General features: G+C 67.4%; 42 protein-coding genes and 1 pseudogene. 28 read left to right on the forward strand and 15 right to left on the reverse strand.

The features are described from left to right. Positions 1-156 precede the first annotated feature (156 nt). Entirely contained in the window at positions 157-1,593 is a 1,437-nt protein-coding gene (gene pyk, locus ASE31_RS06795; protein ID WP_057200747.1) for a pyruvate kinase, read from the forward strand. Between the two features lie 40 nt (positions 1,594-1,633). Here the strand turns inward: pyk and ASE31_RS06800 are convergent, their stop codons facing one another. After that, positions 1,634-2,245, reverse strand: a complete 612-nt coding sequence (locus ASE31_RS06800) for a phosphatase PAP2 family protein (protein WP_082604046.1) — start codon at positions 2,243-2,245, stop codon at positions 1,634-1,636. Continuing rightward, a complete protein-coding gene (locus tag ASE31_RS06805; protein ID WP_235514308.1) occupies positions 2,232-2,921 on the reverse strand; it encodes a phosphatase PAP2 family protein in 690 nt (229 codons plus the stop codon). Before ASE31_RS06805 ends, ASE31_RS06800 begins: the two co-directional genes overlap by 14 nt. A 139-nt stretch (positions 2,922-3,060) precedes the next feature. Here ASE31_RS06805 and ASE31_RS06810 point away from each other — a divergent pair, with 139 nt between their 5' ends. The 10 genes from ASE31_RS06810 (at position 3,061) to ASE31_RS06855 (ending at position 13,385) form a co-directional block, all read left to right on the forward strand. Next, complete coding sequence (locus ASE31_RS06810; protein ID WP_057200842.1) at positions 3,061-3,762, forward strand: response regulator transcription factor; 702 nt, start codon at positions 3,061-3,063, stop codon at positions 3,760-3,762. 65 nt (positions 3,763-3,827) lie between these two features. Next, positions 3,828-5,189: a histidine kinase dimerization/phospho-acceptor domain-containing protein gene (locus tag ASE31_RS06815; RefSeq protein ID WP_057200843.1), complete on the forward strand. Its 1,362-nt coding sequence runs from the start codon at positions 3,828-3,830 to the stop codon at positions 5,187-5,189. An 80-nt stretch (positions 5,190-5,269) separates the two neighbouring features. Further along, positions 5,270-6,334, forward strand: coding sequence for a class II fructose-bisphosphate aldolase (fba, locus tag ASE31_RS06820; protein ID WP_057200749.1), 1,065 nt, complete (start codon positions 5,270-5,272; stop codon positions 6,332-6,334). Between the two features lie 190 nt (positions 6,335-6,524). Further along, the gene (locus ASE31_RS06825; RefSeq protein WP_057200750.1) at positions 6,525-7,640 is read left to right on the forward strand and encodes a Re/Si-specific NAD(P)(+) transhydrogenase subunit alpha; all 1,116 of its coding nucleotides are present in this window, start codon (positions 6,525-6,527) and stop codon (positions 7,638-7,640) included. Then, positions 7,637-8,350: a hypothetical protein gene (locus ASE31_RS06830; RefSeq protein ID WP_057200751.1), complete on the forward strand. Its 714-nt coding sequence runs from the start codon at positions 7,637-7,639 to the stop codon at positions 8,348-8,350. The genes ASE31_RS06825 and ASE31_RS06830 overlap by 4 nt, the downstream gene beginning before the upstream one ends. A gap of 23 nt (positions 8,351-8,373) precedes the next feature. Beyond that, complete coding sequence (locus ASE31_RS06835; RefSeq protein WP_057200752.1) at positions 8,374-8,919, forward strand: hypothetical protein; 546 nt, start codon at positions 8,374-8,376, stop codon at positions 8,917-8,919. Positions 8,920-8,942: 23 nt separating this feature from the next. After that, positions 8,943-9,269, forward strand: a complete 327-nt coding sequence (locus ASE31_RS06840) for an NAD(P) transhydrogenase subunit alpha (RefSeq protein ID WP_057200753.1) — start codon at positions 8,943-8,945, stop codon at positions 9,267-9,269. Continuing rightward, complete coding sequence (locus ASE31_RS06845) at positions 9,266-10,690, forward strand: NAD(P)(+) transhydrogenase (Re/Si-specific) subunit beta (RefSeq protein WP_057200754.1); 1,425 nt, start codon at positions 9,266-9,268, stop codon at positions 10,688-10,690. The genes ASE31_RS06840 and ASE31_RS06845 overlap by 4 nt, the downstream gene beginning before the upstream one ends. 153 nt (positions 10,691-10,843) lie before the next feature. Continuing rightward, complete coding sequence (locus ASE31_RS06850; RefSeq protein WP_057200755.1) at positions 10,844-12,523, forward strand: long-chain-fatty-acid--CoA ligase; 1,680 nt, start codon at positions 10,844-10,846, stop codon at positions 12,521-12,523. A gap of 118 nt (positions 12,524-12,641) precedes the next feature. Then, complete coding sequence (locus tag ASE31_RS06855; protein WP_057200756.1) at positions 12,642-13,385, forward strand: 5'-methylthioadenosine/adenosylhomocysteine nucleosidase; 744 nt, start codon at positions 12,642-12,644, stop codon at positions 13,383-13,385. 441 nt (positions 13,386-13,826) lie between these two features. Here ASE31_RS06855 and corA read toward each other — a convergent pair whose 3' ends face one another. From corA to ASE31_RS06880, 5 genes are all read right to left on the reverse strand, one after another. Next, positions 13,827-14,813 (reverse strand): magnesium/cobalt transporter CorA, encoded by a 987-nt coding sequence (gene corA / locus ASE31_RS06860; protein WP_057200757.1) that lies wholly within the window; start codon positions 14,811-14,813, stop codon positions 13,827-13,829. Positions 14,814-15,018: 205 nt separating this feature from the next. Next, on the reverse strand, positions 15,019-15,819 hold the full coding sequence (locus tag ASE31_RS06865; protein ID WP_057200758.1) for a uracil-DNA glycosylase family protein: 801 nt from the start codon (positions 15,817-15,819) through the stop codon (positions 15,019-15,021). A 10-nt stretch (positions 15,820-15,829) separates the two neighbouring features. Beyond that, positions 15,830-16,309 (reverse strand): ribosomal protein S18-alanine N-acetyltransferase, encoded by a 480-nt coding sequence (rimI, locus tag ASE31_RS06870; RefSeq protein WP_057200759.1) that lies wholly within the window; start codon positions 16,307-16,309, stop codon positions 15,830-15,832. Between the two features lie 16 nt (positions 16,310-16,325). Next, positions 16,326-17,045 (reverse strand): tRNA (adenosine(37)-N6)-threonylcarbamoyltransferase complex dimerization subunit type 1 TsaB, encoded by a 720-nt coding sequence (gene tsaB / locus ASE31_RS06875; protein WP_057200844.1) that lies wholly within the window; start codon positions 17,043-17,045, stop codon positions 16,326-16,328. Positions 17,046-17,065: 20 nt separating this feature from the next. Next, a complete protein-coding gene (locus tag ASE31_RS06880) occupies positions 17,066-18,058 on the reverse strand; it encodes a DMT family transporter (protein WP_057200760.1) in 993 nt (330 codons plus the stop codon). A 60-nt stretch (positions 18,059-18,118) separates the two neighbouring features. Here ASE31_RS06880 and dacB point away from each other — a divergent pair, with 60 nt between their 5' ends. The 4 genes from dacB to ASE31_RS06900 all read left to right on the forward strand — a co-directional run bounded on the left by dacB (position 18,119) and on the right by ASE31_RS06900 (position 23,063). After that, positions 18,119-19,597, forward strand: coding sequence for a D-alanyl-D-alanine carboxypeptidase/D-alanyl-D-alanine-endopeptidase (dacB, locus tag ASE31_RS06885; RefSeq protein WP_057200761.1), 1,479 nt, complete (start codon positions 18,119-18,121; stop codon positions 19,595-19,597). Between the two features lie 142 nt (positions 19,598-19,739). Further along, positions 19,740-21,044, forward strand: a complete 1,305-nt coding sequence (locus ASE31_RS06890; RefSeq protein ID WP_057200762.1) for a lipase family protein — start codon at positions 19,740-19,742, stop codon at positions 21,042-21,044. 166 nt (positions 21,045-21,210) lie between these two features. Continuing rightward, on the forward strand, positions 21,211-22,356 hold the full coding sequence (locus ASE31_RS06895; RefSeq protein WP_057200763.1) for an SGNH/GDSL hydrolase family protein: 1,146 nt from the start codon (positions 21,211-21,213) through the stop codon (positions 22,354-22,356). A gap of 35 nt (positions 22,357-22,391) precedes the next feature. Further along, a complete protein-coding gene (locus ASE31_RS06900; RefSeq protein ID WP_057200764.1) occupies positions 22,392-23,063 on the forward strand; it encodes an OmpW family protein in 672 nt (223 codons plus the stop codon). A 72-nt stretch (positions 23,064-23,135) separates the two neighbouring features. Here the strand turns inward: ASE31_RS06900 and ASE31_RS06905 are convergent, their stop codons facing one another. From ASE31_RS06905 to purE, 4 genes are all read right to left on the reverse strand, one after another. Further along, positions 23,136-24,092 (reverse strand): SGNH/GDSL hydrolase family protein, encoded by a 957-nt coding sequence (locus ASE31_RS06905; RefSeq protein WP_057200765.1) that lies wholly within the window; start codon positions 24,090-24,092, stop codon positions 23,136-23,138. 85 nt (positions 24,093-24,177) lie between these two features. Next, entirely contained in the window at positions 24,178-25,194 is a 1,017-nt protein-coding gene (locus ASE31_RS06910; RefSeq protein WP_057200766.1) for an L-threonylcarbamoyladenylate synthase, read from the reverse strand. 19 nt (positions 25,195-25,213) lie between these two features. Further along, on the reverse strand, positions 25,214-26,383 hold the full coding sequence (locus ASE31_RS06915; RefSeq protein ID WP_057200767.1) for a 5-(carboxyamino)imidazole ribonucleotide synthase: 1,170 nt from the start codon (positions 26,381-26,383) through the stop codon (positions 25,214-25,216). Beyond that, on the reverse strand, positions 26,380-26,877 hold the full coding sequence (gene purE / locus ASE31_RS06920) for a 5-(carboxyamino)imidazole ribonucleotide mutase (RefSeq protein WP_057200768.1): 498 nt from the start codon (positions 26,875-26,877) through the stop codon (positions 26,380-26,382). The genes ASE31_RS06915 and purE overlap by 4 nt, the downstream gene beginning before the upstream one ends. A 154-nt stretch (positions 26,878-27,031) precedes the next feature. Here purE and trxA point away from each other — a divergent pair, with 154 nt between their 5' ends. Then, positions 27,032-27,937: a thioredoxin gene (trxA, locus tag ASE31_RS06925; protein WP_057200769.1), complete on the forward strand. Its 906-nt coding sequence runs from the start codon at positions 27,032-27,034 to the stop codon at positions 27,935-27,937. Positions 27,938-27,999: 62 nt separating this feature from the next. On the opposite strand, the gene ASE31_RS06930 is transcribed toward trxA, so the two are convergent. After that, positions 28,000-28,920: a phosphoribosylaminoimidazolesuccinocarboxamide synthase gene (locus tag ASE31_RS06930; RefSeq protein ID WP_007857537.1), complete on the reverse strand. Its 921-nt coding sequence runs from the start codon at positions 28,918-28,920 to the stop codon at positions 28,000-28,002. A gap of 204 nt (positions 28,921-29,124) precedes the next feature. Here ASE31_RS06930 and ASE31_RS06935 point away from each other — a divergent pair, with 204 nt between their 5' ends. From ASE31_RS06935 to hprK, 4 genes are all read left to right on the forward strand, one after another. Next, a complete protein-coding gene (locus ASE31_RS06935) occupies positions 29,125-30,360 on the forward strand; it encodes an MFS transporter (RefSeq protein WP_057200770.1) in 1,236 nt (411 codons plus the stop codon). A 230-nt stretch (positions 30,361-30,590) separates the two neighbouring features. Further along, positions 30,591-30,926, forward strand: a complete 336-nt coding sequence (gene hpf / locus ASE31_RS06940) for a ribosome hibernation-promoting factor, HPF/YfiA family (protein WP_007857535.1) — start codon at positions 30,591-30,593, stop codon at positions 30,924-30,926. A gap of 108 nt (positions 30,927-31,034) precedes the next feature. Further along, positions 31,035-31,502: a PTS sugar transporter subunit IIA gene (locus tag ASE31_RS06945; RefSeq protein WP_057200771.1), complete on the forward strand. Its 468-nt coding sequence runs from the start codon at positions 31,035-31,037 to the stop codon at positions 31,500-31,502. 32 nt (positions 31,503-31,534) lie between these two features. Next, positions 31,535-32,491: an HPr(Ser) kinase/phosphatase gene (gene hprK, locus ASE31_RS06950; RefSeq protein WP_057200772.1), complete on the forward strand. Its 957-nt coding sequence runs from the start codon at positions 31,535-31,537 to the stop codon at positions 32,489-32,491. A 30-nt stretch (positions 32,492-32,521) separates the two neighbouring features. On the opposite strand, the gene fur is transcribed toward hprK, so the two are convergent. Then, the gene (gene fur, locus ASE31_RS06955; RefSeq protein WP_057200773.1) at positions 32,522-32,944 is read right to left on the reverse strand and encodes a ferric iron uptake transcriptional regulator; all 423 of its coding nucleotides are present in this window, start codon (positions 32,942-32,944) and stop codon (positions 32,522-32,524) included. An 85-nt stretch (positions 32,945-33,029) separates the two neighbouring features. Here fur and ASE31_RS06960 point away from each other — a divergent pair, with 85 nt between their 5' ends. The 6 genes from ASE31_RS06960 to lptE all read left to right on the forward strand — a co-directional run bounded on the left by ASE31_RS06960 (position 33,030) and on the right by lptE (position 38,989). Further along, complete coding sequence (locus ASE31_RS06960; protein ID WP_057200774.1) at positions 33,030-33,602, forward strand: outer membrane protein assembly factor BamE; 573 nt, start codon at positions 33,030-33,032, stop codon at positions 33,600-33,602. An 81-nt stretch (positions 33,603-33,683) separates the two neighbouring features. Next, positions 33,684-34,514, forward strand: a complete 831-nt coding sequence (dapB, locus tag ASE31_RS06965; RefSeq protein WP_082604047.1) for a 4-hydroxy-tetrahydrodipicolinate reductase — start codon at positions 33,684-33,686, stop codon at positions 34,512-34,514. A 21-nt stretch (positions 34,515-34,535) separates the two neighbouring features. Continuing rightward, positions 34,536-35,237 carry a MotA/TolQ/ExbB proton channel family protein gene (locus ASE31_RS06970; protein ID WP_057200775.1) on the forward strand — a complete coding sequence of 234 codons (702 nt, stop codon included), beginning with the start codon at positions 34,536-34,538 and terminating at the stop codon, positions 35,235-35,237. Continuing rightward, entirely contained in the window at positions 35,234-35,674 is a 441-nt protein-coding gene (locus ASE31_RS06975; protein ID WP_057200776.1) for a biopolymer transporter ExbD, read from the forward strand. The genes ASE31_RS06970 and ASE31_RS06975 overlap by 4 nt, the downstream gene beginning before the upstream one ends. Before the next feature lie 100 nt (positions 35,675-35,774). Then, positions 35,775-38,486 carry a leucine--tRNA ligase gene (gene leuS, locus ASE31_RS06980; RefSeq protein WP_057200777.1) on the forward strand — a complete coding sequence of 904 codons (2,712 nt, stop codon included), beginning with the start codon at positions 35,775-35,777 and terminating at the stop codon, positions 38,484-38,486. Between the two features lie 5 nt (positions 38,487-38,491). Further along, on the forward strand, positions 38,492-38,989 hold the full coding sequence (gene lptE / locus ASE31_RS06985; RefSeq protein ID WP_057200846.1) for an LPS assembly lipoprotein LptE: 498 nt from the start codon (positions 38,492-38,494) through the stop codon (positions 38,987-38,989). Positions 38,990-38,991: 2 nt separating this feature from the next. Here lptE and rocF read toward each other — a convergent pair whose 3' ends face one another. Further along, on the reverse strand, positions 38,992-39,945 hold the full coding sequence (gene rocF, locus ASE31_RS06990) for an arginase (RefSeq protein WP_057200778.1): 954 nt from the start codon (positions 39,943-39,945) through the stop codon (positions 38,992-38,994). Between the two features lie 237 nt (positions 39,946-40,182). On the opposite strand from rocF, the gene holA reads away from it, so the two are divergent. Continuing rightward, positions 40,183-41,238 carry a DNA polymerase III subunit delta gene (gene holA / locus ASE31_RS06995; RefSeq protein WP_057200779.1) on the forward strand — a complete coding sequence of 352 codons (1,056 nt, stop codon included), beginning with the start codon at positions 40,183-40,185 and terminating at the stop codon, positions 41,236-41,238. An 18-nt stretch (positions 41,239-41,256) separates the two neighbouring features. Here holA and ASE31_RS07000 read toward each other — a convergent pair whose 3' ends face one another. Next, the gene (locus ASE31_RS07000) at positions 41,257-41,538 is read right to left on the reverse strand and encodes a hypothetical protein (RefSeq protein WP_057200780.1); all 282 of its coding nucleotides are present in this window, start codon (positions 41,536-41,538) and stop codon (positions 41,257-41,259) included. A 282-nt stretch (positions 41,539-41,820) separates the two neighbouring features. Between ASE31_RS07000 and ASE31_RS07005 the strand changes: the two are divergent. Beyond that, positions 41,821-42,051, forward strand: a pseudogene (locus ASE31_RS07005) (RCC1 domain-containing protein); the annotation flags it as partial.

Raw genomic sequence — 42,051 nt, forward strand, 5'->3', positions numbered from 1 at the left:
GAAACAGTCAGGCGTGTTCTGCAGCCCACCATCCCGACAGGCATCCCTGCGCAGCGCCCCGGCGATTGGCCCGGCTAGCCGGCTGGTAATCGGCATGTAACCGCTTTCGTGTGAAAATTGAAATTCGATTACATAACCGACGAAAGAGACAAGCCCATGCAAACCCGCCGCGCCACCAAGATCGTTGCCACCCTGGGCCCCGCATCGAGCGATCCGCAACTGCTGGAGGCGATGATCCGTGCGGGCGTCAATGTGGTGCGCCTGAACTTCAGCCATGGCAAGGCGCAGGACCACATCGACCGGGCCACCACCGTGCGCGCCGCTGCCCAGCGTGCGGGGCGCGAGGTGGCCATCATGGCCGACCTGCAGGGCCCCAAGATCCGCGTCGGCAAGTTTGCCGAGGGCAAGGTGCAGCTGGTGTCGGGCGCCCCGTTCGTGCTCGATGCCTCGCGCACCGAGCCCGGTGACAACGATGGCGTGGGGCTCGACTACAAGGAGCTGCCGCGCGACGTGAAGGCCGGTGACGTGCTGCTGCTCAACGACGGCCTGATCGTGCTCACCGTCGATGCCGTGCGCGGCGAAGAGGTGCTCACCACCGTGAAGATCGGCGGCGAGCTGTCCAACAACAAGGGCATCAACAAGCAGGGCGGCGGCCTCACGGCGCCGGCCCTCACGGCCAAGGACATGGAGGACATCCGCACCGCGATGAGCTTCCAGGCCGACTACGTGGCCGTGAGCTTTCCCAAGAACGCGACCGACATGGAGATGGCACGCCAGCTGTGCAACGTGGCGGCCTCCGAGTACCGCCACAAGCCGGGCCTGATCGCCAAGATCGAACGCGCCGAGGCCATCCCGCACCTGGAAGCCATCCTGCGCGTGAGCGACGGTATCATGGTGGCCCGTGGTGATCTGGCCGTGGAAGTCGGCAACGCGGCCGTGCCAGCGCTGCAAAAGAAGATGATCCGCATGGCGCGCGACCTGGACAAGGTCGTGATCACCGCCACGCAGATGATGGAGAGCATGATCACCAACCCCGTGCCCACGCGCGCCGAGGTCAGCGACGTGGCCAACGCCGTGCTCGATGGAACCGATGCCGTGATGCTCAGTGCCGAGACCGCAGCCGGCAAGTACCCGCTGGAAACGGTGATGGAGATGGCCACTATCTGCGCCGCCGCCGAAGCCGCCGAAGACCACCCGCTGGACGCCGACTTCACCGGCCAGACCTTTGGCCGCATCGACCAGTCCATTGCCATGGGCGCGCTGTTCACGGCCCATCACCTGGGCGCCAAGGCCATCGTGGCCATGACCGACAGCGGCGCCACGGCGCTGTGGATGAGCCGCCACCGCATCCACATCCCCATCTACGCCCTCACGCCCAAGGTGGCCACGCAGCGCAAGATGGCCATGTACCGCAATGTGCGCCCGCTGCTGATGGATACCAGCGCTGACCGCGACACCGCGCTGGAGCAGGCCGAAGGCCACCTCAAGACGCGCAACATCGTGCAGAAGGGCGACGTCTACGCCATTACCTGCGGCGAGCCCATGGGGGCGCCGGGTGGCACCAACATGCTGAAGATCTGCCGCGCGAGCTGAGCAGGTCCTGGCGGCAGGCCTCCAGGCCTGCCGCTGCGCTTCACCGTTCGCTCTCGTGGCGTTCCGCGGCCGGCATTCGCGGCAAGAGCGGCCCTTGCTGCAGCAGGGCTGCGCTGCCGATGGCCTCTGTCCGAAAGCTGTCCAGTGCCAGCCCTGCGCGATGGGCGGCCCAGGCGCCCAGCATTCCGGTGAGTGCACCCGCCAGCACGTCGGACGGGAAATGCACGCCCAGGCAGACGCGGCTCCAGGCGATGGCCAGCGCGGCGGTCCATGCCACGCCAGCCGCCCATGGCATCCGGCCCAGTGACAGGGCCGCAGCCAGTGCAAAAGCGCCTGCTGCATGCAGGCTCGGAAAACCCGCCCGGGCGGCGTGATCGATCCATTGCATGCCCAGTCCCAACTGGGCTGGTCGCGGGGCCTGAACGCCATGGCGCAGCGCTTGTGCGCCCACCCACGCCAGCGCCATGCCTGCAAATGCACTCAATACGGCGCGCCGCTGCCGGCCGGTCCCCAGGGCCACGATGGCCGCAAGCCACGCAGCCATGGCCAGTGGCAGTGATTGGGATATCCAGCGGGCAGCCGCCACCACGCCCGCAGGGGTATCCACGCTGGCATTCAGCGACTGGAACAAGTCGAGCTCAAGAGGCAGCATGGGAGGACTCCTCTGCGGGCAATGAGTGAGAGAACTGCAGGCGAGGGCGCAAGCTGGACATTGCCAGGTCGCACAGCCAACCGGTGGTCCAGCACAGCCAGCCCGTCCAAAGGGTGTGGCTCATGAAATGAGCGCCTCTGACCTGCTGGGCCAAACCCAGAATCAGGCCCGCCAGCAGTGAACCAGCCAGCCACCAGCGTGCGGCGGTGGGTTGCTTGCGGCGCAGCGCAAAGTAGCCGCCGACGAATGCAAACCCGGCGGAAGCGTGGCCGGCGGGAAAGCAACGGCCGCCGCCCCCGTCGAGTACGCCCCAGGCCCAGTGCGATGCATAGCGCGCGACACCGCCGAACTCGGACAGATCCCAGGGGCAGCTCGTGGCGCTGAGGTTCTTGGCGATGCTGACCACTGCCAGTGCCAGCAGTGCACTGAGGGCCATCTGCAGCCGCTCACTGGCGTCGATGCGCCGCAGTACGCCCCTGGGCCACCACACACTCAACGCCAGCAGCAGCACCAGCACCCAGCCCAGGCGGCGTGCGCCTTCATGGAGCACGTGCACGAAGAACCACTGGTCGCGCCAGGGGAAACCTGTGGAGTCGCCAAAGGCATGCGCCAGCGTGAGATCCTGCCCCAGCACATCCCATGCGGCCACACCAACCAGCAGGGCAAGAGTCCACATGAATGCGTTGCGCTGAAGCGAGGAGGCGGTGCGATGGGATGGGGTGGGGGCGGCTTGCATGGCGTGGAACATACAAGCCGGCACTTAACCCCGTCTTAATGCCCTGGCGGTGGCCGCCTGGCCCGGCGACAATGGGCCCATGCGAATACTCGTGGTCGAAGACGATGCCGGCATTGCCAGTGGCCTGCGCACCAACCTGCTGCAGCGCGGCTATGCGGTGGACGTGTGCGATGGTGTGGCCGGAGCCTGGGCGGCGCTGCGTGCGGAGCGTTTTGATGCGGTGCTCCTGGACCTGGGGCTTGCCGATGGCGATGGCAGCGATCTGCTGCGCCGCCTGCGCCTGAGTCCGGCGCCTGGTGCGTCCTCTACCCCTGTGCTTCCGGACCCGGCCACGCCGGTGCTCATCGTCACCGCACGCGACCAGATCTACCAGCGCATCGCAGGGCTGGACCAGGGTGCGGACGACTACCTGGTCAAGCCCTTCGACGTGGATGAGCTGGATGCGCGCCTGCGCGCCTTGTTGCGCCGTGCAGCGGGCAGGGCATCGCCGACCGTCCGGTATGGTGACATCGAGCTCGATCCGGCTGCCCGCACGATCCGCCAGTCGGGCAAGCCGGTGGACGTATCGCCCAGGGCGTTTTCGGTGCTGCAGGTGCTGCTGGACGCCAAGGGGCGCGTCCTGTCGCGCCAGCAGATCGAAGAGCGGCTGTATGGCTGGGATGCGGCGATCGAGAGCAATGCGGTGGAGGTCCATATCCACCACCTGCGCCGCAAGCTGGGCAGTGATTGCATCCAGACCATGCGCGGGGTCGGTTACTTCATGCCCCAGGAGGAGCCGTGAGCGGCGCGCCGGGCCGCGCAGAGCCAGCAGGTACCGCGTTGCGCGGTGCAGTGACCCCTGCCCTGATCCAGGGGCCAAGGTCCAGGCGGTCCTCGTTGACACGGCAGTTGTTGCTGTGGTCGCTGGGCGCTCTGGCGCTGGTGTGGGGCAGCTTCGTGTATCTGGGCTACCAGACCGGTGTCCACGAAGCCGATGAGCTGACCGACGGCCACCTGGCCAGCGTGGCGGCGCTGTTGCTCAACCTGCGCGCCACCGAGGCCGTGGCCGGGCCTCAGATGACCGAGCGGACGGCCACGCCGTGGCTCAAGGCCCATGACTACCAGCAGTCGATCAGCGTCGTGCAGTGGGACGCGCAGGGGCGGCTGCTGGCCTTGAGCGGTAGCGCGCCCGAGCCCCCCTTCAGCGCCAGCGAGGGTTTTGCCAATCTCACCCTGGGAGCCAAGGGGTCCATGTGGCGCAGTTTTTCACAGTGGGATGCGGCCAAGGATCGGAAGATCATGGTGCTGCTGGAATTGCGCGAGCGGGACGAACTGGCGCAGGACATTGCCGAGCAAATGGTCGAGCCAGGGCTGTGGTTGTTGCCGGTCGTGGCCATTGCGCTGGGGCTGGCGATCCGCAGGGGCCTGCGGCCGTTGTACGACCTCTCGCGGGATGTCGCGGTGCTCGACCCCGCGAGTGCCGGGCGCCTGACCACGCGCCATGCATGGAGCGAGTTCGAGTCGGTGGTGGCCTCCATCAACACCTTGCTGGAACGCCAGCAGGCCATGCTGGCGCGCGAGCGCCGCTTGGCCAACGAGGTGGCGCATGAGCTGCGCACGCCCCTGTCGTCGATTGCGCTGCAGGCCGGCGCCCTCGGCAAGGGACTCGACGCGGACGGACAGGCGCAGGCCGTGGCGCGCATCGGGCAGGACGCCCTGCGCGCCGGCCACGTGCTCAATCAGTTGCTGGCACTGGCACGTGCCAGCCGGGCCGAACTGCACGACGCCAAGGCGCCGCTGGACCTGGCCGCCATTGGCCGGGCGGTGTGCGCCGACTACGCCCAGGCCGCCTGGCAGCGGGGCGACGAGATCGCACTGGCCGGGCCGGAGCAGGTGGCCGTGCTGGGCCATTCCGTGCTGCTCGACCTGGCGCTGCGCAACCTGCTGGAGAACGCCCTCAAGCACACCCCCGAGGGCACACGCATCGCTGTGCAGATGGGGTTTACCGATTCCGGCGCCGCATGGTTCCAGGTCTGTGACGACGGTGCCAGCGGCCCAGGGTCTCAGCGTGCTGTGCGACCGGCGGACAGCCTGCACCTGGGGCACGAGATCGTACGCCGGGTGGCTGAAGCACACGGCGCGCATTTCGGGCCTGCACCGGCTCCTGCGCCCTTTACCACCTGCTACCGGCTGGAATTCGCCGCAACGCCGGTGGCGACGGCCGGGTAAAATCAGGGTTACCAAGCGGTTACCACCGCCAACTGCCTGTATCCATGGCGCCCCATCAACCCTGAACGGACCTCACGACCATGCCCCTCGTCTCGATGCGCGAACTGCTCGACCACGCCGCTGCCAACAGCTACGGCATCCCCGCCTTCAACGTCAACAACCTGGAACAGGTCCAGGCCGTGATGGCGGCCGCCGACGAGGTGGGTGCACCAGTGATCCTGCAGGCCAGCGCAGGCGCACGCAAGTACGCCGGCGAGCCCTTCATCAAGCACCTGATCCAGGCCGCCGTCGAAGCCTTCCCGCACATTCCCCTGGTGATGCACCAGGACCACGGCACCTCGCCCAAGATCTGCGCGGGCGCCATCGACCTGGGATTCGGCTCGGTGATGATGGATGGCTCGCTGATGGAAGACGGCAAGACCCCCTCGTCTTTTGAATACAACATGGAAGTGACCCGCAAGGTGGTCGACATGGCGCACAAGGTCGGCGTCACCGTGGAAGGTGAACTGGGCTGCCTGGGCAACCTGGAAACCGGTGAAGCCGGAGAGGAAGACGGCATCGGCGCCGAAGGCAAGCTCGACCACAGCCAGATGCTGACCGACCCCGAGGAAGCCGCCGTGTTCGTGAAGGCCACGCAGCTTGACGCCCTGGCCATTGCCATCGGCACCAGCCATGGCGCCTACAAATTCAGCCGCAAGCCCACGGGCGACATCCTGGCCATCAGCCGCGTCAAGGAAATCCACAAGCGCATTCCCAATACCCACCTGGTGATGCACGGCTCCTCCTCGGTGCCTGCCGAGCTGCTGGCCATCATCAACCAGTACGGCGGCAAGATGAAGGAGACCTACGGCGTGCCGGTCGAGGAGATCCAGGAGGCCATCAAGTACGGCGTGCGCAAGATCAACATCGACACCGACATCCGCCTGGCCATGACCGGTGCGGTGCGCAAGTTCCTGGCCGAGAACCCCGACAAGTTCGACGCGCGCGAATGGCTCAAGCCCGCACGCGAAGCCGCCAAGCAGGTCTGCAAGGCCCGCTACCTCGAATTCGGCTGCGAAGGCCAGGGTTCCAAGATCAAGGGCCTGAGCCTGCAGCAGGTGGCCCGGCAGTACGCCGCCGGCACACTGGCCCAGGTCGTGCACTGACCCGGTTCCGCCCCCGCAAAGCCCGCCAGCCATGCGCTCGCGGGCTTTTTTCTTGCCCGAAGTGTCTCCTTTGCGATGGGGAGTTCTCTCTACATCAGGCGAAAGCGGCGGGCATCAAAGTTTCTTCATGTAAGCTCATGGTCAGCAAGTAAGTAATTCCACTGACCTTACCCCTGAGCAAGGAGACGACATGCTGATTGGTGTGCCTGCAGAGTCCATGGCCGGAGAGACCCGGGTCGCGGTGACGCCCGAGACGGTCAAGAAACTCAAGGCCCAGGGCCATACCCTGCGCATCGAGGCCGGTGCCGGCATTGCCGCCAGCGTCACCGACGCAGTCTACGAGGCCGCCGGTGCCGAGATCACCGATGCCGCTGGCGCCTGGGGCGCCGACCTGCTGCTCAAGGTGCGCTGCCCGTCCGAGGCCGAAGCACCGCGCCTGCGTGCTGGCACCACCGTGGTGGGCATGCTCAACCCCTTCGATGCCGCCGGCCTGCAGCGGCTGGCCACGGCCGGCGTGACGGCCTATGCGCTCGAAGCCGCACCGCGCACCACGCGTGCCCAGAGCATGGACGTGCTGTCCTCGCAGGCCAACATCGCCGGCTACAAGGCCGTGATGATCGCCGCCGACCGCTACCAGCGCTTCTTCCCCATGCTCATGACCGCCGCCGGCACCGTGAAGGCCGCGCGCGTGGTGATCCTGGGCGTGGGCGTGGCGGGCCTGCAGGCCATTGCCACGGCCAAGCGCCTGGGCGCCGTGATCGAGGCGTCGGACGTGCGCCCCAGCGTCAAGGAGCAGGTCGAATCGCTGGGTGGCAAGTTCATCGACGTGCCCTACGAGACCCAGGAAGAAAAGGACGCCGCCGAAGGCGTGGGCGGCTATGCCCGCCCCATGCCGCAAAGCTGGCTCGACCGCCAGAAGGCCGAGGTGGCCAAGCGCGTGGCCCAGGCCGACGTGGTCATCACCACCGCCCTGATCCCCGGGCGCGCAGCCCCCGTGCTGGTGACCGAGGAGATGGTCCAATCCATGAAGGCCGGCTCGGTGATCGTCGACATCGCCGCACCCCAGGGTGGCAATTGCCCGCTCACCGAGCCTGGCAAGACAGTGGTCAAGCACGGCGTGACGCTGGTGGGCGAGACCAATCTGCCGGCCCTGGTGGCGGCCGATGCCTCGTCGCTGTACGCACGCAATGTGCTCGACTTCCTCAAGCTCATCATCAACAAGGAAGGCGCCCTGCACATGGACCTGCGGGACGACATCGTGGCCGCCTGCCTGATGGCCCACGAAGGCACGGTGAAGCGCGCATGAGGCACCTGTTGTCCCGCCTGCTGGCTGCCGCGCTGGCGCTGGCAGTTCTTTCCGCCTGTGCCCCCATGCCCGCCGGCCCGGCCGAGTTCAGCGCCGGGCGTACGCGCGTGGTGCTGCCCTCCTCGGCCTGGGAAGACCTGGGCAGCTTCGACGAGACCCTCCTGGCACTGCCGCCGCCCGCCCAAGTGCCCTTGCAGACCCGTGCCGTGGCACTGCGCGGTGCCCACAACGAAGTGCTGGCGGTGATGCTGGTGCAATCCCACCAGCGCAGCGACCCGCGCGACCGCACCCTGTGGACGGCTTCCTGTAGCCAGGAGCAGGGCCTGTGGGTGCAGGACGCTGCTGCGGGCAGCCCCGTGCGCGTGGACTGCCTGCGCTTCAAGCGCTGGGCCCACACCAGTGACCGCTTCATGGAAAAGGCCCACCCTGGCCTGGTCCGCTGGGTGAATGAGCGGGGCGCCGCGCTGGCGCAGCCCTACTCGCACCTGAACTACCGCTATGCCACCGAGGGCGGCGCCTACATCGAGGTGAATGCCCTGGTGGACTTGCGCCTGCTGAAGCTGCCGGCAGGCAACACGCCCGATTACCTGCGCGCTGGCATGCCGGCCGAGGCATGGAGCCAGCAGATGGCCCGCGCCGCACGCGTGAGCGTCGGCATGATGGATGGATTCCTGGCAGTGCCGCCTTTCCCCGCTGCACTGCCCCAATAAAAAAGCCAAGGGAGGCACGGAACATGGGGATCATTCTGCAAATCCTGGGCCTGGTCATCACCTTCACGATGGCCATGGAGGCCCTGCGGCGCTTCGGCATCGACGTGGGCTGGCTCAACCCGCTGACCTTCTTCCACCGGCGCGCCTGGCGCAAGAAGGTGATGACACCACCGCTCTACGCGCTCGACCACCCGGTCGACGTGGTCGCCGTGCTGGCCCTGGCCACCGTGCAGACCACCGGCGCCATCACCGTGCAGCAAAAGACCGGTGTGCAGGCGCTGCTGCGCGACCACCTGGCGCTGACCGATGGCGATGCCGGCAACCTCTGGGTGGCCAGCGCGCACCTGCTGCGCAACCGCGCCCTGGCGCTCTCCGAGCTGCCCGAGGTGCTGGCGCGCAGCGCCGACAAGTTCACCGATTACCACGTGCAAACGCTCAAGACCGTGATGCGATCGGCAGCTCTGATCGAGCCGCCCATCAACGCGGCCCAGCAGCAGCTGATCGACGCTGTGGATGCCTATTTCGCCAAGAAGAATGCCGCCAAAGGCCCCTGGTCTGCCGGAACCTAACGCCAATTGAAGGACACATTTCCATGGATGCCGTCTCTCCCACACTCATCAACCTCATCATCTTCGTGCTGGCCATCTACGTGGGCTACCACGTGGTCTGGACGGTGACGCCCGCGCTGCACACGCCCCTGATGGCGGTGACCAACGCCATCTCCGCCATCGTCATCGTGGGCGCCATGCTGGCCGCTGCACTCACCGAGACCACGTTGGGCAAGAGCATGGGCGTGCTGGCCGTGGCGCTGGCCGCGGTCAACGTGTTCGGCGGCTTCCTCGTGACGCGCCGCATGCTCGAGATGTTCAAGAAGAAGGAAAAGAAAGCCGCCCCCAAGGCTGAAGGAGGCCAGGCATGAGCATGAACCTCGTCACGCTGCTGTACCTGGTGGCCAGCGTCTGCTTCATCCAGGCGCTCAAGGGACTCTCGCACCCCACTACCTCGATCCGCGGCAATGTCTTCGGCATGACGGGCATGGCGATCGCCGTGCTCACCACCGCCGCGCTCATCGTGGAGCTGTCGGGCGGCAAGGCGCAAGGCATGGTCTATGTGCTCGGCGCCCTGGTGGTCGGCGGCGCGGCCGGCGCCATGATGGCCAACCGGGTCGAGATGACCAAGATGCCCGAGCTCGTGGCCTTCATGCACAGCATGATCGGCCTGGCAGCGGTGTGCATCGCGGTGGCCGTGGTGGCCGAGCCCTGGGCCTTTGCCATCGTGCCCAAGGATGCGCCCATCCCCGGCGGCAACCGCATCGAGCTGGCGCTCGGGGCCTTCATCGGCGCCGTCACCTTCAGCGGTTCGGTGATCGCCTTCGGCAAGCTCTCGGGCAAGTACAAGTTCCGCCTGTTCCAGGGCGCGCCGGTGCAGTTCCCTGGGCAGCACAAGCTCAATCTGGTGCTGGGCCTGGCCGTGCTGTTCTTCTGCTTCGGCTTCTGGCACTCGCAAAGCTGGATCGACATCGTGCTGGTGATCGCGCTCGGCTTCATCCTGGGCGTGCTGATCATCATCCCCATTGGCGGTGCCGACATGCCGGTGGTGGTCTCCATGCTCAACAGCTACTCGGGCTGGGCGGCAGCGGGCATTGGCTTTTCGCTCAACAACTCGATGCTGATCATTGCCGGCTCGCTGGTGGGCAGCTCAGGCGCGATCTTGAGCTACATCATGTGCAAGGCCATGAACCGCTCGTTCTTCAACGTGATACTGGGCGGCTTTGGGGGCGACACCGCCACTGCAGCGGGCGGAGCCAAGGAGCAGCGCCCGGTCAAGAGCGGCAGCGCCGACGACGCGGCTTTCGTACTGGGCAATGCCGAGACCGTGGTCATCGTGCCCGGCTATGGCCTGGCCGTGGCGCGTGCCCAGCATGCGGTCAAGGAACTGGCCGCCAAGCTCACCGAGAGGGGCGTGACGGTGAAGTACGCCATCCACCCCGTGGCCGGACGCATGCCCGGCCACATGAACGTGCTGCTGGCCGAGGCCGAGGTGCCCTACGACCAGGTGTTCGAGATGGAGGACATCAATGGCGAGTTCGGCCAGGCCGACGTGGCCATCATCCTCGGTGCCAACGACGTGGTGAACCCCGCCGCCCACACCAAGGGCAGCCCGATCTACGGCATGCCCATCCTGGAGGCCTACAAGGCCAAGACCGTGATCGTGAACAAGCGCTCCATGGCCGCAGGCTATGCCGGCCTGGACAACGAGCTGTTCTACATGGACAAGACCATGATGGTCTTCGGCGATGCCAAGAAGGTCGTCGAGGACATCGGCAAGGCCATCGAGTAAGCCCATCGAGCAGTCCTCACCGCGGCGAAAGACCCTTCGGGTGCTACGGCAAAAGCCCTGCTGCCTAGGGGAAACTAACCACCCACGGAACCCGCACCGGCAGAGACAATGCCGGGGTTCCATTGCAATGAGAAGTTTGGAGAGACACGCACCATGACCGACCGCCCCTGGCTGGCCGCCTATCCGCAAGGCGTTCCCGCCGATATCGATACCACGCAGTACCCCTCGCTCGTCGCGCTGATGGACGAGGCGTTCAGCAAGTACGCCAGCCGTGTGGCCTACAGCTTCATGGGCAAGGACGTGAGCTACGCCCAGACCGACTCGCTGAGCGCGGCCTTTGCGGCCTACCTGCAGGGCCTGGGCCTGGTCAAGGGCGACCGCGTCGCCATCATGATGCCCAATGTGCCGCAGTATCCCGTGACGGTGGCGGCCATCCTGCGTGCCGGCTTCGTGGTGGTCAACGTGAACCCGCTGTACACCCCGCGCGAACTGGAACACCAGCTCAAGGACTCGGGCGCCAAGGCCATCGTCATCATCGAGAACTTTGCCAGCACGCTGCAGCAGTGCATCGCCAACACCCCCGTCAAGCACGTGGTGCTGGCGGCCATGGGCGACCAGCTGGGCCTGCTCAAGGGCACGCTGGTGAACTACGTGGTGCGCAACGTCAAGAAGATGGTGCCCACCTATGACCTGCCCGGCGCCGTGCGCTTCAACGACGCGGTGGCCCGCGGTACGCGCGGCAGCTTCAAGAAGCCCGACATCCGCCCCGACGACATCGCCCTCTTGCAGTACACCGGCGGCACCACCGGCGTGAGCAAGGGCGCCGTGCTGCTGCACCGCAACGTGCTCGCCAACGTGCTGCAGTCCGAGGCCTGGAACGCACCCGTGATGGCCAAGGTGCCCTCGGGCGAGCAGCCCACCAGCGTCTGCGCGCTGCCGCTGTACCACATCTTCGCGTTCACCGTGAACATGATGCTGTCCATGCGCACGGGTGGCAAGACCATCCTGATCCCCAACCCGCGCGACCTGCCCGCCGTGCTCAAGGAACTGTCCAAGCACACCTTCCACAGCTTCCCGGCCGTGAACACGCTGTTCAATGGCCTGGCCAACCACCCCGACTTCAATACCGTCAACTGGAAGAACCTCAAGGTTTCGGTAGGCGGCGGCATGGCAGTACAGGGCGCCGTGGCCAAGCTGTGGCTGGAAAAGACCGGCTGCCCCATCTGCGAGGGCTACGGCCTGTCGGAAACCAGCCCCTCGGCCAGCTGCAACCCCGTGACGGCCAAGGAATACACCGGCACCATTGGCGTGCCGATTCCCGGCACGTCGATGAAGCTGCTGGACGACGAAGGCAACGAGGTCACCACGCTGGGCCAGCCCGGCGAGATCGCCATCAAGGGCCCGCAGGTCATGGCCGGTTACTGGCAGCGCCCTGACGAGACCGCCAAGGTCATGACGGACGACGGCTACTTCAAGTCCGGCGACATCGGCATCATGGATGAGCGCGGCTACTTCAAGATCGTGGACCGCAAGAAGGACATGGTGCTGGTCAGCGGCTTCAACGTCTACCCCAACGAGGTCGAGGAAGTGGTCGCCAACTGCCCCGGCGTGCTCGAATGCGCCGTGGTCGGCGTGCCCGACGAGAAGACCGGCGAGGCCGTCAAGCTGGTCATCGTGAAGAAGGACCCGGGGCTCACCGAGGCCCAGGTCAAGGAGTACTGCAAGGCCAACCTCACGGGCTACAAGCAGCCGCGCGTGATCGAGTTCCGCACCGAGCTGCCCAAGACCCCCGTGGGCAAGATCCTGCGCCGCGAGCTGCGCGACAAGAAGTAGCAGGCAACCACCTTCGGGTGCCGCGATCCGGTACACCTGGAGCGAGTGGTTCCAAAAGGGCCCGCGGCTGGAATAATCGCACCAGCCGCCGGCCTTTTTTCTTTTTGCCCGAAGTTCCATGACCACAGCCATCCTCAGTGCCTTGCCCGAAGAGCAGGCCAGCCTCGTCGCCCGGCTCGAGCGCGCGCAGCGGCTTACCCATGCCGGCCGCTCCTTCTGGCGGGGCGAGATGTGCGAACGGCCCGTGGTGCTGGCGCTCTCGGGCATCGGCAAGGTGGCCGCTGCGACCACGGCCACTGCCCTCATCGAGCATTTCGGCGTGGCGCGCATCGTCTTCACCGGCGTGGCCGGCGGCCTGGGGGATGGTGTGAACGTGGGCGACGTGGTGGTGGCCCAGGCTTTCCTGCAGCACGACATGGACGCCTCGCCGCTGTTCCCGCGTTGGGAGCTGCCTGGCTATGCGCGCACGCGGCTGGACTGTGATGCGCATCTGTCCACCCTGCTGCGGGACGCGGCCCGCAACTGCCTGTCCGGCGCCGGCCGCCTGCCGGGTCTGGATGATGGGGCGCACCGCGTGCACCACGGCCTGGTCGCCAGCGGCGACCGCTTCGTCTCCAGCGCCCAGGAAGCCCGGCAATTGCGCGAAGGCCTGGGCCTGGCTGGCCACAACGCACTCGCCGTCGAAATGGAAGGCGCCGCCGTGGCCCAGGTCTGCCTGGACTACGCTATCCCCTTCGCCGCCATCCGCACCATCTCCGACCGCGCCGACGACACCGCCCACGTCGACTTCGCCCACTTCGTCCAGACCGTCGCCAGCCGCTACGCGGAGCACATGGTGCGGGGGCTCATGCAAACGCTGTGACCCGGCGGCGCAAAGGCGCGCAGCGCCATAGATGGATGTAGCTTAGAACCCGGCTCGACAGCACAAGGGCGCGCAGCGCTCGAAGTGCAACCACCAGCGCCACCGTGGATCCGGCTTTGCCGGTCCACCGGAGGCGTCCCCCCTCGGGGGGGAAGGCGCGCAGTGCTTAGAGCCTGCTCACGGTCTTTTTCGGGGTGCGCATGCAGCCCACGGCACGCCCATCTAGGCGTCCGCCGCAGCCCATACGTCCGTATGGGCAAGGTGGACAACGACGAGGGGCGGGGCGTGGGCTACATGCCCTTCGGGTTGCCCCCTCCTGGCGGCCCATGCTGCGTTACCCATCCTCGATGGACATCAGTCCATCTTGCGGTGGGCGCCTTGCCTGGACCGTCAGGAGGGGGCAACGCACCCCGAAAAAGACCGTGAGCAGGCTCTCGGGGGCTATTTCAACCAGCCCCGCCTGCGGAAATACCACATGGGCACCACCGCGCTCGCCACCATCAGCGCGATGCCATAGGCGTAGCCGTAGGTCCATGTAAGTTCGGGCATGAATTGGAAGTTCATGCCGTACACGCTGGCGATCAGCGTGGGCGGCAGCAGCGCCACGCTGGCCACCGAGAAGATCTTGATGATCTTGTTCTGGTTGATGTTGATGAAACCGACCGTGGCGTCCATCAAGAAGTTGATCTTGTCGAACAGGAAAGCCGTGTGGTTGTCCAGCGACTCGATGTCGCGCAGGATCTGGCGCGCCTCCTCGAACTGCTCGGAGTTGAGCATCTTGCTGCGCATCATGAAGCTCACCGCCCGGCGGGTGTCCATCACGTTGCGGCGGATGCGGCCGTTCAAGTCTTCCTGGCGTGCGATGGCGGCCAGCACCTCGCCGGCACGGGTATCGGTCACATCGCCGGCCAGCACCTGCTTGCTCACCGCTTCGAGCTCGTCGTAGATGTTCTCCAGCGTGTCGGCCGAGTATTCGGCATCCGCGTCGAACAGCTTGAGCAGCACCTCCTTGGCGTCCTCGATGAGGCCCGGCGCGCGGCGCGCACGCATGCGCAGCAGGCGAAAGACGGGCACGTCCTCGTCGTGGATGGAGAACAGCACGCCCCGGCTCTTGAGGTTGGCGTTGTGCTGGTTCAGGATGAAGGCCACGCGCACCGAGCGCGGGTTCTCGTCGTCGTCGATCAGGAAGTCGCTGCGGATGTGTAGCTCGCCGTTGTCTTCCTCGTAGAAGCGGGCGGACTCCTCGATGTCCTCGTCCATCGCATCCTCGGGGATGGACAGGCCATAGTGCTGCTTGATCCAGCGCTTCTCTTCGAGCGTGGGGGCTTCCAGGTCCACCCAGATCGGCTGGAACCTGGCGAGCTCTTCCAGAGATTCGATCTCTTCCTGGAACAGCCGGCCATTGGCAAGCGTAAAGATGTTGAGCATGGGCTCACTCCCTTGGTAATTGGCGTCTGCGGTGGGGGTTCAGGGGTTGCTTTCAACCCCACGGCAGGCCGGGGAGCTGAAAGCTACCAACTCGGGTAGGTTTCCAAGGAGCTTTCTCCGTTAAAAAATGCAAGCGCCGGATTATCGCACCGGGCAACCGGTGTGTCTGTGACAGGGCCCGCCGGTGGGCCCGCCCGCCCTGGCTTCAGGGGGTGGCAGCCGCCCGCACGGTGGCCAGCGCCCGGCAGAGGTCGGCCCAGGCGGCGGCCTTGTTGTCCTGCGAGCGCAGCAGGAACGCCGGGTCGTAGGTGACCACGGCCGGGCAGCCCGCCAGGGTGTGCGGCCCTGCGCGCATGCGGCCCAGGGGTTCGGTGCTGGCCAGTGCGGCCCGGGCGGCCACATGGCCCAGCACCAGCACCATGGCCGGGCGCAGCGTGGCGACGGCCTCGGCCAGTTGCCCTGCCACGTCGGCATCGCTGCCACTGCCATCCTGGCCGCCGGCTGCCGCGCGCTGCAGTGCCGCGAGGAACACCCGGGGGTGGCGGTGCAGTTGCATGGCACGCAGCATGTTGTCCAGCAGCTTGCCGGCATCACCCGACAGTGGCTCGGCGGGGTGGGGAATTTCGGCCACGATGAGCCAGCCGCTGCCCAGGCCTGCAGGCGTGCGCGCCGGGTCTGCCGTGGGGTACAGCGCCTGGGGCGCGTGGAGCGAGAGGCCGGTGGCCGCTGCCGAAGCGGCCGGGGGCACCGGTGTGCTGGCTGCGGGTGCGCGTGGCGCTGCCGGTGCGGAGATGTTCGCCTGCGCTGGCTGGGGTGCGGCAGGCGCCTGCGGGGCGGGGCGTGCTGCCGTGGCCACTGCGCCATCGTGCACGGGCACGGCACGGGCGGCCGGGGCCGCCACGAGGGCCGCGGCGGGCGGGGCCGCAGTGGCCTCGCCGGGGGCCCACACGGTCACCCCCATCTCCTGCAGCATGGCGCGCTGGCGCGCATCGAGGGAAAGGCTCATGGGGTGGTTCTCACAATGGCAGGCTCATGACCACCGCGTCCTCGCGCTGGCCATGGTGGGCCGGGTAGTAGCGCTTGCGCTCGCCCACGCGGCGAAAGCCATGGGTTTCATAGATCTGCTGGGCACGCAGGTTGCTCACGCGCACCTCCAGCCACAGCCACTGGGCGCCCTTGCCGCGCGACCACAGCGCCAGCGCGTCCAGCAGCACGCGGGCCCAGCCCTGGCGCTGGAATTCAGGGGCGACGGTGAGGTTCAGCAGGTGCACCTCGTCCACCCCCATCATGGCCACGAAGTAGCCCAGCAACTGGTCGCCGCCCATAAGCAACTGGCACTCGTAGCGCGAGGCCATGGCATCGATGAAGTTGCCCCGCGTCCAGGGGTGGGTGTAGGCGCGCTGCTCCACCTCCAGCACGGCGTCGAGCTGTGACAGCGTGAGGGCTTGCAGGCGCGCTTCGGGGGCATCCGCAGACGGGGTGGGTACGGCGCTCATGGCGGAAGTCGTTGGTTCAGGGGTTGATCGGAGCCGCCGCCTGGGCAGCGCGCAACGCGTCCCGCTCGGCCGTGGTTTTCGCCACTTTATCGCGGATATAGCGCGGCAGCGCATCGCTGGCGGGCACAGCCCCCCCTGCGGCCAGCAGGGCCGGCGCCAGGCGCAGCAGCGCGGTGGCCGTGGGCAGGGCCCGCACATGCGTGGCCAGAGGCGCCAGGCGCTCGCCATAGGGGGCGTGCGCATTGCCGGCCACGCTCCAGCCGGCAGGCACTTGCACGGTCTCGGGCGCTCCCAGGCCGAAGTCCGCATCGGCCAGCCAGCGGTTCTCGGTGGGCAGCCATTCGCAGCGGGCGCTGTAGACCTCGTCCATGCGTGCATCGAGCACGGCCACCACCTGGCTGCAGCCATGCTGGTGGCGCGCCTCTTCGGCCACGGCCAGCAAGGTGTCCACCGGCAGCACGGGCACACCAGCGCCGCCGCGCGCCCCGAAGGCCAGGCCCTGGGCCACGGCGCAGGCCGTGCGCAACCCTGTGAACGAACCAGGGCCGCGGCCGAACACGATAGCGTCCAGCGTGGCGAACGACAAGCCGGCCTCTGCCAGCAGGCGGTTGATGGCCGGAATCAGCGTGGCCGAGGCCTGGGAGCCGCCAGGGCCCGTGTGCTCGCGCACCACGTCCCCGTGCTGCACGGAAATGGACAGGATATCGGTGCTGGTATCGAAGGCAAGCAGGTTCATGGCAGTGGCGGGCGGGGACATCAGGCTGCGGATTTTGGCGAAGAGGGCGGCAGGGCGGCGGGCGCGGGGCTCTTGCGCAGCACGCCCAGCAGGATACCCGTGGTCACGAGCGCCAGGCCCGCGACCAGGTTCCAGTGCAGGGGTTCGCCCAGCAGAAGTACCGCACCGATGGCCGACAGCCCGGGCACCAGCGCCGTGATCATGGTGCTGCGCACGGGGCCGTAGTGCTGGATCATGCGCGTGAAGGCAATGCCCGAGATGACCACCGAGCCACCGCCCTGGAAGACCAACTGGAACAGGATCTCGCGCCACGGTGCCTGCCCCAGGTGGCTGGAGACCGTGCCCAGCGCCACCAGCACCCCATAGACCGGCGCGTACACCAGCAGCGCAAAGGCCGTGATGGCGATGGTGGCCTGCACCGCATCCACGGCGAGGCGCCGTGCCTGCACGCTGTAGGCGGCCCAGCTGGCGGCGGCCAGCATGAAGAGCACGTCCCCCTTCCACACATCACCGCCCGCAAAGCCGGCCAGCAGGCTGCGCCCGCCCACCAGCAGGTCGCCGGTCACGATGAGCGCCAGGCCCATCGCGCGCAGGGGCGTGATGCGGTCGTGCAGCACGACCACCGCCAGCAAGGCTGTCCACAGGGGCAGGCTGCCGGGCATGAGCACGGCGGCGTGGGTGGCCGGGGCGTGAAAAAAGCCGGCGTAGGCCAGCACCGCGTACAGCACCCCGCCGAAGATGCCCAGCAAAGCCGTGGTGGTCAGCGGCAACGGCGAGATGCCGGCCAGGCTGGAGGCGGGGGCGCTGGCACCCAGCAGCGCACGGCGCCGGCGCACCAGCCACCAGCCCCAGGGCACCAGCACCAGGCTGGCTCCCACAATGCGCAGCAGCGTGATGTCCAGGGGGGTGAGGGTGCGCTGCGCCGAGGCGCGGGCGATCACGATGAAGCTGGTCCAGAGGGTGACGGTGACCAGGGCCGCCAGCAGGCCCATGGCCCGGGGAGAGAAGCGCATCGGGGGATTATCGGCGGGCCGGGCAGGCCGTGCCGGTGGTGGGCGATAGACTCCCTGCCCATGTTGTCCGTACGCCTGTTGACCTGTCTGCCCCAGCCATCCTTCGCGCCTTCGCGGCGCCTTGCCGCCCCGCTGGCCGTGCTGTGGTGCCTGGCGCTTCCCGGCGCCCATGCCCAGGCGCCCACCCCCTCGCCCCTGCCGCCCGAGGTGGAGGCCGCGCTCTCCCGTGCGCGCCTGCCGCGCGAGGCGCTCTCGGTGCTGGTGGTCGACGCCCAGGGCGGTGCGCGGCAGGCGCCTCGGCTGGCGCACCGCGCCCAGGTGCCCATGAACCCGGCCTCGGTGATGAAGCTGGTCACCACCTATGCGGCGCTCGACCAGCTCGGCCCGGCCTATGCCTGGAACACCCCCGTCTACGTGCAGGGCACGGTGCAGGACGGCAGCCTGCGCGGCAACGTCTACATCCAGGGCCAGGGCGATCCCAAGCTGGTGATGGAACGGCTGTGGCTGCTGCTGCGCCGCCTGCAGGGCCAGGGCATCCAGGTCATCGTGGGCGACATCGTGCTCGACCGCACCGCCTTCGACGTGCCCGAGCAGGACCCCGGCAGCTTCGACAACGAGCCCCTGCGGCCCTACAACGCCTCGCCCGATGCACTGCTGGTGAACTACAAGTCGCAGGTGATGACCTTCGTGCCGGACGTGGCCGCAGGCCTGGCTCGCATCCAGTACGACCCGCCGATGGCCGGCGTGCAGCGCCAGGCTTCCGTGGCGCTGGCCGCCCCCGGGGCGGACTGCGGCGACTGGCGCGGCGCCCTGCGCGCTGAGCTTTCCGACCCGACGCGCATTGCCTTCCAGGGCGTGTTCCCGGCCAACTGCGGCGAGCGCGTGTGGCCCATCGCGCCGGCCGATCCGCGCGGCTTTGCGGCGCGCGCGGTGGAGGGCATGTGGCGCGAGTTGGGCGGCAAGCTCACGGGCAGCGTGCGCGACGGCAAGGTGCCGGCCGGGCTCAAACCCGCCTTCATGGCCACCTCGCCCGCGCTGGCCGAGGTGGTGCGCGACGTCAACAAGTACAGCAACAACGTCATGGCGCAGCAGGTGTTCCTCACGCTGGCGCTGGGGAACAAGGGCGCGCCTGCCACGTTCGATGGTGCACGCGACGCCTTGCGCCGCTGGTGGCAACTGCGCTTTGGCGATACCGATCAGCCCGTGGCCGACAACGGCGCCGGCCTCTCCCGCGATGCGCGCATCACCGCGCAGGGCCTGGGGCGCATGCTGCAATCGGCCTGGGCCTCGCCGGTGATGCCCGAGCTGGTGTCCTCCCTGCCCATCGCCGGGGTGGACGGCACCCTGCGCCGCAGCCAGGCCCGTGGCGCGGCCCACCTCAAGACCGGCAGCCTGCGCGACGTGATGGCCATTGCCGGCTACGTGGATGGCGCCAGTGGCCGGCGCTACGTGCTGGTGGCCATGGTCAACCACGCCAACGCCGCGGCCGCCCGCCCGGTGCTCGATGCGCTGACCGACTGGGCCGCGCGCGACCAGTAGGGCGCAGGCGCGCGCGGCAGGCAGCTGTCGCCCAGGCGTCCTGGGGCACTCGTATTCCCTAATGGTCGCTAGGGCGCAGGTGCGCGCACGATGCTGCGTTACCATCCGCCGACATAGCCCACATAGAGAGAGGATTGCGACCATGAAGTACTTTCGCCTGACCTGTATCGCCGCCGTAGCGGCACTGCTCGCCGCTTGCGGAGGCTCCGACGACGCCGGACGCGGCGACCTGGTGGAGCTCCCCGTCACCCTGACCACTTTGACGGCCGACCAGATCGATGCGGGCACCACGTCCAGCGGCCTCAGGGCCCTTGCCGGCAAGGCACGGTGCGACGTGAAGGTCGTGGCGCTCAACTACTACACGGCAGGCGCCAAGGCCGGCGAACTCACCAACGCCTCGGGCGTGATGCTGGTGCCCGCAGGCAGCTGCAACGGCGAGAAGGCTGCCCTGCTGGCCTATGCCAAGGGCACCGATGTGCAGAAGCCCCGCACCCTGGCCAACCCGCAGGACAGCGAGACCTTCCTGCTGGCCGCCATGTACGCCTCGCAGGGCTATGCCGTGGTCGCCACCGACTACCTCGGGTTTGCCAAGTCGGGCTACAGCTACCACCCCTACCTGCACGCCGATTCGGAAGCCACCTCGGTGATCGATTCGGTGCGCGCCGCACGCAAGGTCGCCGGCTCGGTAGGAGCCAACCTGTCGGGCAGGATCCTGTTCACCGGCTACTCGCAGGGCGGACATGCCTCGATGGCCGCGCACCGTGCCGCCGAGCGCGACTACGGCAACGAATTTGACGTGGCGGCCGGCGCCCACCTGGCAGGGCCCTACAACCTTTCGGGCTCGCTGCGCATTCCGGACGCGATCGCGGGCGTGCAGTTCTTCGTGCCCTACCTCGTGACGGCCTGGCAGAAGGTCTACGGCAACATCTATTCCGATGTGAAGCAGGCCTTCAAGGCACCGTACTCCAACTATATCGAGACGCTGCTGCCCAACCCGACGATGAACTACACCACGCTGGTGACCTCGGGCACGCTGCCGGGCGGCACGCCCAACCAGGCACGCGATGCGCTGTTCCAGCCGGCCTTCCTCGCCAGCAGCCAGACGAACGTGAACGACCCGCTCTACCTGGCCGCCCAGAAGAACGACCTCCTGGGCTGGACGCCCAAGTCGCGCGTGCTGCTGTGCGGTGGCTCGGGCGACCCCACGGTGCCGCCTGCCGTGCACCAGCGCGTGATGGCCGCCGATTTCGCGGCCCGCGGCGTGACCAACGTGATCTCGGTGGATGTGGACGGGCCCATCCAGGCCACCTTCGGCCCCGGCGGCGCAGCGCCCACCGACCCGACTTCTGCAGCCTTTGCCACCTACTACGGCGCCTACCATGGCACCTATGAGCCACCGTTCTGCCATGCCCAGGCACGCGCCGCCTTCGACATCATCGTGAAGTAAGCGACGCAGTCTCGCCAATGGCCAAAGCCGACCTCCGGGTCGGCTTTTTTCATGGTGCATGGCTTGGTAGTTTCCCGGGCGGGCAAGAAGCGCATGCGGAGTTAGGATGGTTGTTGCAAAAAAGCACGGTCGTGCTTTTTGTAATCTTCTTTCCTGGAGAACTCCCTTGAACACAAGACAATGCAAGACCGCCCTTTCGGTGCTGGCAACGGCCTGCCTGCTCGCAGCATGCGGTGGTGGCGGCTCGGACACCGCCCCTGCGGCGCCCGTGGCCTCGGTGAAAGTGGCTGGCGACAGCCTGGCCGACAGCGGCACCTTCGGCTACAAATTCACCGTGCAGGGCACGGCCGCCACCGGCGCCGGATCAACGCCGATCTGGCCCGAGCGCGTGGCCACCAGCTATGGCCAGTCGCTGTGCGCACACTACGTCTTCAACGGCACGGCGTTTTCCGCCAATGCCGCCTGCTCGAACTATGCCGTGGGCGGCGGGCGGATCAACAACTTCACGGCGCCCACCTCGCCCGTGTCCATCACCCAGCAGCTCAAGGACCTGGGCAACGGCGGCTACACCGCCTCGGACCTGGTGCTGGTCGACGGGGGCGGCAACGATGCGGCGGACCTGGTAGGCGCCTACCTCCGGGCGGCTACCGACAATGGCCAGGCCTATGCAGCCGTGCTGGGCTCGGTGCTGCCTGCGGCCACGGTCAACGCCGCCCTGGCGGGTGGTGCCGCAGGCCAGGCCCAGGTGGGTGGCGCCTACATGCAGGCGCTGGCACAGCAGTTCGCGGCCACCATCAAGGCCAACACGGTCGCCAAGGGCGCTCCCCGCGTGGCCGTGCTGAATGCCCCCGGCATCACCCGCACTCCCCGCTTCCTGATGGTGCTGGCCTCGATCTCCGCCCAGCGCGGTGCCGAGGCCGCCAAGCAGGCCGAGGCCCTGTTCGACGGCTGGGTCCAGGCCTTCAACGCGCAACTGGCCACCAGCCTGGCCGGTGACGAGCGCATCGTGGTGGTGGACTTCTACACATCTTTCAAGGACCAGTCGACCAACCCGGCCCAGTACCAGCTCACCAACGCCACCACGCCAGCCTGCCCGGCCACGGGCGTGGGCAGCGATGGCCTGCCGACCTACAGCTTCCCCACCTGCACGGCCGCAGCCCTCTCGGCCATGGCGCCACCTGCGGGTGCCCCCGGCGGTGCGGACTGGTGGAAGAGCTATGGCTTCTCCGACAGCTTCCACCCCACGCCCTATGGCCACCAACTGGTCGGGCAGTTGGTGTCGCGTTCGCTGTCCCGGGCGGGCTGGCTGTGAGCCGGCTTTGCTCCATCCCTTCGAAGGAGTCTTTCATGCACCAATTTTCCAAGGCCGGTCTGGCTGTCGCGGCACTCTTGCTGGGTGCCAGCGCCTCGGCCCAGGTGGCGGGCACGTTCAGCGTGCGCGCCGGATTCACGCACATTGCCCCGCAGGTCAGGAGCGGCGACCTGAGCGCTCCGAGCTTTCCGGGCACCAAGGTCGACGTGGGCAATGCCACCTCGCTGTCCGGCGGCGTGAACTACATGCTGACCGACCACTGGGCCGTGGATGTCCCCCTGGCGCTGCCGTTCAAGCACGAGATCGAGGGCGATGGCGCCATCGCTGGCGTGGGCAAGCTCGGCGAGACCAAGGTCCTGCCGGTCACCGTGTTCGCCCAGTACCGTTTTGCCGAGCCCGAGGCGCGCTTTCGCCCCTATGTGGGCCTGGGCCTGACCTACAGCCGCTTCTTCAAGACCCGCACCACGGCCACCTTGAGCGGCCTGACCGGTGGCACGCCTTCACGCCCCACGACGGCGTCGGTGGACAACAAGTGGGGGCTGACTCCCCAGGTCGGCTTTGTGTGGAACTTCAATGAGCGCTGGTCGCTGGATGCCGCCTACTACAAGAGCTTCCTCAAGACCACGACGCACCTGTCTTCGGGCCAGTCGATCAGCAAGCGGTTGAACCCCGACGTGATCGCCATCGGCGTCGCGTACAGGTTCTGAGCCGGGCCCGCCAACAAAAAAGCCGACCCCAAAAGGGTCGGCTTTTTCATGGGCCGGGGCCGCAGGGCTTGCTTACCAGCGAGCGCGCAGGCGGTCGTAGGCGTAGTTGCCGAACTGGCGGTGGGCGTTGGGCGTCAGGTAGACGCTGTCGGCGAACACATAGGCGTCCTGGTTGGCGCTGGCCACCAGGGTCGAGGTGGTGCACAGGGCCGAGTTGACCTGGCCGGCACCGATTCCGATGCCGTTGGTGGTGTCCAGCGAGGTGCACACCGGCGTGGTGGCATTGTTGAAGCCGTAGTTGGCGGGGGTGCCGACGTACAGGTTCACGTAGTAGGCCGAGTCCACGTACAGCACGTTGGCGCCCAGGTCGACGATGCTCACCAGCAGGCCTTCGTTGAAACGGCTGCTGGCATCGCTCAGCAGGGCTTCGCGGTTGATGGCCTTGGCCCAGGGCGTCTTGCCCAGGTCATAGGTACCGGTGACGACCACGTTCTTGGCGCCCGCAGCGACCAGGCGGCGCACCTGGGTGGCCAAGTCCTGGCCAGCCTTGCGCGCAGCGGCCACCATGTCGGTGGTGCTCTGGGTGCCGGCCGTCACGGCGGCCATGCCGGCGATCACGTCGCTCGGGCCGCCGTTGATGACGATCAGGTCGTTCGCGGCAACGCCGCCGGCGGCCAGAAAGGCGTCGATCTGCTCGGTCACGGTGGAGGTGTTGGCCACGCCTGCGGCGTCGGGCTTGATCGCCACGCGCGCACTGCCCACGGCATAGCTGCGCCCGCCAGCCGCGGACGATGCGGCCAGCGTCTTGCCGTAGCGCGAGGCGATCTGCAGCGTCCAGTTGTTCACGCTGCCATCGTTGACCGTGTAGCGCGTCCCCTTTTGGCCCACATCGCTGTAGGCGTCTCCGAAGGCCACCAGGCGCTCGGGGTTGAAAGCCGACTCCGTCGTGCTCGAACCGCAGGCCGCAAGCAATGCGGCCGACGCGCATGCGGCCACCAGTACGGTGCGGCGCATCCAATTTGCTGCCATGTATTTCTCCAGAAAATGGGGGGTTAGTTTAACGACGCCATGTCAAGGCATGTAAAGCATTGTCACAGTGCGGGCAAATTGGTATTCAGGCGGCTGCTGCACGCTGCAAGCGGTCCCGCACGCCTTCCCACTCCGGGGTGGCGGGCGGGGTCTCGATCCAGATCAGTTTGACACCCTCGTCGTCGAAGCCGCGCAGAACCGCAAAGAGCTGCTGGGCCGTGGCCGTCGCATCATCGGGCATGCGGCGCATGACCAGTTTGGACGAGCGGGTGCGCAGTGCCGCGCGGGCATAGATGGCCATGTTGGCCGCATCGGCACCCAGCAGGTCCAGGCCCGTCTGCAGGGCCTTGGCGTCCATCAGGCGCACCTTGGCGTTCGGAGCGTAGTGGGCCTCCAGCGTGCCCGAGGCGCGCGGGGTGTGCTCGGGCAGGTCTTCCTTGGACAGCGGAGCGATGCCGCAGGCGCGGGTGATCTGCGCGCGCGTGATGGCCCCCGGGCGCAGCAGCACCGGCGTGCCGCGCGTGCAGTCGACGATGGTCGATTCGATGCCCACGGGGCACGGGCCGCCATCGAGCACCAGCAGGTCCTCGCCCAACTCGTCGGCGACATGCTGGGCGGTGGTGGGGCTCACGCGGCCAAAGCGGTTGGCGCTGGGGGCGGCTACCCCCCACACCGGCGGACCACCCAGGTCACTGCCGCCGCCCGGTGCGGCGCAGGCGGCCAGCAGGGCGTGGGCGACAGGGTGGGCCGGGCAGCGCAGGCCCACGCTGTCCTGGCCGCCGGTGGCGGCCGTGGCCACGCCGGGGCGGCGCGGCAGGATCAGGGTCAGGGGCCCGGGCCAGAATGCCTGGACCAGGGCCTGTGCAAAGGCCGGCACTTCGCTTGCGAAATGGCCGATGCCCGAGGCGTCGGCCACATGCACGATCAGCGGGTGGTCACTGGGCCGGCCCTTGGCCGCGAAGATCTGCGCCACGGCCGCATCGCTGCTGGCATCGGCCGCCAGGCCGTACACCGTCTCGGTGGGCAGGCCCAGCAGGGCGCCGCTGCGCACCGCACGGGCGGCGGCGGCAATGGATTCGGGCTGAGTGCCGTCGAGGATCATGGAATGCGGTCCGACCGGGTCAGAAGGGCGCAATGCCCAGCAGGGCCGCAGCCTTGAGGGCGGTGGCGCGTGCCGCATCGGCACTGTCTGCCGTGATGTTCAGGTGCCCCATCTTGCGCCCGGGCTTGGCTTCGCGCTTGCCGTACAGGTGCAGGTGGGTGCCGGGCAGGGCCAGTATTTCGGCCCAGGGCGGGGTCTGCCCGCTGCCGTCGGCAGCAAACCACAGGTCGCCCAGCAGGTTGAGCATGACCGCCGGGCTGTGCTGGCGCGGCTGCGTGAGCGGCAGGCCGGCCATCGTGCGCACCTGCAATTCGAACTGCGAGACATCGCAGGCGTTCTGGCTGTAGTGGCCGCTGTTGTGCGGGCGCGGGGCGATCTCGTTGACCACCAGAGCGCCGTCCTGCAGCACGAAGAACTCCACGCACAGCACGCCCACGTACGACAGGCCGGTGGCAACCGAGATGGCACCCGCGATGGCCTGGCGTGCCAGGTCGTCGGGCAGGTTGCCGGCATGCACCTCGGTCACGGCCAGGATGCCGTCGCGGTGCAGGTTGCGCTGCACCGGCAGGTGCACGCAGGCGCCGTCGGCCCCACGCGCCACGATGACCGAGCATTCGAGCGCCAGCGGCAGCATCTTTTCGAGCACGCAGGCCACCTGGCCCACCGAATTCCAGGCGGCCGCGAGTTCGGCCGCAGTCTTCACCCGCACCTGGCCCTTGCCGTCGTAGCCCATGCGCGCGGTCTTGAGAATGCCGGGCAGCAGGTCTGGCGAGACGGCGGCCAGTTGCGCGGCCGTCTCGATCACCGCATAGGGTGCGCACGGCACGCCGCAGCGCACGAAATGGGCTTTTTCCTGTGCGCGGTCCTGCGCCACGGCCACGGCACCTGCAGCGGGCGACACGGGGCGCAGCGCGCCCAGGGCCGCGAGGGCGGTGGCGGGCACGTTCTCGAATTCGGTGGTCACCGCATCCGCCACGCGGGCCAGCTCGGCCAGGCCGGCCGCGTCTTCGTAGCCCGTTTCAATGTGGTGGTGGCTCACCAGCCCGGCGGGGCTGGTGGGGTCGGCATCGAGCACGGCGGTGAAGTAGCCCATGGCCTGGGCCGTGTGCACGAACATGCGGCCGAGTTGGCCGCCGCCAAGGACGCCCAGGGTCGATCCTGGAAGGAGGGGGGCAGACAGCGTGGTCATGCAGTAGCGGGGGGCAGGGTCATGTTGCGCGCCACTTCGGTCTGCTCGGCACGGAAGGCTTCCAGGCGCTGGCGCAGTTCGGGGCTCTCGCTGGCCAGCAGGGCCACCGCGAACAGGGCCGCGTTGGCGGCGCCGGCCGTGCCGATGGCGAAGGTCGCCACGGGGATGCCCTTGGGCATCTGCACGATACTGTGCAACGAGTCCACGCCCTGCAGGTGGCGGCTGGCCACCGGCACGCCCAGCACGGGCACGGTGGTCTTGGCGGCGATCATGCCGGGCAGGTGGGCGGCACCCCCGGCACCGGCGATGATGGCCTTGAGGCCCCGGCCGACAGCGGCTTCGGCATAGGCGAACATGTCGTCGGGCATGCGGTGCGCCGACACCACGCGCGCCTCGTGGGAAATGCCGAATTGCTCAAGAATCTGCACTGCATGCTGCATGGTCTCCCAGTCGCTGCTGGAGCCCATGACCACGCCGATCTGGATGGGTTTCATGGTGTGTGTGGGGGTGCCGGGCTGGCCTGGGGTCTGCCGCGGCACTGTAGGTGGAACACGCGATTTTACGATTTGCGATGGCCCCCCTGCCACGGGGTTGTTTCAATGCGCCAAAATAGCGCCAACTTGCTTCACCGGCCCTGGGCCCCCGACCATGATTGATGTCACCGTAGAAAATTTTGAAGCCGAGGTGATTGCCGCCTCGATGGAAGTGCCTGTGCTGGTGGATTTCTGGGCGCCCTGGTGTGGCCCCTGCAAGTCGCTGGGTCCGGTGCTGGAGAAGCTGGAGACCGAGTACGACGGCCGCTTCAAGCTGGCCAAGATCGACTCCGACCAGGAGCAGCAACTGGCTGGCATGTTCGGCATTCGCAGCATTCCCACCTGCGTGCTGCTCATGAACGGCCAGCCCGTGGACGGCTTCATGGGGGCCCTGCCCGAGGGCCAGGTGCGCGAGTTCCTCGACAAGCACCTGCCCACAGCCGAAGTCCTGGAAGCCGAGGAGCAGGAGGAAGAAGCCCTGGACGCCCTGGCCGAAGGCGACACCGACACGGCGCTGGAGAAGCTGCAGCACGCGGTGGCCACCGACCCGGGCAACGACGACGCCCGCTTCGACTACGTCAAGCTGCTGCTGCAACTGGGCCGTGACGACGACGCCAAGGTGGCCTTTGCTCCGGTGATCGCCAAGGCCCCCAATTCGCGCAAGATCGCCGCGCTCAAGGTCTGGATGGATGCCATCGATGCGGTGCTGACCAGCGAAGGCGCGGGCGACACTGCAGCGTTCGACGCGAAGATTGCCGCCAACAAGCGCGACTTCGATGCCCGCCTGGCACAGGCGCGCTGGCTCATCACCGAGCAGCGCTGGACCGACGCCATGGACGAACTGCTGGAGATCCTCATGCGCGACAAGGCCTGGGGCGAGGAGGTGGCGCGCAAGACCTACGTCGCCATCCTGGAGATCATCGAGCAGCCCAAGGCCAAGGTGGCCGATGGCCAGATCCCGCCGGACGATCCGGTGGTGGCCACCTACCGCCGCCGCCTGTCGAGCGTCGTGCTCAGCTGACCAGCGCCCCCCCATGCAAAAAGGCTCCCTCGGGAGCCTTTTTCGTTGCCGTGACCAGGGAATCAGCCGACCAGGCGTTCCAGCGCCTCGCGGTACTTGGCCGCGGTCTTTTCAATCACTTCACGCGGCAGGCGCGGCGAGGGTGGGGTCTTGTCCCAGGGCTTGCCGTTGACCTGGGCCTGTTCCAGCCAGTCGCGCACGAACTGCTTGTCGTAGCTCGGCGGGTTCTGGCCGGCTGCGAGCGCCGCTTCATAGCCTTCCACGGGCCAGTAACGCGAGCTGTCGGGCGTGAGCACCTCGTCCATCAGCACCAAGGTGCCGTCGGGCGCGAGGCCGAATTCGAATTTCGTGTCGGCAATGATCATGCCCTTGGTGAGGGCGATCTCCGCCGCAGCCTGGTAGATGGCGATGCTGAGGTCTCTGATTTGGGTGGCCAGGGGCAGGCCGATCATTTCCACGGTGCGCTCGAAGGTGATGTTCTCGTCGTGCTCGCCCGCTGCCGCCTTGGCGGCCGGGGTGTAGATGGGCGCGGGCAGCTTGGCCGCGTTGGTCAGGCCTTCTGGCAGAGGCACGCCACAGACCGAGCGCGACTCCTGGTATTCCTTCCAGCCACTGCCGGCCAGGTAGCCGCGCACCACCGCCTCGACCGGAATGGGTTGCAGGCGCTGCACCAGCATCGAGCGGCCGCGGATCTGCGGCGCCTCGGCCGGGGTGACCACGCTCTCGGGGGCGTCGCCGGTCAGGTGGTTGGGGCAGATGTGGCCGAGCTTGTCGAACCAGAACAGCGCCATCTGCGTGAGCAGCTCGCCCTTGCCGGGGATGGGTTCGCCCATGATCACGTCGAAGGCCGAGAGGCGGTCGCTGGCCACCATCAGGATGCGGTCGTCGCCCACGGCGTAGTTGTCGCGCACCTTGCCGCGTGCGAGCAGGGGCAGCGAGGTCAGGGCAGAGGTGTGCAGGGCGTTGGAGCTGGGCTGGGTCATGGTGTCGGTATGGGGCAGTCGGTGTCCGCTGCAGTCAGGCCTGGGGAAGGGGAGGGCGCGCACCCGCGCGGCCACGTTCTCTGTACAACAAGCCGATTTTACGCGCCGGGGCGGGTGCTGCGGCCGGGCAGGGGCTTGTGGGGGTCCCCGAGGGGCGGCACACTGCCGGGCTTGCTTTCACCATGCCCTTGCCGGCCACCCCCTGTGCCCACTTCCCATCCCCTCACTCCCCGCCGCGAACTGTGGCTGCTGCTGACCCTGGCGGGCGTGCAGTTCACCCACATCCTGGATTTCATGATCATGATGCCGCTGGGCCCGCAGCTCACGCGCATTTTTTCCATCAGCGACGCGCAGTTCGGCCTGCTGGTATCGGCGTACACGCTGTCGGCCGGTGTCTCGGGGCTGTTGGCCTCCACCTACATCGACCGCTTTGGCCGCAAGCGGCTGCTGCTGGCGCTGTACGCGCTGTTCGGCCTGGCCACGCTGGCCTGCGGCCTGGCGCCCACCTACGCCACGCTGATGGTGGCGCGCGTGCTGGCCGGCATGTTCGGCGGCGTGCTCTCGGCCCTGTGCCAGACTGTCGTGGCCGATGTCGTTCCCTTCGAACGGCGCGGGCGGGCGATGGGCATCGTGATGACCTCGTTCTCGGTGTCCACGGTGGCCGGGGTGCCGCTGGGGCTGGTGTTCGCCGAGTACGGAGGCTGGCACATGCCCTTCTTCGCCATCGCCGCCATGTGCCTGCTGCTGCTGGTGTTTGCCGCGCGTACGCTGCCCACCATGAACGCCCATCTGGCCGCAGGCCAGCAGCGCACGGCGCTGGGCGGCATCGCCGAGGTGCTGCGGGACGCCAACCACCGGCGGGCCTTCGTGTTCTCGGGCCTGCTGATGTTCACGGGCTTCACGGTGATCCCCTACATCACTATCTACATGCAGGCCAATGCCGGCGTGCGCACCGACCAGGTGCCATTGATCTACCTGTGCGGCGGGGTGGTGACGCTGTTCACGGCACGCCTGTTCGGGCGCCTGACGGATGCGCGCGGCAAGGTGGCCACCTTCCGCTGGCTGGCCCTGGCGGTCGGGCCCTGCCTGCTGGGCATCACGCTGGTGCACGGGGTGCCGCTGTGGACCGTGCTGATCGTGTCCACGCTGATGTTTGCCTTCATGAGCGGGCGCATGATTCCGGGCATGGCCATCATCACCTCGGCCGCCAATCCGCAACTGCGCGGCACGTTCATGACGCTCAATGCCTCGGTGCAGTCCGCTGCCATGGGCGTGGCGTCACTGGTGGGGGGTGTGCTGATCAGCCGCGATGCCCAGGGCTTGGTGCAGGGCTACTGGATGGCCGCCGTGGTGGGCACCGTTGCCAGCGTGCTGTCAATCATGGTGGTGGGGCGGCTGGTGCTGCATGGCGCAGCGCCGGTGACTGCAGCCAAGGCCTGAGTCGCGAGGCGAAAGGGGAGGTGCTCCCCCGCCAACTCAGCCATTGTGCGCCCTTTTCGGGCCGCTGGCACCTTGGCCGGCATAACCCAGCGGGCAGGGGCGGTATGGGATTGCATTTCGATGACAGCAGGGGCATAGTGAACCCGTCAATGGATGCATCCAAGTTCGCCGGGCCGCACCTCTGATCCAGGGCGGCATTTGTTCCACCGAGAGCCACAGGAGACTTATTTATGAACTTGACGATCAGCGGTCACCACCTCGAAGTTACCCCAGCCCTGCGCAGTTATGTGACCACCAAGCTGGACCGGATCAATCGCCATTTCGACCAGGTAGTAGACGTCAAGGTGCTGCTGACAGTAGAGAAGCAAAAGGAAAAGGAAAAGCGCCAGCGAGCGGAATGCAATATCCATGTGAAAGGCAACGACCTGTTTGCCGAAAGCTCCCACTCCGACCTGTATGCTGCGGTCGATGAGTTGGTCGACAAGATGGACCGCCAGGTGGTGCGCCACAAGGACCGCCTGCAGGACCACCACCACGAAGCTGCCAAGCGCGAAATGCACGCCTGAGCGTTGCATTGCGGGCCACAGCAACCGCCCCTGGAGGCGGTTTTTTTGTGGCTCCTTGTAAATTGCTCAGGGTTTTTGCCAATATGTGCATAATTGTTACCTCTGACCATGAACCGACTCGCCTCCATCCTGCCTCCCGCCCAAGTGCTCGTGAGCGTGGACTCCACCAGCAAGAAGCGTGCTTTTGAAGAGGCGGGTCTGCTGTTCGAGAGCCAGCACGGGCTCTCGCGTGCCCTGATCACCGACAGCCTGTTTGCGCGCGAGCGCCTGGGCTCCACGGGCCTGGGCCACGGTGTGGCCATCCCGCACGGCCGCATCAAGGGCCTCAAGGCCCCGATGGCTGCCGTGTTCCAGCTGGCCCATCCCATCGGCTTCGACGCCCCCGACGAAATGCCGGTGGCGCTGCTGATCTTTCTGCTGGTGCCCGAAGCGGCGACCCAGAAGCACCTGGAAATCCTCTCGGAGATCGCCGAGCTGCTCAGCGACTCGGTCCTGCGCGAAAAGCTCAAGGCCAGCATTGACGCGGCCGAGCTGCACGGCATGATTGCCGGCTGGCAGTCCACCCAGGCCGCCTGAGCCGAGCCGGCATCGCGCACCCGCCTTCTGCCGTGAAGCCCAATGTTGTCAGCGCCGACGTCCTGTTCGAGGAATTCCGCGGCCCCCTGAAATGGGAATGGGTTGCGGGCCTCGGCGCTTCAGAACGCCGCTTTGACGAAGTAGCCGTGCGCTCCGCGCGCTCGGGCGCCGACCTGGTCGGCTACCTCAACTACATCCACCCCTACCGGGTACAGATCCTCGGTGAGCGCGAAATCGCGTACCTGAGCAGCGCCTCGCCCGACGACTGCAAGCGCCGCATCGCCCGCATCGTGACGCTGGAGCCGCCGGTGCTGGTGCTGGCCGATAGCCAGACCGCGCCCGATGCGCTGGTATCGATGTGCGAGCGCGCGCAGATCCCGATGTTCTCCACGCACGAGTCCTCGGCCTTCGTGATCGACGTGCTGCGGGCCTACCTGTCCAAGCACTTTGCCGACCGCACCACGATGCACGGCGTGTTCATGGACATCCTGGGCCTGGGCGTGATGATCACGGGTGAGTCGGGCCTGGGCAAGAGCGAACTCGGCCTGGAGCTGATCTCGCGCGGCAACGGCCTGGTGGCCGACGATGCGGTGGACCTGTTTCGCATCAACCAGACCACCATCGAGGGCAAGTGCCCCGAGCTGCTGCAGAACCTGCTCGAAGTGCGCGGCATCGGCCTCCTGGACATCCGCGCCATCTTTGGCGAGACGGCCGTGCGCCGCAAGATGCGCCTCAAACTCATCGTGCACCTGGTGCGCAAGGAGACGCTGGAGCGCGACTACGAGCGTCTGCCCTACGAGCCACTCACCCAGGACGTGCTTGGCGTGCCTGTGCTCAAGGTGGTGATCCAGGTGGTGGCCGGCCGCAACATCGCCGTGCTGGTGGAAGCCGCCGTGCGCAACACCATCCTGCAGTTGCGCGGGATCGATACCTACCAGGAATTCGTGGAGCGCCATCGCCGCGCCATGGAGCGCGATACCGGAGGCTGAAGCCAGGCGCGGCCCGCAGGGCTGCGGACTTCAGGCGTTCTTGCTGGCGCAGGCGGCGCACTGGCCGTACAGCGCCATGGTGTGGTCCTGCACCAGCCAGCCCTTGGCCTTGGCCACGATCTGCTGGCGCTTTTCGATCTCGGGGTCGTAGAACTCTTCCACCTTGCCGCAGGACGTGCAGACGAAGTGGTCGTGGTGCTGTCCCTCGTTGAGCTCATACACCGCCTTGCCGCTCTCGAAGTTGCTGCGGATCAGGATGCCCGCCTGCTCGAACTGCGTGAGCACGCGGTACACGGTGGCCAGGCCGATGTCCGAGCGCTCTTCCAGCAGCACGCGGAACACGTCTTCCGCCGTCATGTGGCGCTGTGCGCCTTTCTGGAAGATCTCCATGATCTTCAGGCGGGGCAGGGTTGCCTTGAGGCCGGTGCTTTTGAGTTCGTCGATGTTGGTCATGGATTGGTCCTGGTTGCCGGTGGCCCGGGAAGGGGAGAGAGGCTGCCGCTACAATGGTTTGATCATATCCTCTGCTCTTTCCCCCATGCCAGTCAAAGCCCGTATCAATGCCCGCCTGGGCTGGATCCTGTTGGTGGGTGCCGTTGTCGGTACCCTGGCAGGGTGCGGCAGCCTGGACGGCGCCAGCCGCCGCCTGGCCACCGTGGTCACGCCGTACAAGATCGACGTCGTGCAGGGCAATTTCGTCTCGCGCGAACAGGTCGAGGCCTTGAAGCCCGGCATGAGCCGCCAGCAGGTGCGTGAAATCCTGGGCACGCCCCTGGTGACCAGCCTGTTCCATTCCAACCGCTGGGAGTATGTCTTCACCCTGAAGAAACCATCGGCCGAGCTGCAGACCCGCAAGCTCACGGTGTTCTTCGAGGGCGACGTGCTGGCCCGCTCGGAAGGCGACGAGATGCCGTCGGAGGCTGAATTCGTCGCTTCGCTGGACGGCGGCCGCACCGGCAAGGGCAAGGTGCCGGTGCTGGAAGCCACGCCGGACCAGCTGTCGCGCTATCCCGCGCGCAAAGCCGAAACCCCTGCCGAAAAGGCTGCCGACGCAGCACCGCAGGAACTCGCGCCGGCGCGCTACCCGCCCCTTGAGGCGCCTGGGCGCTGAGCGTCCAGCCAGCCCCCTGCGGGCTTTTTGATGGATTGACATGGGTCTGCGGACCCTCTTTTTTGCGATACCAGGAAACACATGCCAGGGAACACATCGACTGCCTCCACCCCCGTGCGCGTGGCCGTGGCCGGCGCTTCGGGTCGCATGGGCCGCATGCTCATCGAGGCCCTGCGTGCCACCGATGACTGCGTGCTCGCCGGCGCACTGGACGTGGCCGCCAGTCCCGGCATCGGCTCGGACGCCACCGCCTTCCTCGGCCATGCCAGCGGCGTGGCCATCACCTCCGACCTGCGGGTGGGCCTGCAGAATGCCGACGTCCTGATCGACTTCACCCGCCCCGAAGGCACCTTGGCCCATCTGGCCGTGTGCGCCGAACTGGGCGTGAAGATGGTCATCGGGACCACCGGTTTCTCCGACGAGCAGAAGGTCGAGATCGCGGCCCTGGCGCAGCGCACGGCCGTGGTCATGGCGCCCAACATGAGCGTCGGCGTCAACGTCACGCTCAAGCTGCTGGAGATGGCCGCCAAGGCCATGGCCACCGGCTACGACATCGAGATCATCGAAGCCCACCACCGCCACAAGGTGGATGCGCCCTCGGGCACCGCGCTCAAGATGGGCGAGGTCATCGCCGAAGCCATGGGCCGGGACCTCAAGGAATGCGCCGTCTACGCCCGCGAAGGCATCACCGGCGAGCGCGATCCGTCCTCCATCGGCTTTGCCGCCATCCGTGGCGGCGACATCGTGGGCGACCACACCGTGCTGTTCGCCGGCATCGGCGAGCGCATCGAGATCACGCACAAATCGTCCAGCCGCACCACCTATGCCCAGGGCAGCCTGCGCGCCGTGCGCTACCTGGCCGCGCACAAGACCGGGTTGCACGACATGTTCGACGTGCTCAACCTGAAGTAAACAAACAGGCTGTTCAAGCGCATGGATGCACTCCATTGGTGGCGCCAGGGCGATGCGGTCACGCAGGCCACCGCCCTGGTGCTGCTGTGCATGTCCGTCGCCAGCTGGGTGGTGATCGTCTGGAAGCTGCGCCTGCTGCGCCGCGCCAGTGCCGACGTGGCGCGCTGCGTGGCTGCGGTCTGGCAGGCCCCCTCGCTGCAGGACGCCGCGCTGCGCCTGCAGACTTTCGACCGGCTGGCCCTGGTGCTGCCCATGGTGCAGGCCGTGAACACCGTGGCCGACCAGGCATCCCCGGCAGCGCTGGCTTCCATGGGCAGCCTGTCCCAGCGCCTGACGCGCGTGCTGCGCGACGCACTGCACGCGGTGTTGGGCCGCCTGCAGTTCGGCCAGGTGCTGCTGGCCACCGTGGGCTCCACCGCGCCGTTCGTGGGCTTGCTGGGTACGGTGTGGGGCATCTACCATGCACTCTCGGCCATGGCCGGCGCCGGGCAGATCACCATCGACCGCGTGGCCGGTCCGGTGGGTGAAGCCCTGGTCATGACCGCCGCCGGCCTGGCCGTGGCCATTCCGGCCGTGTTGGCCTACAACGTCTGTGGGCGCCTGATCGGGCGCATCGAAGCCGACCTCGAAGGCTTAGCGCGCGACCTGCGCGAGCTGCGCATCGATACCGCAGCCGGTGGCACCCCGCAGGGCGGGCTTTTCCGTCCGGGAGGCGGGGAATGAGCTTCGGCCGGTTGGAGCGCAGCCAGGGCTCGGCGCCCATGAGTGACATCAACATGACCCCGCTGGTCGATGTGATGCTGGTGCTGGTGGTGATCTTCATCCTCACCGCGCCGCTCATGGCCAGCGCCATCCGCCTGGACCTGCCGCGCGCCGATGGCGCCGCGCCGGGCGCCCCCGCCAGGGCCCTCACGCTGGTGGTGGACCGCACCGGCCAGGCCTACCTCGATGACCAGCCGCTGGCGCAGGCCGCGCTGGCCGAGCGCCTGCAGCGCATCGGCGCTGCAGAGCCCGACACCGAAGTACAGCTGCGCGCCGACACTGCCGTGCCCTATGGCCGCATCGTCGAGATCATGGGGGCGGCCCATGCGGCCGGCCTGCAGCGCATCGGCTTCGTGGCCGATCCACAGGCGGCTGCCACGGCCCCGAAAAACCCCTGAAAGCCGGCTGGCAGGGCATGCGCGCAGGGTGGTGCGCCCGACAGCCTAAAATCCGCGCAGCGCAGTCCTGTGGCTGCACCCCATTCTGACCCGAGCCTCCATGCAAGACAAATACTCTCCCCAAGAGGTTGAGCGCGCCGCGCAAGACCACTGGACCGCCCGCGATGCCTACCGCGTGACGGAAGACGCGAACAAGAAGAAGTTCTACGCCTGCTCGATGCTGCCCTACCCCAGCGGCAAGCTGCACATGGGCCATGTGCGCAACTACACCATCAACGACATGCTCACGCGCTACCTGCGCATGAACGGCCACAACGTGCTCATGCCCATGGGCTGGGACGCCTTCGGCCTGCCGGCCGAGAACGCGGCGCTCAAGAACGGCGTGCCGCCCGCCAAGTGGACGTACGAGAACATCGCGTACATGAAAAAGCAGATGCAGGCCATGGGCCTGGCCATCGACTGGTCGCGCGAAGTCGCCACCTGCGACCCGAGCTACTACCGCTGGAACCAGTGGCTGTTCCTGAAGATGCTGGACAAGGGCATCGCCTACCGCAAGACCCAGGTCGTGAACTGGGACCCGGTGGACCAGACCGTGCTGGCCAACGAGCAGGTCATCGACGGCAAGGGTTGGCGCACCGGCGCCACGGTGGAAAAGCGCGAGATCCCCGGTTACTACCTCAAGATCACCGACTACGCCGAAGAACTGCTGGACTTCGTGACCGGCGACAAGCTGCCCGGCTGGCCCGAGCGTGTCAAGCTCATGCAGGAGAACTGGATCGGCAAGAGCGAAGGCGTGCGCTTCGCCTTCCCGCACGACATCCGCGGTGACGACGGTGCGCTGATCGGCGATGGCCGCATGTACGTCTTCACCACGCGTGCAGACACCATCATGGGCGTGAGCTTCTGCGCCGTGGCGCCCGAGCACCCGCTGGCGGCCCATGCGGCGCGCAGCAACCCGGCGCTGGCGGCCTTCATCGAGGAATGCAAGAGCGGCGGCACCACCGAAGCCGAGCTGGCCACGCAGGAAAAGAAGGGCCAGCCCACCGGCCTGTTCGTGACCCACCCCATCACCGACGAGCAGATTCCGGTGTGGGTGGGCAACTACGTGCTCATGGGCTATGGCGACGGTGCCGTGATGGGCGTGCCCGCGCACGACGAGCGCGACTTCGCCTTCGCCCTCAAGTACGACCTGGAAATCAAGCAGGTGGTGCTGGTGGACGGCGAGCACTTCGACTACCACCAGTGGAACGACTGGTACGGCGACAAACAGCGCGGCGTGACCATCAACTCCGACAGTTTCAGCGGCATGGGCTACAAGGAGGCCGTGGCCGCCGTGGCCCACGCCCTGCATGCCAAGGGCCTGGGCGAGACCAAGACCACCTGGCGCCTGCGCGACTGGGGCGTTTCGCGCCAGCGCTACTGGGGCACGCCCATCCCCATCATCCATTGCGAAGAGCATGGCGCCGTGCCCGTGCCCGAGAAGGACCTGCCGGTGGTGCTGCCCACCGACTGCGTGCCCGACGGCTCGGGCAACCCGCTGCACAAGCACGAGGGCTTTCATGCCGGCGTGGTCTGCCCCGTCTGCGGCAAGGCCGCGCGGCGCGAGACCGACACCATGGACACCTTCGTGGACAGCTCGTGGTACTTCATGCGCTACTGCGACCCGAAGAATGCCGACGCCATGGTGGCCGACGGCACGGCCTACTGGATGCGCGACCAGCAGGTTGCCACCGGTGGCAGCGGCATGGACCAGTACATCGGCGGCATCGAGCACGCCATCCTGCACTTGCTCTACGCGCGCTTCTGGACCAAGGTCATGCGCGACCTGGGGCTGGTGACGGTCGACGAGCCCTTCACCAAGCTGCTCACGCAAGGCATGGTGCTCAACCACATCTACTCGCGCCGCACCGACAAGGGCGGCAAGGAGTATTTCTGGCCGCACGACGTCGAGCACCTGCACGACGAGGCAGGCAAGATCATCGGCGCGAAGCTGGTGAATGCCGTGGGCGACCTGCCCGTGGGCACGGCCATCGACTACGAGGGCGTGGGCACCATGTCCAAGTCCAAGAACAACGGTGTCGATCCGCAGGACCTGATCGAGAAGTACGGCGCCGACACGGCCCGCCTGTACACCATGTTCACGGCCCCGCCCGAAGCCACGCTGGAGTGGAACGATGCCGCCGTGGAAGGCAGCTACCGCTTCCTGCGCCGGGTGTGGAACTTCGGCTTCAAGCTCGCCGCCATCGACCGCGATGCGGCACTGGCCAGCGTGGCCGGTGCCAGCAGCCTGGCCGACGTGCAGTTCGGCAAGGAGGCCAAGGCCCTGCGCCTGGAGATCCACAGCGTGCTCAAGCAGGTGGACTACGACTACCAGCGCATGCAGTACAACACGGTGGTCTCGGGCGCGATGAAGATGATCAACGCGCTCGAGGACTTCAAGGCCACCGACTCGGCCGGCGCCCAGGTGGCATTGATTGAGGGCTTCGGCATCCTGCTGCGCAGCCTGTACCCCGCCACGCCCCACATCGCTCACACGCTGTGGACCACGCTGGGCTATGCCGGTGCGCTCGGCGAGCTGCTCGATGCGCCCTGGCCCCAGGTGGATGCCAGTGCGCTGGTGCAGGACGAGATCGAGCTCATGCTCCAGGTCAACGGCAAGCTGCGTGGCTCCATCCTCGTGCCGGCCCAGGCCGACAAGGCCGAGATCGAACGCCTGGCGCTGGCCAGCGAGGCCTTCATCGCCCAGGCCGCCGGTGCCGCGCCCAAGCGCGTGATCGTGGTGCCGGGGCGCCTGGTGAACGTGGTGGTATGACCATGATGAACAAGCGCACCCTGCTCCTGCTGGCACCTGCCGCCTTGCTCACGGCCTGCGGCTTCCGCCTGCGCGGTGTGCCCGAGTTCACATTCGATACGCTGTTCATCGCCGCGCCTCCCAGCTCGACGCTGGCGCGCGAACTGCAGCGTACGCTGGATGGGTCCGGCTCCAAGCTCACGGTGCTGCGCGACATGGCCGACCTGCCCAAGGCCCAGGTCGGGCTGGAGTTGTTGTCCGAGCAGCGCGAGCGCGTGGTCGTGGGGCAGAACGCCTCGGGCCAGGTGCGCGAGCTGCAACTGCGGCTGCGCGTGAAGTTTCGCGTGCGCAGCTCCACCGGCGCCGAACTCCTGCCCGAGACCGAGCTGCTGCAACAGCGCGACATCAGCTACAACGAAACCATCGCCCTGGCCAAGGAGGCTGAAGAGGCGCTGCTGTATCGCAACATGCAGACCGACATCGTGCAGCAGTTGCTGCGCCGGCTCGCAGTCGTCAAGCGCTGAAGTTATTTCAGCGGGGGCACGCGCATCAGCGTGCTCTTGCCGAACAGTGATTCGACCAGGTCCACGGCCACCTCCGCCGTCTGGTTGCGCACATCCAGGGCCGGGTTCAGTTCCATGATGTCCAGCGAGGCCAGGCGGCCGCTGTCGGCGATCATCTCCATGCACAGCTGGGCCTCGCGGTAGGTCGGGCCGCCGGGCACGGTGGTGCCCACGCCGGGGGCGATGGCCGGGTCCAGGAAGTCCACGTCGAAGCTCACGTGCAGGTGGGTCTGGTCGTCCATGCCGGCCAGGGCCTGCTGCATGGCCTGGCGCATGCCGATCTCGTCGATGGCGCGCATGTCGAACACCTCCAGCCCCTGTTCGTGCACCAGGCGCTTTTCACCGGCGTCGACACTGCGGATGCCGATCTGGCGCACCTGCTGCGGCCGCAGGGCCGGGCCGCCGCCGGGCATGCCGGCCAGGCCGGTGAGCTCGGGCGGGCCCAGACCGCACAGGCAGGCCACGGGCATGCCGTGCACATTGCCGCTCGGGGTCAGGGCGCTGGTGTTGAAGTCGGCATGGGCGTCGAGCCAGAGCACGCGCAGCGTCTTGCCTGTGTCGGCGCAGTGGCGTGCCACCGCACTGATGCTGCCCAGGCCCAGGCAATGGTCGCCACCCAGCAGAATCGGCAGGCGGCCCTGCTGCAACTCGGCATACACCGCGTCGAACACCAACCGGTTCCACTGCACCACCTCGGGCAGGTGGCGGTAGCCATCCACTGGCGGCTGCCAGGGGTTGGCCGGGCCGTTCAGGTTGCCGCGGTCCACCACCTGCAGATCGTGCCGTTCCAGGGCCGCCTGCAGGCCTGCCACGCGCAAGGCTTCGGGGCCCATGGAGGCACCTCGTGCGCCGGCACCGATGTCGGTGGGGGCGCCGATCAGGCTGGTGGCAAGCTGCGGGGCAGGGGAGGTGGTCATGCGAAAAGGCCTTTGTGGGGTGGTGATCTGGCAAGCCATTGCGGCACGGATAGCGCCGCAGCATTGCGGACCATTATTGTGGGTCTGCGCACGCGCAATGAAAAGCCAGAGGCCTGTGCAATTCGTGCAGTAAACCGATCAATTTGCAGCGATTTACTGGCAGTTTGCGCAGCGTGATCGGTGTATCGCTTCGTGGGATGGTGCGGCGCGCACTCCGGGAGCGATAGACTTTGCCCCATGCAAGTCGCCCTGGCCCAACTCTCCACCCACCTCCAACGGGCCTTGTCGCCGCTGTATGTCCTGCATGGCGACGAAGCCCTGCTGCAACAGGAGGCGGCCGACGCCATCCGCGCCACGGCGCGCACCCAGGGCTATACCGAGCGCAGCTCCTACACGGTAGCGGGCGCTCACTTTGATTGGAGCGCTGTGCTGGCAGCGGGGGGATCGCTGAGTCTGTTTGCCGACAAGCAGATCGTGGAGATCCGCGTGCCCTCGGGCAAGCCTGGCAAGGATGGCAGCGTGGCGCTGCAGCAGATTGCCGAGGCTGCCAAGGGCAACGACAGCACGCTCACGCTGGTGATGCTGCCGCGCCTGGACAAGGCCACCCGCACCGGCGCCTGGTTTGCTGCACTGGAAGGCAGCGGCACCTCGATCCAGATCGACCCCATCGAGCGCGGCGTGCTGCCGCAGTGGATCGCCCAGCGCCTGGCCACCCAGGGTCAGCGCGTGGTGGCGGGCGAAGAAGGCCAGCGCACGCTGCAGTTCTTTGCCGACCGGGTGGAGGGCAACCTGCTCGCCGCGCACCAGGAGATCCAGAAGCTGGCGCTGCTGCACCCGCCTGGCGAGCTCACGCAGGCGCAGGTGGAGGCCGCCGTGCTCAACGTGGCGCGCTACGACGTGTTCAAGCTGTCCGAATCGGTGCTGGCCGGGCACACCGGGCGCGTGCAGCGCATGCTCGACGGCCTGCAGGCCGAAGGCGAGGCCGAGGTTCTGGTGCATTGGGCGCTGGCCGAGGATATCCGCGCCCTGAAACGTGTGAAGGATGCGATGAATGCCGGCCGCCCCCTGCCCATGGCCCTGCGCGAGAACCGCATCTGGGGCCCCAAGGAGCGCCTGTTCGAGCGCATCCTGCCCAAGGCCAGCGATGCGGCGCTGGCACGCCTGCTGCAATCGGCCCACACCGTGGACGGCATCGTCAAGGGCCTGAAGTCGCCCGACTGGCCCACCGATGGCTGGCAGGCCCTGCAGCGCCTGGCGCTGCAGCTGTGCAAGCTCACCAGCGCGGCCCGCTGACAGGTTGATCAGCGGGGCTCAGCGCGCGTCCAGCGTGACTCGCGCCTTGTCCACCCACATCTGCAGATTGGCCACCAGGTCCTTCTGGCTGAATGAGCAGCTCTCTTCGGAGAACAGCGCGCTCGATTCGAGCCGGTCCAGCAGGTTCAGCAGCACCTCGCTGTAGCGCGGCGGCAGCGCCGCCAGCAATTGCGCCTGTCCGCGCGCCAGGTCGCTAAAGGACGCTGCACTGGCCGCGCCCTCGCTGAAACGCGCCAGGGCGCCTTGCAATGTGGTGAGTTGATCGTGTTCTGCAGCCATGCCCCAAGTATCGGCGAAAGGACCTGGCGACCCGGCGCCGGCACGACCGTGCGTTTTTCCGTACAGGGTTCGTGCACAAGTTCACGCCTGCCCCGCCGGCCTGTTCCGTACACCATTGTTTGCAAAGCCGGCCGTCGGCAGACTCGCAGCCAGGCGGGTCGCAGCCCGGCATCTCGGGGATGGAATGGCTGCAACACCGCTGGTTCATGGAGCCCTTGCAGGCTCTGAACGGTGATTCCATTTTCTTTTTTATTCTTATCGAGGGAACCGATGAAGTATCTGATGACGAAGAAGTCTTTGCGCACTGCCGCTGCCCTGGGTGCTGCCGCGCTGTGCTCCGCTTTCGTGATGACCTCCGCCCAGGCCGTGCAGCCTGCCATTTCCATGGGCTATGACCATGCCCTGGTCCTGCGTGCGGATGGCACGGTCTGGGCCTGGGGCTACAACGGCGGCGGGCAACTGGGCCTTGGCAATTCCAGCACCCGCACGTCGCCCACGCAGATCCCCTCGCTG

Source organism: Acidovorax sp. Root217 (genome assembly GCF_001428645.1).
Classification (GTDB): Bacteria; Pseudomonadota; Gammaproteobacteria; order Burkholderiales; family Burkholderiaceae_C; genus Acidovorax.

Excerpts from the sequence above, each read along its gene's own strand:
- dapB (WP_082604047.1), top strand. The coding sequence starts at position 33,684 with ATGCCAGGGAACACATCGACTGCCTCCACCCCCGTGCGCGTGGCCGTG.
- ASE31_RS06905 (WP_057200765.1), bottom strand. The coding sequence starts at position 24,092 with ATGGCAGCAAATTGGATGCGCCGCACCGTACTGGTGGCCGCATGCGCG.
- ASE31_RS06960 (WP_057200774.1), top strand. The coding sequence starts at position 33,030 with ATGCCAGTCAAAGCCCGTATCAATGCCCGCCTGGGCTGGATCCTGTTG.
- dacB (WP_057200761.1), top strand. The coding sequence starts at position 18,119 with ATGTTGTCCGTACGCCTGTTGACCTGTCTGCCCCAGCCATCCTTCGCG.
- fba (WP_057200749.1), top strand. The coding sequence starts at position 5,270 with ATGCCCCTCGTCTCGATGCGCGAACTGCTCGACCACGCCGCTGCCAAC.
- purE (WP_057200768.1), bottom strand. The coding sequence starts at position 26,877 with ATGAAACCCATCCAGATCGGCGTGGTCATGGGCTCCAGCAGCGACTGG.
- ASE31_RS07000 (WP_057200780.1), bottom strand. The coding sequence starts at position 41,538 with ATGGCTGCAGAACACGATCAACTCACCACATTGCAAGGCGCCCTGGCG.
- ASE31_RS06900 (WP_057200764.1), top strand. The coding sequence starts at position 22,392 with ATGCACCAATTTTCCAAGGCCGGTCTGGCTGTCGCGGCACTCTTGCTG.
- corA (WP_057200757.1), bottom strand. The coding sequence starts at position 14,813 with ATGCTCAACATCTTTACGCTTGCCAATGGCCGGCTGTTCCAGGAAGAG.
- lptE (WP_057200846.1), top strand. The coding sequence starts at position 38,492 with ATGAACAAGCGCACCCTGCTCCTGCTGGCACCTGCCGCCTTGCTCACG.
- ASE31_RS06845 (WP_057200754.1), top strand. The coding sequence starts at position 9,266 with ATGAGCATGAACCTCGTCACGCTGCTGTACCTGGTGGCCAGCGTCTGC.
- ASE31_RS06825 (WP_057200750.1), top strand. The coding sequence starts at position 6,525 with ATGCTGATTGGTGTGCCTGCAGAGTCCATGGCCGGAGAGACCCGGGTC.
- ASE31_RS06855 (WP_057200756.1), top strand. The coding sequence starts at position 12,642 with ATGACCACAGCCATCCTCAGTGCCTTGCCCGAAGAGCAGGCCAGCCTC.
- ASE31_RS06805 (WP_235514308.1), bottom strand. The coding sequence starts at position 2,921 with ATGTGGACTCTTGCCCTGCTGGTTGGTGTGGCCGCATGGGATGTGCTG.
- ASE31_RS06910 (WP_057200766.1), bottom strand. The coding sequence starts at position 25,194 with ATGATCCTCGACGGCACTCAGCCCGAATCCATTGCCGCCGCCGCCCGT.
- hpf (WP_007857535.1), top strand. The coding sequence starts at position 30,591 with ATGAACTTGACGATCAGCGGTCACCACCTCGAAGTTACCCCAGCCCTG.
- ASE31_RS06810 (WP_057200842.1), top strand. The coding sequence starts at position 3,061 with ATGCGAATACTCGTGGTCGAAGACGATGCCGGCATTGCCAGTGGCCTG.
- ASE31_RS06865 (WP_057200758.1), bottom strand. The coding sequence starts at position 15,819 with ATGAGCCTTTCCCTCGATGCGCGCCAGCGCGCCATGCTGCAGGAGATG.
- ASE31_RS06930 (WP_007857537.1), bottom strand. The coding sequence starts at position 28,920 with ATGACCCAGCCCAGCTCCAACGCCCTGCACACCTCTGCCCTGACCTCG.
- tsaB (WP_057200844.1), bottom strand. The coding sequence starts at position 17,045 with ATGAACCTGCTTGCCTTCGATACCAGCACCGATATCCTGTCCATTTCC.
- ASE31_RS06975 (WP_057200776.1), top strand. The coding sequence starts at position 35,234 with ATGAGCTTCGGCCGGTTGGAGCGCAGCCAGGGCTCGGCGCCCATGAGT.
- trxA (WP_057200769.1), top strand. The coding sequence starts at position 27,032 with ATGATTGATGTCACCGTAGAAAATTTTGAAGCCGAGGTGATTGCCGCC.
- ASE31_RS06835 (WP_057200752.1), top strand. The coding sequence starts at position 8,374 with ATGGGGATCATTCTGCAAATCCTGGGCCTGGTCATCACCTTCACGATG.
- leuS (WP_057200777.1), top strand. The coding sequence starts at position 35,775 with ATGCAAGACAAATACTCTCCCCAAGAGGTTGAGCGCGCCGCGCAAGAC.
- ASE31_RS06890 (WP_057200762.1), top strand. The coding sequence starts at position 19,740 with ATGAAGTACTTTCGCCTGACCTGTATCGCCGCCGTAGCGGCACTGCTC.
- ASE31_RS06915 (WP_057200767.1), bottom strand. The coding sequence starts at position 26,383 with ATGACCACGCTGTCTGCCCCCCTCCTTCCAGGATCGACCCTGGGCGTC.
- rimI (WP_057200759.1), bottom strand. The coding sequence starts at position 16,309 with ATGAGCGCCGTACCCACCCCGTCTGCGGATGCCCCCGAAGCGCGCCTG.
- pyk (WP_057200747.1), top strand. The coding sequence starts at position 157 with ATGCAAACCCGCCGCGCCACCAAGATCGTTGCCACCCTGGGCCCCGCA.
- rocF (WP_057200778.1), bottom strand. The coding sequence starts at position 39,945 with ATGACCACCTCCCCTGCCCCGCAGCTTGCCACCAGCCTGATCGGCGCC.
- ASE31_RS06840 (WP_057200753.1), top strand. The coding sequence starts at position 8,943 with ATGGATGCCGTCTCTCCCACACTCATCAACCTCATCATCTTCGTGCTG.
- ASE31_RS06970 (WP_057200775.1), top strand. The coding sequence starts at position 34,536 with ATGGATGCACTCCATTGGTGGCGCCAGGGCGATGCGGTCACGCAGGCC.
- fur (WP_057200773.1), bottom strand. The coding sequence starts at position 32,944 with ATGACCAACATCGACGAACTCAAAAGCACCGGCCTCAAGGCAACCCTG.
- ASE31_RS06830 (WP_057200751.1), top strand. The coding sequence starts at position 7,637 with ATGAGGCACCTGTTGTCCCGCCTGCTGGCTGCCGCGCTGGCGCTGGCA.
- ASE31_RS06945 (WP_057200771.1), top strand. The coding sequence starts at position 31,035 with ATGAACCGACTCGCCTCCATCCTGCCTCCCGCCCAAGTGCTCGTGAGC.
- ASE31_RS06800 (WP_082604046.1), bottom strand. The coding sequence starts at position 2,245 with ATGCTGCCTCTTGAGCTCGACTTGTTCCAGTCGCTGAATGCCAGCGTG.
- holA (WP_057200779.1), top strand. The coding sequence starts at position 40,183 with ATGCAAGTCGCCCTGGCCCAACTCTCCACCCACCTCCAACGGGCCTTG.
- ASE31_RS06880 (WP_057200760.1), bottom strand. The coding sequence starts at position 18,058 with ATGCGCTTCTCTCCCCGGGCCATGGGCCTGCTGGCGGCCCTGGTCACC.
- ASE31_RS06850 (WP_057200755.1), top strand. The coding sequence starts at position 10,844 with ATGACCGACCGCCCCTGGCTGGCCGCCTATCCGCAAGGCGTTCCCGCC.